Below are 52,660 nucleotides of genomic sequence, written 5' to 3' on the forward strand. Positions count from 1 at the left end.
TGGCCAGGATCAGGCCGGTGAAGCCGCCGATGGTGAACACGAAGATGAAGCCGACGGCGAACAGCATCGGCGTCTCGAAGGTCATCGAGCCCTGCCACATGGTGGCGGTCCAGTTGAAGACCTTCACCGCCGTCGGCACCGAGATCAGCATCGTGGCGTACATGAAGAACAGCTGCCCGGTCACCGGCATGCCGGTGGTGAACATGTGGTGCGCCCAGACGATGAACGACAGGATCGCGATGGCGGCGACGGCGTACACCATGGACGCGTAGCCGAACAGGCGCTTGCGCGAGAAGGCCGGCACGACGTGGCTGATGATGCCGAACGCCGGCAGGATCATGATGTAGACCTCGGGGTGGCCGAAGAACCAGAAGATGTGCTGGTACATCACCGGGTCGCCGCCGCCCGCGGGGTTGAAGAAGGTGGTGCCGAAATGGCGATCGGTGATCGTCATCGTGATGGCGCCGGCCAGCACCGGCATCACGGCCACCAGCAGGTAGGCGGTGATCAGCCAGGTCCAGCAGAACATCGGCATCTTCATCAGCGTCATGCCGGGGGCGCGCATGTTGAGGATGGTCACGATGATGTTGATCGAGCCCATGATCGAGCTGGCGCCCATGATGTGGATCGCGAAGATCGCAGCGTCCATGGACGAGCCCATCTGCAGCGTCAGCGGGGCATACAGCGTCCAGCCTGCGGCCGGCGCGCCGCCGGGCATGAAGAACGACGCCGACAGGATGATGCCGGCGGGCACCAGCAGCCAGAAGCTGAAGTTGTTCATCCGCGCGAACGCCATGTCGCTGGCGCCGATCTGCAGCGGGATCATCCAGTTACCGAAGCCCACGAAGGCCGGCATGATGGCGCCGAACACCATGATCAGGCCGTGCATGGTGGTCAGCTGGTTGAACAGCTCGGGGTTCAGCAGCTGCAGCCCGGGCTCGAACAGCTCGGCGCGGATGCCCATGGCCAGCACCCCGCCCACCATCAGCATGGTGAACGAGAACAGCAGGTACAGGGTGCCGATGTCCTTGTGGTTGGTCGCGTAGACCCAGCGGCGCCAGCCGGTCGGGGCGTGGTGCGCCGCGTCGTGGTGTTCGTGCGCGTGGCCGGGGGTGGGAAGAACTGCGCTCATGGCGTTACCTCGGGTCTTGTCTTATTTGCGCGCGGCCAGCACTTCGGACGGCTGGACGATCTGGCCGGTCTTGTTGGACCAGTGGTTCTTGGTGAAGCTGATCACCGCGGCGAGGTCGGTGTCCGACAGCTGCTTCCAGGGCGGCATGGCACCGCGGCCGTTGAGAACCACGTCGATTTCCTTGGCCTTGTCGGCGTCCACCACGATGGGCGAACCGTCCAGCGCCTTGATCGGCCCGCCGCCCTTGCCGTTTTCCTGGTGGCAGGCCGCGCAGTTGGCGGCATAGACCTTGGCCCCGCGGGCGGTGATGTCCTCCAGCGTCCAGACCTTGGCCGGGTCGTCCTGCTTGGCCGCCATCTTCTTCTGCTGGTCGGCCACCCAGGCGGTGTATTCCTGCGCGCTCACCACCTTCACGTGGATCGGCATGTAGGCGTGCTCCTTGCCGCACAGCTCGTAGCACTGGCCGTAGAAGTCGCCGGTCTTCTCGCTGCGGAACCAGGTGTCGCGCACGAAGCCGGGAATGGCGTCCTGCTTGACGCCGAAGGCCGGCACGCCCCAGGCGTGGATCACGTCGTTGGCGGTGGTGATGATGCGGACCTTCTTGTCGACCGGCACCACCAGCGGGTTGTCGACCTTGAGCAGGTAGTCGTTGGGCACGTCGCTGCCGGCGGCCCCGGCGTTGGACAGGGCGCGGTGCGAGCTGTCCAGCGTGGACAGGAAGGACAGGCCCGAACCCTCGCCATTGAGGTAGTCGTAGCCCCACTTCCACTGGTAGCCGGTGGCCTTGATCGTCAGGTCGGCGTTGCCGGTGTCCTTGGAGGCGACCAGCACCTTGGTCGCCGGCAGTGCCATCAGGATCACGATGAGGAAGGGGATCAGGGTCCAGACCACTTCCACCGTGGCGGATTCGTGGAAGTTGGCGGCCTTGTGGCCGACCGACTTGCGGTGCTTCCAGATCGAATAGAACATCACCCCGAACACCAGGATGAAGATCACCGTGCAGGTGATCAGCATGAACCAGTGCAGCCACGAGATTTCGGCGGCGATGCGCGTGGCGGCCTCGTGCAGGTTCAACTGGCGCACGCCGGGCCCACCGGGCAGGTCGTTGACCGCGTGCGCCGCGCCGGCTGCCAGCGCAGCCGCGAGGCCGGCGAACTTGATCGAAAGGCTGTTCATCGTTTCTGGTTCCGTCTACTCAATCAAACAATCCCCGCCCTCAGCGCGCCCTGCGCCCGCAGGGCACTCCTGATTTCCTGCGCCAGCAGCGGCCGCAGCTCCGGCCGCAGGTAGCGACCCACCTGCACCGAACGCCCGCGGCCCGAGACCTCGATCAGCGAGCGCTCGCCCGAGCGCGGCTCCACCCTCACCCAGTCGGGGTCGAATTCGGTTCGTTGCAACTGGCCCGCGCTCTCCAGCTCCACCACCAGCCGGCGTCCCTGCAGGCTGATGCGCTCACCGTCGGCGGCATGCCGGGCGTAGGCCATGAAGGCCAGGCCGATGGCGGCCAGTTCCAGGCCGGCGAAGGGCATCACGAGCGTCGCGCCGCGCAGCCAGAAGTACCCGGCGATCGCGAGCGAGGCGGCGCACAGGGTGGCATAGAACCATCCCAGCTGGGTCGGTGAGACCGAGCAATTGCGCCGCAGGAACCAGACGATGGCCTGGCCCTGGACTGTCGCGAAACGAAAAACCGGCATCGACGGACGGCACTGACACAAATCAACAGGGCATTGTAGCCCCGTTGATGTGCATCAATTCCGTGCGTGTGCTACGGATTTGTCCTTCGGATGGTGAAGGGCTTGCCGGCCGGCCGCGCGTTCGGCTCGGGCCGCAGCGCATGGCCGTAGACGATCTCGAACGTGAGCGCGATGCGGCCTTCCTTGTCGCGCATCCGCTCGCCGATCGCGTCCTCCAGCGCGACGCGCCAGCGCCGGCCGCGAAGCGCGGAAGAGCGCGCCGGATGCAGGTTGGCCCCGAGCTCGCGCAGCTCCGTCAGCATCCGCTGCGGCGTCTCCCAGGTGAGCGTGATGCGCTCCATGTCCATCACCGGCTCGGCGAAGCCCGCCGCCACCAGCATGTCGCCCCAGTCGTGCATGTCGGTGAACTGCGGACCCGGCGGCGGCCAGCCGAGCGCGCCGTAGAGCGCCCGCAATTCGCGCAGCGTGTCCGGCCCGAAGGCGGAGAACATCAGGAAGCCGCCGGGCGCCAGCGCCCGCAGCCAGCGGGCGATCAGGGCGGCCGGCCGCGGCTCGAAGTGCAAGGCCATGTTGGCCCACAGCATCTGCACCGAGGCGTCGGCCAACTCGTCCGCCAGCTCGCGGCGCGGGCCGCCCCAGCGCTGCCACCAGGCGCGCCCAAGTGCCTGCTGCGCAGCCTCGCGCCGCGCCGCCACCGGTTCGACAGCCACGGACGCAGCCTGCGGATAGCGCTGCTCGAGCAGGGCCTGGGCGGCCAGCCCGCCGCGCACCGGCTCCCAGTGGGCCCAGCGCTGCGGCGCGAGCCGGATCCATTCGAGCCGCTGCGCCATGCGCCGCGCGATCTCCTCGTGCAGCCAGGGCGAACGCGGCGGCGCCGCGCGGGCCCAGCGGGCAGCAGCGATCGGGTCGATCGTGGGAGGGGAGTCGGCGCCGGGCACGGGAGGCGAAAGTATATTGACCGGCATGTTCATGGAGCTGCTGCAGGGCCTCTCGGCGTCTGCCCCGGCGCGCTGCGAGGTCTGCCGCGCGTGGCCGGCGCAGCCGCTGTGCGAAACCTGCCGCGCGCAGTTCGCCGCGCCGCGGCCGCGCTGCCGTCGCTGTGCACTCGCCCTGCCCGAGGGTGTCGAGCTGTGTGGCCGCTGCGCCGGCAACCCGCCGCCGCTCGACGCCTGCCACGCGGCGGTCAGCTACGGCTATCCCTGGGCCGGGCTGGTCGCCCGCTACAAGTTCTCGGGGCAGCCGGGATGGGCGGACGGCTTTGCCGCCCTGCTGGCCGCGCGCGAGCCGGTCCGGGACTGCCTCGCCGGCGCGGACCACGTGGTTCCGATGCCGCTGTCGCCGGCGCGCCTGGCCGCGCGTGGCTTCAACCAGGCGCACGAACTGGCCCGCCGTCTGGCTCCGAGCCGGGTAGCGCCCACGCTGGCCCTGCGCCTGCGCGACACACCGGCGCAGGCCAGGCTGGACCGCGAGGCCCGGCAGGCCAACATGCGGCAGGCCTTTGCGCTGGAACCGGCCCGCGCGCACGAGGCGAGGGGCCGGCGCATCGTGCTGGTGGACGACGTCATGACCAGCGGCGCCTCGCTGTTCGCTCTCGCCCGCGTGTTCCGGGAAGCCGGGGCTTCGCACGTGGCCGCCGTGGTGCTGGCACGCACCGAAGGGTAAGCACGTCGTGTTCCATATCGTTCTCGTCCATCCCGAGATCCCGCCCAACACCGGCAACGTCATCCGGCTGGCGGCCAACACCGGCTGCACGCTGCACCTGGTGGAGCCGCTGGGCTTTTCCATGGACGACCGCCTGCTGCGGCGCGCCGGGCTCGACTACCACGAATACGCGGAGCTGAGGCGGCATGCGGACTGGGATGCGCTGCTGGCGGCGGAGCGGCCGGACCCGCAGCGCATGTTCGCGCTCACCACCCGCGGCACGCGCCGCGTCCACGATGTCGGCTTCCGGCCGGGCGACTGGCTGGTGTTCGGCTCGGAGACCAGCGGCCTGCCGCCGGCGCTGCGGGAGCGGTTTCCACCGGGCCAGCAATTGCGCCTGCCGATGCGGCCCGACCAGCGCAGCCTGAACCTGTCGAATGCCGTCGCCGTGACCGTGTTCGAGGCCTGGCGCCAGAACGGTTTTGCCTGAGCGCAGCCTGCACACACTTTGCAGCAGACGGTTGCCGGCGGCCGGGCTTGAAGCAGCCGGCCGCTGCAGCCAAGTAAAGATTCGACCTGGCCCGTTCGGTCGGCCTGTCGAGACACTCCCTTGCGGCCCGCGCCCCGTGCGCGGGCTTTTTTCTGGCCCTCGCCTCAGGCGTAGCGGCGGGCGATCGACTCGGCGATGCAGGCCGGCTTGTCGGCGCCCTCGAGTTCCACCGTCACCTTCCAGGTCATCTGCATGCCCCGGCCTTCGATCGGCTCGCAGGCCAGCAGGAACAGGTGCCCGCGAACGCGGCCCCCGACCGGCACCGGCGTGGTGAAGCGGACCTTGTTGAGTCCGTAGTTCACGCCCATGCGCGTGCCTTCGATGCGCAGCGCCGTTTCGAACATCCTGGGCAGCAGCGAGAGGGTCAGGTAGCCGTGGGCGATCGGCCCGCCGAAGGGGCCGGCCTTGGCCTTTTCCACGTCGACGTGGATCCACTGGTGGTCGCCGGTCGCCTCGGCGAACAGGTTGACCTGCTCCTGGGTGATGGTGAGCCAGTCGCTGACGGCGACTTCCTGGCCGACCAGGCCGGCCAGTTCTTCGAGGGAGGCAATGATTCTCATGGGACGCGGTTTCGGCAGGGACACGAAGCAGCGGCCCTGTGAGGGGCCGCGCGACCAGCGCCAACTCTAACCGGCCAGCCCGGCCATGGCCGTCCTGCACGGGACGCGCGGCGCGGGCTGCGCACCCGCGCCGGCGCTCACCGTCAGGCCGCGCCGCCCAGCACCTCGCCGAACAGCACCCACTGCTTGCCGTCGAAGCGGGCCAGCTGGGCCTGCTCCACCGGCGCATGGTCGGTCGGGCTGGTATTCATCGAGATGCCCGGCAGCAGCAGCCCGGGCTTGAAATTCTTGATGGACTCGGCTTGCCGGCGGATGTTGTCGCGCGAGAAATCGGTGCCGCACTGCTTGAGCACCTGCACCATCAGTTCCGCGGCGAGCACGGCGTAGATGTTGCTGGCATCGGCGACGTTGCCCTCGCGGTAGTACTTGCCCATGAAGCCGCGCCACTTGAGCATGGCCGCGTCGTCCTTCCACTGCGGGTCGTTGGCGTCCTTGTAGTAGTTCACCGTGACCAGGCCCACCGACTTGTCCAGGCCGGCCGGCGTCAGCACCGAACCGACCGACGCGCCCACGTTGTTCAGGATGTGCAGCGGCTTCCAGCCCGAGTCGGCCACCTTGCGCACCGCCTGCGCGGCGAACTTCGGGGTCGTGATATTGATGAAGGTGTCGGCCCCCGAGGCCTTGAGCGTGAGGATCTGCGAGTCGACCGTGGGGTCCGTCACCTCGTAGGTCTGCTCGGCCACGATCATCTTGGCCTTGTCGCCCTTGAGCACGTTCTTGACGCCGGCCAGCACGTCCTTCCCGTAGTCGTCGTTCTGGTACAGGATCGCGATCTTCGCGCCGGGCTTGTTCTTCAGCAGGTACTGCGCGTAGATCTCGCCTTCGGTCTGGTAGCTCAGGTTCATGCCGAAGGTCCAGGGGAAGTTCTTCGGGTCGTTCCACTTGGTCGCGCCGGTCGCCACGAACAGGTGCGGCACCTTCTTCGCGTTCACGTACTTGTGGATCGCCGAGTTGCTGGGCGTGCCCAGCGTCTGGAACAGCGCCAGCACCTCCTCCTGCTCGACCAGCTTGCGCACCTGTTCCACGGCCTTGGGCGGGCTGTAGCCATCGTCGACCGAGACCAGGTTGATCATCCGGCCGCCGATGCCGCCGTTCTCGTTGATCATCTTGAAGTAGGCCTGCTGGCACTTGCCGATGGTGCCGTAGGCCGACGCGGGGCCGCTGTAGGGCATGGTCTGCCCCAGCTTGATCTCCTTGGCCTGCGCCAGGGCGCGCAGCGGCAGCAGCGAGGCGCCGACGGCGGCGCCGGCACCCAGCACGATGGAACGGCGGGGAATCCGAGTGGTGGTCATGGTGCTTCCTTTCGAGTCACACAGTCACGCTTGCACACAAGCGGCCGCGAGGGTCGCTACCGGTTTGCCAGCCGGTGCCGCACGAGCCGTACCAGCCCGGCGACGCCCGAAGGCATGAGGTACATGAATCCGATCAGGAACACGCCGTAGATCGCCCACGGCGCCGCCTTGGAGATCTGGTCGGCGATGTTGGGGACGAACTGGATGAACAGCGCGCCGTACAGCGCGCCCGAGATCGACGCCAGCCCGCCCACCACCAGGCCCACCAGCAGCGACAGCGACAGGAAGATCGAGAAGGAGTCGGGCGAGGCGAACTGCACGGCGATGGCCGACAACGCGCCGGCCACTCCCGTGTACAGGGACGAGACGCCGAAGGTCAGCGACTTGTACAGCGCGGTGTTCACGCCCATGGCCTGGGCCGCGATCGGCTGGTCGCGGATCGCCACCAGCGCGCGCCCCACCCGGCCGCGCAGCAGGTTCCAGCCGGCCCAGAACAGCAGCACGGTCCAGGCCAGCGTGAAGAAGTACAGCCACTGGTCCTGCGACAGCGGGATCCACGAGGGCGGATCCGGCTTGATGATCACCACGCCCATGGAGCCACCGGTCCAGTGTTCGAGCGCCTTGTGCTTGAGGATCTGCGGCATCGCCACGCCGAGCGCGAAGGTCGCCAGCGCCAGGTACAGGCCTTCCAGCCGCAGCGCGGGCAGGCCGAACAGGAAGCCGGCCACCAGGCACACCAGCCCGGCCACGGGGATCGCCGCCCAGTAGCTCAGGCCCGCGTGCTCCATCAGGATCGCCGCCGTGTACGCGCCGATCGCGAAGAAGGCGCCATGCCCCAGCGAGATCTGGCCGTTGTAGCCGGTCAGCATGTTCAGCCCGAGCAGCGCGATCGCGTAGGCCAGCGCCAGCGTGAGCTGGAACACCTGGTAGTTGCCCAGCACGAAGGGCAGCGCGCAGGCGAGGATGCCCAGCAGCGCCAGGCCGACCACCTTTCGGCGCGCGGCCGGCAGCGCCGGGCGACCCGGCAGCGCCGCCCCGCGGCCCGGCATGGCCGAAACGGAGGGAGGTGTATCCATGCTGCTCATACGCGCGCCACGTGCACCTTGCCCAGCAGCCCGGATGGCCGCACCACCAGCACCGCCACGATGATCACCAGGGCCACCGTCAGCTTCAGTTCGGTGCCGAGGTAGACGCCGACCACGTTCTCCAGCACGCCGACCAGGAAGCCGCCGAGTACCGCGCCGCCGGGGCTGTCGATGCCGCCGAGCAGGGCGCCGGCGAAGGCGTACAGCAGGATGCCGCCCATCATGTTGGGCTCCAGGAACACGATGGGAGCGACCATGATCCCGGCCACGGCACCGATGGCCGAGGCCAGCCCCCAACCCAGCGCCAGCATCCAGCCCACGCGCACGCCCACCAGCCGGCTCGACACCGGGTTCTGCGCCGCCGCCCGCATGGCCAGCCCCAGGGGCGTGTAGCGGAAGAAGGCGAACACCAGCGCCAGCACGCCCAGCGTCACGGCCATGGATCCCATCTCGTGCGAGGACAGCAGCCGGTTGTCCAGGAAGCTGCCGGAGGGGAACGGGCTGGGGAAGGGCTTGATGGTGTAGGTGTAGATCCAGCCGGCCAGGCTGTTGAAGATCACCAGCAACCCGATGAAGACGATCACCACCGACAGCACGGGCGCGTTCTCCACCGGCTGGATGATCACGCGCTCGATCAGGATGCCGCCCACGAAGGCGATCGCCACCGTGAGGAAGAAGGCCACCCAGTAGGGCAGGCCGGCCTGCATCAGCGACCAGGCCAGGTAGGTGGCGAACATCGCCATCTCGCCCTGGGCGAAGTTCACCAGGTGGGTGGCCTGGTAGATCATCACCAGCGCCAGCGCCACGCTGGCGTAGATGCCGCCGGTGGCCAGCCCGGCAAAGATCTGGTGCAGCAGCAGTTCCACGGGTCGCCGGTCCTTTCAGTAGCCCAGGTAGGAGCGCCGCACCACTTCGTCGTTGCGGATGGATTCGGCGCTGCCGGAGATCACCACCCGGCCGGTCTCCAGCAGCCAGGCGTGGTCGGCCAGCTTGAGCGCCAGCGACGCGTTCTGCTCCACCAGCAGCATGCTGGTGCCTTCGGCCCGGTTGATCTCGCCGAGGATCTCGAACAGCTCCTGCACCACCAGCGGCGCCAGCCCGAACGAGGGCTCGTCGAGCAGCAGCAGGCGCGGCCGCAGCATCAGGGCCCGCGAGACCGCCAGCATCTGCTGCTCGCCGCCGGACAGCGTGCCGGCCTGCTGCCGCAGGCGCTCGCGCAGGCGCGGGAAGTAGCGGTAGATGCGCTCGAAGTCGGCCTGCACCTGCTCGCGGTCGCGCCGCGTGTAGGCGCCCAGCCGCAGGTTCTCCTCCACCGTCAGCTCCATGAAGGTGCCGCGGCCGTCCGGCACGTGGGCCACGCCCATGCGCACGATGGACTCGGTCGGCTTGCCGTCGATGCGCTCGCCGCCCAGCAGGATCTCGCCCTGGGTGCGGACCATGCCGCAGACCGCGCGCAGGGTGGTGGTCTTGCCGGCGCCGTTGGCGCCCAGGATGGTGGAGATGCCGCCCTGCCGCACCTCGAAGGCGATGCCGTGCAGCACGCGCGTGGGGCCGTACTGCGCGTGCAGGTCGCGCACCTGGAGCAAGGGTGCGGTCATGCCGCCGCCTCCACGCCCAGGTAGGCGCGCACCACGTCGGGATCGGCCTGCACTTCGGCGGGGGCGCCGTCGGCGATCTTGCGGCCGAAGTCCAGCGCGATCACCTGGTCGGACACGCGCATGACCAGGTTCATGTGGTGCTCGACCAGCAGGATGGTCAGCGAGAGCTCCGACTGGATGCGCCGCAACAGCTGGCGCAGCTCGTCGACTTCCTCGTGATTGAGGCCGGCGGCCGGCTCGTCCAGCAGCAGCAGCTTGGGGCTGCTGAGCAGGGCACGAGCGAACTCGACCCGCTTCTGGGTGCCGAAGGTCAGGTCGGAAACGGGGCGCTGCGCCACCGGCCCCAGTTCCAGCAACTCGATCATGCGGTCGGCCTGCTGGCCCAGCGATCGTTCCTCGCGGCCGACGGCCGGCAGCCGCAGCGCGTTGGACAGGAAACCGGTGGCCGTGCGGCAGTGTCCGCCCACCATGACGTTGTCGCGCACGCTCATGGTGCGGAACAGCGCCAGGTTCTGGAACGTGCGGCCTATGCCCAGCGCGGCGATGCGGTGCGGCGGATGCGCCTGCAACGGCCGCCCTTCGAACAGGATGCTGCCCTCGCTGAAACCGTACAGGCGCGACAGGCAGTTGAAGAGGGTGGTCTTGCCGGCGCCGTTGGGCCCGATCAGCCCGGCGATGGTGCCGGCGCGGACCGAGAACGACACTCCATCCAGCGCGGTGATCCCGCCGAAGCGGACCGTCACGCCGCGTACGTCGAGCAGTGGCTGGTCAGCGGCAAGGAGCATCGTACGGATGGGCTAGCACTTTGGTTGAAGTCCGTTTATGGAACCGCAGCGCCCCTGCAAACAACCGTGTTAACCCGGCGCACCCATGTCGCTTCGGCGTCAGCAAGCCAGGCTCATCGGCGTGCAGGCCCGGCGACCGCTTGCATTCGTACAAATCCATTCGGCGCGAAGCGTTGCGCGCCCGAGGGGAAACCCTCGGTCCAGGGCCGACTTCGTGGCGGCCCTCAGCGCGCGAACCGTTCGCGCAGCTTGAGCTTCCAGAACTTTCCGGTGGAGGTGCGCGGGACCGCCTCCAGCCATTCGTAGCGGTCCGGCAACTGCCACTTGGCGAAGCCCGACTTCAGCAGGTGTGCCTGCAGGTCCTCGACCGTGACGGCGTGGTTGGGCTTCTTCACGGCACAGGCCAGCGGCCGCTCGCCCCACTTCTCGTCGGGCACCGCGATCACCGCCGCTTCGGCGATGCCGGGGTGGGCCATGATGGCGTTCTCCAGGTCCACGGAGCTGATCCACTCGCCGCCGGACTTGATCAGGTCCTTGGTGCGATCGGTGATGCGGACGAAGCCGAGCGGGTCGACCGAGGCCACGTCGCCGGTGCGCAGCCAGCCGTCGCCGGTGAACTTGTCCGCCTCTACTGGTACCTCGTGGTAGCAGCCCGTGATGAAGGGGCCGCGCACCTGGATCTCGCCCACGCTCTTGCCGTCCCAGGGCTGGTCGCCGCCGTCGTCGCCCTGCACGCGCAGGTCCACCAGCGGCACCGGCACCCCCGCCATGGCGGCCCGGCGGTAGCGCTCGTCGAGGTCGGCCCCGCGCAGTTCGGCGCGCGGATAGGAGATGGTGCACACGGGCGAGGTCTCGGTCATGCCCCAGCCCTGCAGGATCCAGATGCCGTGCTTGTCGAAGGCGCGGATCAGCGCCTCCGGCACCGCGGCGCCGCCGACCAGCGAGCGCATGCCCCTGGGCAGCTGCCAGCGCCCGTGGTTGGGCGAGTCCTTGGCCAGCGAGGCCTCGTAGGCCTGGATCAGCGCCATCCAGATGGTCGGCACGCCCAGGGCCAGTGTGGGCGGCTCCTGCTGCATCAGGTCCAGCAGGTCGTCCGGGTGCAGGTGCGGCCCGGGGAAGACCATCTTCACGCCCATCATCACGGCGCCATAGGGCATGCCCCAGCTGTTGGCGTGGAACATGGGCGTCACGGGCAGCACGACGTCGGTGCCGCGCAGCCCCCAGAAATCGCCCAGGCTGGCCACCAGCGTGTGCAGCACGGTGGAGCGGTGCGAATAGGCCACGCCCTTGGGCCGCCCGGTGGTGCCGGACGTGTAGCACATGGCCACCGCGTCGTTCTCGTCGTGCGGCACGTAGTCGAAGCCGTCCGGGTCGGCATCGGCCAGCAGCGCCTCGTAGTCCTCGAAGCCCTCCGCCACCGGCTGGCCGGAAAACGGGACCACGATCACGCGCTCGAAGCGGTGCAACGCCGCGAACTGCCGGTACAGCGGAAGCAGCACGTCGTCGACCAGCAGGAAGCGGTCCTGGGCGTGGCCGGCGATCCAGCCGATCTCGTCGGGCGAGAGCCGCAGGTTCAGGGTGTGCATGACGCCACCCGCGGCCGGTATACCGAAATAGGCCTCCAGGTGGGCATGGTGGTTCCAGCAGAGGGTGGCCACCCGCTGCCCCTTCCTCAGGCCCAGCTTCTGCAGGGCACTCGCCAGCGACCGGGTGCGCCGGTAGAACTCGCCATAGCTGTGGCGGCGCAGCGACTTGTCGGGCAGGCGCGAAACGATCTCGTTGCCGGCGAACAGCCGACCCGCGCGCTCCAGCAGGTGGTTCAGCGACAGCGGCACTTCCATCATCGTGGTCTTCATGGCGTCTCTCCTGCGAGGAAGGGCCACTGTAGGCGGCGCGTGCCGGGCCAGCCATACGGGTGGGCCCGAATCCGGATGCATCCGGTTACACCGGCCACAGCGTGCCGCGGCCGCTCACTAGGATGGCGCGCATGCCGATCCGCTGCAGCGTGCTGCTGGCCTCCGCCGCCCTGGCGCTTGCCGCCCAGGCGCAGACCATGCCTGCGCCGGAGGACCCGCCGGCGCCTCGTGCCGTGCCCAGCCGCCCCAGCGTGCCCAGCACCCCCATGACCGCCGGAGCGCCCCTGCCGGCTCAAGCCGCGCCCGTCGCCGGCGTGGACCGGCCACGCACGCAGCTGCTGGGCGGCGGCTCGTTCGGCTCGGCCGAACTCGAGGGCGCGCTCAATACCGGGACACCGCCGGCCTGGAACCGCAAGTCCGGTCCGCTCAAGGTCTGCCCGCCCGGGCTGGAGAACCGCGACAACGTGTGCGTCGCGCCGGCAGGCCGCATCCTGTCGAACTGAGCTTAGCGGGCTTCGCCGGCCCCGGCAGTCATGCGCCGGCGAATGTTGCTGACTGCCCACGCAGGTAAGCATTCGATTCGGATGAGCTGGCCCGTCAACGCGATGGGAAACTCGACCGTTGCGACAGGCAGCCATAGTCGAGCTGCCGTCGCAGTACCGGATCCAGCCCACCCCAGCAGTCCCCGTCGCCGCCGGCCTCGCGCCGGCCCTTGCGGCGGTCCACCCCCGATGTCCCCCTCCCTGACCCTCGATCGACCGGACGCCCGGCCGCCCGTCCTGCACGAAACCCGCGCCATGGTCCGGCGCGCCCTGCCCTGGCTGCACGGGTTCGGCCGGCCGATCGCCAAGGTCCTCGGGCTGGCCCTGCTGCTGGCGGCCATCAGCGCGGCGGCGCCGCTGGCCGTGATGGGCCTGGTCGACCGACTGGGTCAGGTGGCCGCGGAACCCGCTTCGGTCGGACCGGGAACCGGCCGCGCCATCCTGTTCGCGCTGGCGCTGGTCGCCGCGGCCGAACTGGCGCCGGTCTGGCTGTCCCGCCTGCTCGAGACCCGCAGCTGGCGGGTCCGGCTGGACCTGGACTTCGCCCTGCGGCAGCGGGTCACCGCGCGGCTGCACCAGCTGCCCCTGTCCTGGCACCAGCAGCAGACGGTGGGCGCAACCGTCAGCCGGGTCAACACCTCCATCAACGGCTTCGTCAGCGCCGTCGCGGAGCTGGGCTTCAAGGCGCTGCCGGCCGCCTTCTACCTGCTGCTGGCGCTGGGCGCGCTGCTGCAACTGGACTGGCGGCTGGCGCTGGCGGTGTGCGCCTTCTCCCCGCTGCCGGCGCTGATCGGCATGCGCGCCGCACCGGAACAGGCGCAGCGCGACCGCACGCTGCTGGACCACTGGTCCGCCACCTTCGGCCGCTGGACCGAGGTGCTGGGCGGCATGCGCACCGTCAAGGGCTTTGCCATGGAGCACGCCGAGGAGCGTCGCTTCCTGCAGGCCGTGGCCCAGGGCAATGCACGGGTCAAGCGAGGCGCTCGGCGCGACGCCCGCACCGCGTCGCTGCAGGGCCTGTCGACCGCCGCGGCGCGCCTGTGCGTGGCGACCATAGGCGCGTGGCTGGTGCTGCGCGGCCACGGGACGGTGGGCACGCTGGTGGCGGCGCTGCAGTACGTGGGCGGCCTGTTCGCGCCCATCCAGGGGTTGACCAACGTGTATGCGACGTCGCGCCGCGCGCGCGTGTCGCTGGACAGCATAGGCGCCATCCTCGATGCGGCCGATCCGGTGGCCGACGCGCCCGGTGCGCGCGAGCTGGTGGTCACCCGCGGCGAGGTCGCGTTCGAGCGCGTCGGCTTCCACTACGGCGACGGCCGGCCGGTGCTGCGCGACGTGTCGCTGACGGTGGCGCCCGGCGAGACCGTAGCCTTGGTCGGCCCGAGCGGCTGCGGCAAGACCACGCTCATGTCGCTGCTGGAGCGGCTGCACGCGCCGACCGCTGGCCGCATCCGCATCGATGGCATGGACCTCGCCGGGTGCACCGGCCAGTCGCTGCGCAGCCAGGTCGGCACCGTGATGCAGGACGTGCACCTGTTCCACGACACCATCCTGGCCAACATCGCCTATGGCAGCGCCGAGGCCACGCGCGAGCAGGTCGAGGCGGCCGCCCGCGCGGCCAACGCCCACGAGTTCATCGAACGGCTGCCGGCCGGCTACGACACCGTGGTGGGCGAGCGCGGCGCCGGCCTGTCGGGCGGCCAGAAGCAGCGCATCGCCATCGCCCGCGCGCTGCTGAAGAACCCGCCCATCCTGGTGCTGGACGAGGCCACCAGCGCGCTGGACAACGAGAGCGAGGCGCTGGTGCAGGCCGCGCTCAAGCGCCTGACGCGCGGGCGCACCACGCTGGTGGTCGCGCACCGCCTCTCCACCGTGGTGGACGCCGACCGCATCGTGGTGCTGCGCGGCGGCCAGGTGGATGCCATCGGCACCCACGCGCAGCTGATGACCCAGGACGGCTACTACGCCCGCCTGTTCCAGTCGGCGTCCCGCGGCGGCAGCCAGCCCAAGGTCAAGGCAGCCACTCGGGTTCGGCACCCGGCGCGCGCGACACGGCGGCCCGCTCGCTGAGCACCGGCGTGCCCGGCAGCGGGTGCATGAAGGCCGGGTGCAGCTCGGGAATGCCGTCGGGATAGAAGCGTTCGGGCCCCAGCGGCGGCAGGGTCCTCGCCACCGGCGGCGGTGCCGCCACGGCGGCACGGGCCGACCGGGCGGTGAGCGGCGCCTTCTTCGTCAACGCCTTCTTCGTGGGCACCTTCGCGGCCGCAGCCGCCTTCCCGGGCCGTTGCTTGCGCGCCAGCGAGGGCTTGCGGGCCGCATCCGCCCGGCGCGAAACCCGGGACTTCTTCTTCACGACCCCTCGCTGGGTCGAGGCCTTCGGCTTGGCCTTGCCCGCCTGTTCGGCAACCGGCGAGGGCTGGGCCGCCTGCGCGTGCGCAGGCCCGGCGGCCAGCGCGGCGCAGGCGATCGCCACCGCCAGCAGGCCGGCCGCCCTCGTCAACTGAAGCTTGCTTGCAGACATCGTCGCTGCCTCCCCGCGCGCTGCTCTCGATTCACCGGTCCGGCGGAGCCGGTTCGAAGCCCTGCTCGGTGCGCCGCGCGCGCGGCAGTGGCTCCATGGGCGGCAGGCTGCTCACCTCGGGCGGTCCGCCCATGGTGGCCGTGACCGGCGCGGTCACCGCCGACTCGGCCACCCTCGCGGGGGTGGGCCCGGGCAACACGCGGCGGATGATGGACACCGACCTCGGAGCCGCCAGCGAACCGTCGAATCCGCCGCCGGGGCCACCCGAAGAGCCACCGACGCCCGCGCCCACGCCGACGCCGCCGACCCCGCCCACGCCGCCGGGTCCGCCGGGCCCCCCGCCACCGCCGCCTCCTCCACCGCCGCCGCCCCCTCCGCCGCCGACGCCGCCTTGGGCGACAGCGCCCGGGTGCCACGCGAGCCCGCCCGCGGCCGTCGCGATGGCGACGAGCAGCGTGGCCAGCATCCTGCCTGCGCGTGCGTTCATGGTCTGCCTCCCAGTTCGGCCGTCATGTTCATCCTTTGCAACGGCCGGGCTGGTCGGACTTCGTCCTACACGCCTGTCGGCGGGCCCTTGCGCTGGCTTGCGGGCCGACGCAACCGTGGCAGCGCCCAACCCCACGGGCCTGGAACCGCGACCTACCATCGCCCATGGCCGTCGCCTCCGCCCGTCCCGCGCCGCTCGGCTTTGCCGACGGACAGCTCGAGACGCTCAAGTGGATCGGCATGGCGAGCATGTTCTGCGACCACATCGGCCGCCACCTGCTGGGCCTGCCGCACGAGAGCTGGGCCTTCATCCTGGGCCGGCTGGCGTTCCCGCTGTTCGCGCTGGTGCTGGCGCTGAACCTCGCACGCGAGGGTGACCGGCGGGCGCGCTGCGCCCGCGCGACGACGCGGCTGCTCGCGTGGGGCGCGGTCTCCGTGCTGCCCTCGATCTGGGCGCGCGGCGACCCGGCCATGCTCAACGTGCTGTTCACGCTGGGGCTGGGCGCCGCGCTGTGCTGGATGCTGGAAAGCCCGGCGCACCCGGCCTGGCGCGCGCTGGCCTGCGTCGCCATCGCGGGCGCCAGCTGGTTCGTGGAATTCGGCACCGGCGGCGTGTTCCTGGTCGCGGCCGGCTACCTGTATGCGATCCAGCGCGGCGCCGGACTGGCGACGGTGGTCGCGCTGCTGGTGCTGGCGACCGCCTGGCTGAACGCGATCTTCGGCGGCTGGCCGGCCTTCTTCGGCACGCTGGCCAGCCTGGCGGTGGCCGGGCTCGTGCGGCTGCTGCCGCTGCACATGCCGCGCTGGCAGCTGCTGTTCTACCTTGTCTATCCGACGCACCTGGCCCTGATCGGCGCGCTGAAGGCGGCGTAGGGTCTGTCCCATCCCGCGACCCTTGGCGCTTGGCTTATATTGATCTTCGGCAATATTTGAGCCGAGGAGAGTCCGTCCATGCCCGCCTTCATCCGCCGCCTGCTCGTCCTTTCGACCCTGTTGTCGTTCGGCGCCTTCGCCTGGGCCCAGGACAAGGTGGTCTACCACTTCGACGACACCCAGGCCCAGGCCACCAAGGGGCTGCGCAACATCCGCAACCACCTGGACGTGGCGCCGGACACCAGGATCGTCGTGATCACCCATGCCGACGGCATCGACATGATGATGGAAGAGGCGCGCGACAAGAAGAACCCGAACATCGACTACGCATCGCTGATCAACGCCTTGACCGCACGCGGCGTGCGATTCGAGGTCTGCGAGATCACCATGCGCAACCGCGGCATCGGCAAGGACAAGTTCATCCTGGACGCCGAGTTCACGCCCTCCGGCGTCGTGCGGCTGGGCCAGCTGCAGACGCGCGAAGGCTACGCCTACATCAAGCCCTGAGCGCCATGCCCACGGTCCGCGCCCGCAAGTCCCCGGCCGTCGAGTCGGACGAGGTGTTCGAGATGGCGGCGGAGGTCTTCCGCGTCATGTCGGCGCCCATGCGCCTGAAGATCATCAGCAGCCTGTGCAACGGCGAGAAGAACGTCAGCGAGCTGCTGGCGGAGATCGACACCACGCAGCCCAACATGTCGCAGCACCTCAACACGCTGTACCAGGCCGGGGTGCTGGGCAAGCGGCGCGAGGGCGTGCAGATCTACTACCGCATCGTCAACGACCGGGTGGTCACGCTGTGCCGCGCGGTCTGCACCCAGATCGCGATCGAAGCCGACGTCGCACGCTGAAAGGAAGTCCCATGTCGTTCCGTCGGGCGCGGCGCCTGTTGCTGGCCGCCGCGCTGGGCACCGCCCTGCAGTCCCTTGCCCAGCCGCCGTCCCTGCCGCCGATGGCGCCGCAGCAGGTGTCGCCCTCCGCCTGGTACGTGCAGGGCCAGTCGGCGCTGGGCTCGCCGGCCAACGGCAACTTCATCTCCAACGCCGGCTTCGTGGTCACGCCCGCTGGCGTGGTCGTCATCGACGCGCTGGGTTCGCCGGCGCTGGCCGAGCGCCTGCTGGCCGAGATCCGCAGGATCACGCCGCAGCCGGTCACCCACATCATCCTGACCCACTACCACGCCGACCACATCTACGGCCTGCAGGCCTTCAAGGCCGCCGGCGCCCGGGTGCTGGCGCACCAGCGGGGGCGCGAGTACCTGCAGTCCGACACCGCGCGGCTGCGCCTGCAGGCCTCGCGCACCGAGCTGGCGCCGTGGATCGACGAGAAGACACAGATGGTGGCGGCCGACGAGTGGCTGGACGGCCCGCGCGAGCTGGTGGTCGGTGGCGTGCGCCTGCGCATCCTGCCGGTCGGCCCGTCGCACACGGCCGAGGACGTGGTGGTCCACCTGCCGCAGGAGCAGGTGCTGTTCGCCGGCGACATCGTGTTCCGCGGCCGCATTCCCTTCGTGGGCCAGGCCGACAGCCGGCGCTGGATCGCGGCGCTGGACGAGGCACTCAAGCTCGAGGCGCAGGTGCTGGTGCCCGGCCACGGCCCGCACTCGAGCCAGCCGCGCCAGGACATGGAACTCACGCGCGACTACCTGCTGCACCTGCGCAAGGTGATGGGCGAAGCCGCACGCAACCTCGAACCCTGGGAAGACGCCTACAAGGCGGCCGACTGGAGCCGCTTCGAGAAGCTGCCGCTGTTCCAGGCCGCCAACCGCATGAACGCCTACAACACCTACCTGCTGATGGAGCAGGAGTAGGGATGAGCCTGCGCCGTCGCGAGCTGCTGGGCCTGCCGCTGCTGGCGGCCGGCGGGCTCGCGCGCACCGCCACCTTGCCGGCACCCCGCTCGCTGGCCGAGGAGCTCGACCGGGCCTTGGAGGCGCGCCGGCCGCTGCTGGTCATGGCCAGCCTGGACGGCTGCCCGTTCTGCAAGACCGTGCGCGACCATTTCCTGGCGCCGTTGCGCACCGACACCGGCCAGCCCATCGTCCAGCTCGACATGGGCAGCGCGCAGGCCGTGGCCGACTTCGACGGCCGCTCCCGCACGCATTCGCAACTGCTGCGCGAGTGGGGGGTCGGCGTGGCGCCTTCGGTGCTGTTCTTCGGGCGCGGCGGCCGCGAGGTGGCCGAGCGGCTGGTGGGTGCATCCATCCCCGACTTCTACGGCGCCTACCTCGACCAACGCCTGGCCACGGCGCTCAAGCGCATCGCCGGCTGACGCCTCAACTTCGCGCGTGGGTCGGAAGTACGCGCAGGGACCCGGAAGTACTCAGCCGCGCGGCCCGAAGCAGCCCGCGCTAGGCGTAAACCCCGAGGCCCGCCCTGACGAACATCAATATATTTGTCAATCTGCATATATCGATAACACGACGATGAACACCGGCCGCGTGCGCAAGGCGCCCGAGAACTTCCTGGATGTCCCCGGCATCCACCGTGTCGCCGCGGAGGCGCGCCAGGGCCGGCGCGACTTCCTGCGAGGCGCCTTCGCAGCCGCGGCGGCGGGCACCGCCACGATGGCCGCCGGCGCGACAGCCGCGGCCCGGGGCGACGCCAACATCCTCGAGCTGCCCGCGCACAGCACCGGCCTGGGCCGGCCGGTGGTCACCGACGGCTACGGCAAGCCCTCGCAGTACGAAGCCAACGTGCAGCGGCGCCAGAGCCCGGGCCTGACGCAGACCCGCCAGGCCTCGGTGTCCTTCGCCCCGCTGCAGTCGCTGTTCGGCATCGTCACCCCCAGCGGCCTGCACTTCGAGCGCCACCACCAGGGCTGGTGGGACATCGACCCGTCCAAGCACCGCTTCATGGTCAACGGCCTGGTGAAGTCGCCCAAGGTGTTCACCATGGACGAGCTGATGCGCCTGCCCTCGGTGTCGCGCTTCCACTTCATCGAGTGCGGCGCCAACACCGGCATGGAATGGGGCAACGTCGCCGTGCCGACCTGCCAGTACACGCACGGCATGCTGTCGTGCAGCGAGTTCACCGGCGTGCCGCTGATCACGCTGCTGGAGATGGCCGGGGCCGACCTGAAGAAGGGCCAGTTCGTGCTGGCCGAGGGCGGCGACGGGTCGTCCATGACGCGCACCATCCCCATGAGCCTGGTGCGCTCGGGCGAGGTGCTGGTGGCCTACGGCCAGAACGGCGAGATGCTGCGCCCGGAGAACGGCTATCCGCTGCGACTGGTGGTGCCCGGCGTGCAGGGCGTGAGCTGGGTCAAGTACCTGCGGCGCGTCGAGGTGGGCGACCAGCCCTACGGCACCAAGGACGAGACGGTGCACTACGTGGACCTGATGCCCGACGGGCAGCACCGTCAGTACACCAGCATCCAGGAGTGCAAGAGCGTGGTCACCACGCCCTCGGGCGGCCAGGTGCTGCTGGACAAGGGCTTCTACAGCATCACCGGGCTGGCCTGGTCCGGGCGCGGCAAGGTCAAGCAGGTGGACGTCTCGGTCGATGGCGGCCGCAACTGGCGCGTCGCGCGGCTGCAGGAACCGGTGATGAGCAAGTGCCTCACGCGCTTCTCGCTCGACTGGGTGTGGGACGGCAAGCCCGCCATCATCCAGAGCCGCGCCCGCGACGAGACCGGCTACGTGCAGCCGAGCTACCGGCAATTGCGGGCGGTGCGCGGCACGCGCTCGATCTACCACAACAACGCGATCCAGTCCTGGCTGGTCGAGGAAAGCGGGGAGGTGAAAAATGTCCAGCTGGGCTGATCACCTGCAGCGCCCCTGGGCGTTCACCGCCGCGGCGATCCTGCTGTCGCTGGCGGCCGCCAGCGCCCTCGCCGGCACGGCCCGCTTCACCGGCATCGGCCGCGACGCCACGCCGGCGGAGGTCAAGGCCTGGGACATCGACGTGCGCCCCGACTTCCAGGGCCTGCCGGCCGGCTCCGGCAGCGTGGACAAGGGCCAGCAGGTCTGGGAGGACAAGTGCGCGTCCTGCCACGGCGTGTTCGGCGAATCCAACTCGGTGTTCAACCCGCTGGTGGGTGGCACGAGCAAGAGCGACGTCGAGTCGGGCCGCGTCGCCAACCTGCAGCGCAACGACTATCCCGGCCGCACCACGATGATGAAGGTGGCCACCGTCTCCACGCTGTGGGACTACATCAACCGCGCCATGCCCTGGGACCGGCCCAAGTCGCTGTCGGTGGAGGAGGTCTACGCGGTCACCGCCTACCTGCTCAACCTGGCCGACGTGGTGCCGGCCGACTTCACGCTGTCGGACCGCAACATCCGCGAGGTGCAGGCCCGCATGCCCAACCGCAAGGGCATGACCACGGCGCACGCCATGTGGCCGGGCCGCGAACTCGCCGGCACGGCCAAGCCCGACGTGGCCGGCAGCACCTGCATGAAGGACTGCCCGGTGGAGGCCAAGGTGACCTCGCTGCTGCCGGTGCACGCCCGCAACAACCACGGCAACCTGGCCGACCAGAACCGGCTGGTGGGCGCACAGCGCGGTGCGCAGACGGCGGATGCCCGCGCGGCCCAGCCGGCCGCCGCATCCGCGGACAAGGGCGCCAACGGCGCGGTCGGCGCCCTGCTGCAGAAGAACAACTGCACGGCCTGCCATGCCGCCGGCCAGCGCATCGTCGGCCCGAGTTGGGCCGAGGTGGCGGACCGGCACGCCGGCAAGGCGGATTACCTGGCCGGGAAGATCCGTTCCGGCGGCAGCGGCGCATGGGGCTCGATTCCCATGCCGCCGCAGTCGCTGGACGAAACGTCGGCGCGCCAGATCGCCGACTGGCTGGCGTCCGGGGCCAAGCCCTGAGCACGCGGGCAGGGGATATCCCCATGCCCAACTTGACTTTTGTACATTAGCCTGCGCTGATTGATCCGGAGAACCCCGATGAAGACCACCCGTCGACAGACCCTCCAGCAAAGTGCCGCCGTGGCGGCCCTGCTGGCCACCGCCGGCCTGCTGCCGCGCACCGCGCTGGCCTGGACGCCCGCCGCCTTCGAAGCCAAGACAGTGGCCGACGCACTCAAGGCCATGGGCGCCGGCGCCCCGGTCGAGAGCAAGGACGTGACGCTGACGGCGCCCGACATCGCCGAGAACGGCGCCGTCGTGCCCATGGGCGTGGCCACCACGCTGGCCAACGTCAAGCTGCTGGCCGTGCTGGTCGAGAAGAACCCCAGCCCGCTGGTCGCCCGCTTCGACGTCAACGAGTCGGTGGAGCCCAACTTCCTCACCCGCGCCAAGATGGGCCAGTCCTCCGACGTCTATGCGGTGGCGATCACCAACGACGGCAAGGCCCTCTTCAGCAAGAAGGAAGTCAAGGTCACCCTCGGCGGCTGCGGCGGCTGACTGCGCAACGAACAAGGAGCAGAGAACATGGCAGACCCGATGCGCATCCGCGCCCAGGCCAAAGGCAATGACGCCGTCGTCCGCGTGCTCATGAGCCACGAGATGGAGACCGGCCAGCGCAAGGACTCGTCCGGCAAGGTCATCCCCGCCTGGCACATCACCGACGTCACCGCGACCCACAACGGCAAGCCCGTGCTCAAGGCCGAATGGGGCCCGGCCGTGGCCAAGAACCCGTTCATGCAGTTCACGGTCAAGGGCGCCAAGGCCGGCGACAAGATCGCGGTGAGCTGGAAGGACAACAGGGGCGACACCCGGACCGACGAGGCCACGGTCAGCTGAATGGCCGCGGGATCGTCCTTCGCCCCGGTGTGAGGGCTAACCGAGAGGAGACACACAAATGATGAAGAGGACCCTCGCAGCCCTCGCCGTCGCCGGCCTCGCGTCCGGCATGGCGGCGGCGCAATCGAAGTCGACCACCGAGTCGATCGAGGAATACCGGGCCATGCTGGCCGACGGCAACCCGGCCGAACTGTTCGAGGCCAAGGGCGAGGCCCTGTGGAAGCAGAAGCGCGGGCCCAAGAACGCGTCGCTGGAACAGTGCGACCTGGGCAAGGGCCCCGGCGTGGTCAAGGGCGCGTTCGTCGAGTTGCCGCGCTACTTCGCCGACGTGAACAAGGTGCAGGACCTGGAGTCGCGCCTGGTCACCTGCATGGAGAAGCTGCAGGGCTTCGACGGCGCCGAGATCGCCAAGACCCCGTTCGGGCGCGGCGAGCAGGCCAATGTCACGGCGCTGGCCACCTGGATCGCCGCCGAGTCCAAGGGCATGGCCTTCAACCTGCCGCAGTCGCACCCGCAGGAGAAGGTGGCCTACGAGGTGGGCAAGCGCATGTTCTTCATGCGCGGCGGCACGCACGACTTCGCCTGCGCCTCCTGCCACGGCGAGGACGGCAAGCGCATCCGCCTGCAGGACCTGCCCAACCTGACCAGGAACCCGGGCGACGGCGTCGGCTTCGCGGCCTGGCCGGCCTACCGGGTGTCCAACGGCCAGATGTGGAGCATGCAGCTGCGCCTGAACGACTGCTACCGCCAGCAGCGCTTCCCCTACCCGCACTTCGGCAGCGACGCGCTCACCGCGCTGTCCACCTACCTGGGCGTCAATGCCAAGGGCGCCAAGTCCGCGGCACCGGCCATCAAGCGCTGAAGAAGGAGGAACGCGATGAAGACGATCAGCAAGACGTTCGCAGCGCTGGGGACCGTGGCCGCCGCCGTGGCGGTGGTGGGCTGCGCCAGCATGGCCGGCGGCGGCACGCCCAGCTCCGCCGAGCTGGACCGCATGGCGCAGGAGGCGGTCAAGGCCGGCTTCCGCGACCAGGGCATCGCCAAGGTCAGCCGGGTCACCGAGATCGACGAGACGCTGCGCCTGTGCAACGCCGCCGACGTCGCCGGCAAGCCGCTGGAGCCGGCCGTGGCCAAGCGCATCGAGGCCGAGAACCTCAAGACCATCAAGTGGCCCAGCGACGGCAAGTTCCTGGGCGACTGGAAGGAAGGCGAGAAGATCGCCCAGAGCGGGCGCGGCCAGACCTGGCGCGACAAGGCGGACGCGGCCAATGGCGGCAACTGCTACAACTGCCACCAGATCAGCAAGCAGGAGATCTCCTTCGGCACCATAGGCCCGAGCCTGTACAACTACGGCAAGCTGCGCGGCGTGAGCGATCCGGGCAGCGCCGCCGCCAAGCCGATCGTGGAATACACCTGGGGCAAGATCTGGAACGCCAAGGCCTACAACGCCTGCTCCAACATGCCGCGGGCCGGCCACATGGGCAACCTGAACGAGCAGCAGATCCGGCACATCATGGCGCTGCTGCTGGACCCGAAGTCGCCGGTGAACCAATGACCCGGCGCGGCTGACGGCACTCGCATCGAAGGGGGCGGAGGCGTGCTCGCTCTCCGCCCCCTTTTTCATGCGCGTGCGCCGGTCGCCACGCTCCACATCGATCCAAATTGAAGCCATGCATCTGAGCAAACGCGAATTCCTGCAGGTGCTGGCGGCAGCCGGCGTCGCCGGGATGGGACTGGGCCGCTGGGCCGAGGCCGACGCCGCCACCGCCGCCGACAAGCTGTACGACCTGCCGAAGTTCGGCAACGTCTCCTTCCTGCACATCACCGACTGCCACGCGCAACTGCAGCCGATCTGGTTCCGCGAGCCCAGCGTGAACCTCGGCATCGCCGACATGAAGGGCCGCCTGCCGCACCTGGTTGGCGAGCACCTGCTGAAGGCGGCGAAGGTGCCGGCCGGCTCGGCCGAAGCCTATGCCTTCAGCTGCGTCGACTTCGAGCAGGCCGCTCGCCGCTGGGGCCAGGTCGGCGGCTTCGCCCACCTGGCCACCCTGGTCAAGCGCATGAAGGCCAGCCGGCCGGGCGCGCTGCTGCTGGACGGCGGCGACACCTGGCAGGGTTCGGGCACCGCGCTGTGGACCAACGGCCAAGACATGGTCGACGCCTGCAAGCTGCTGGGCGTGGACGTGATGACCGGCCACTGGGAGTTCACGCTGGGCATGCAGCGGGTGCAGGAGATCATCGAGAAGGACTTCGCCGGCCGGGTCGACTTCGTCGCCCAGAACGTCAAGACCGCCGACTTCGGCGACCCGGTGTTCAAGCCCTACGTGATCCGCACCATCAACGGCGTGCCCTGCGCCATCATCGGCCAGGCCTTTCCCTACACGCCGATCGCCAACCCGCGCCACTTCGTCGCCGACTGGACCTTCGGCATCCAGGACGACAACCTGCAGAAGATGGTCGACGAGGCGCGCGGCAAGGGCGCGCAGGTGGTGGTCGTGCTCAGCCACAACGGCATGGACGTGGACCTGAAGATGGCCACCCGGGTGCGCGGCGTCGACGCCATCTTCGGCGGCCACACGCACGACGGTGTGCCGGTGGCCACGGTGGTGTCCAACGCGGGCGGCAAGACGCTGGTCACCAATGCCGGCTCCAACGGCAAGTTCCTGGGCGTGATGGACTTCGACGTGCGCGGCGGCAAGGTGCAGGACTTCCGCTACAAGCTGCTGCCCGTGCTGTCCAACGCGCTGCCGGCCGATGCGGCCATGCAGGCGCTGGTCACCAAGGTGCGCGCGCCCTACGAGGCCAAGCTGGCCGAGAAGCTGGCCGTGACCGAAGGCACGCTGTACCGGCGCGGCAACTTCAACGGCACCGGCGACCAGCTGCTGCTGGACGCGCTGATGGAGGTGCAGGGCGCCGAGATCGCGTTCTCGCCCGGCTTCCGCTGGGGCACCTCGCTGCTGGCCGGCGAGACGATCACGCGCGAGTGGCTGATGGACATGACGGCCACCACCTACTCGCACGCCACGGTCAACACCATGAGCGGCGAGATGCTCAAGACCGTGCTGGAAGACGTCTGCGACAACCTGTTCAACCCCGACCCCTACTACCAGCAGGGCGGCGACATGGTGCGCGTGGGCGGGCTGCAGTACACCTGCAACCCGCTGGCGGCCATGGGCCAGCGCATCACCGACATGCGCCTCGGCGGCAAGCCGATCGAGGCGGGCAAGCAGTACAAGGTCGCGGGCTGGGCGCCGGTGGCCGAAGGGGCCGACAAGGCCCCCGGCGTGCGCCCGGTGTGGGACGTGGTCGAGGACTGGCTGCGCGCCAACAAGGGCGTGGTCAAGCCGCGCAAGGCCAACGTGCCGACCATCGCCGGCGTGCTGCCCAACCCGGGCTACGTCGACGCGGGCTGAGCGTCGCACCCCGCTACAGCGGCCCCTGCAATCGCTACCATGGTGAGCATGACCTCCCCGCTCGTGCCACCCCCCAACCTGCCGTTCTTCGCCGACCTCCGCGTGCAGGTCGGCGCACCCATCGAGGTGGGCCGCACCCCGCGCGGGCTGCGCCGCATGATCCCGATCATCGGCGGCGACGCCCGCGGCGAGGGCTGGAGCGCGCGGGTGCTGCCGGGCGGCGCCGACTACCAGCTGGTGGTGAGCGACACCCTGGCCGAACTGCAGGCGCACTACGTGCTGGAGACCGACGCCGGCGACCGCATCTACGTGCACAACCACGCGATCCGGCAGGCGCCAGCCGAGGTCACGGCGAAGCTGGTGCGCGGCGAACCGGTCGATCCGGCGCAGGTCTATTTCCGCTGCTGGCCGACGCTGGAGACCTCGTCCGCCGCGCTGGCCTGGGTCAACGAGCGCCTGTTCGTGGGCAGCGGCGTGCGCCGGCCGCAGCAGGTGGAGATGACCTTCTTCGTGTTGGCCTGAACGGGCGCTTCAGCGCGGCTGCGGCTCGACGCTGCGCGCCTTCACGACCTCGATCAGTTCCAGCACGTCCTCGCCGCGGTCGACCCGCACCAGCAGACCCATGCACAGCAGCGCCAGGAAGCGCTGCGCGTGGGCCTCGCCGACCTCGGCCATCCCGTTGCACAGGGCGGTGTAGGCCCGGTCCAGTTCCTCGTCGGTCATGCCTGCACCCCCCTCGCGGCCAGTTCGCGCCGCACCGCGGCCAGGTCCTCGTCCGGCCAGCGGCCGAACACGTAGCCGTCCGGCCGCACCACCACCATCCGACCGCCCACCCCGTAGCGCTCGCGCGCCTGGCCGAGCGGATCGCCGCCGGCCGGGATGCGCACCCGGGTGAAGCCCTCGCGCTCGTCCACCCGCGCCGGACCATCGCCGTCGTCGAACACCACGGCCACGAAGCCGCGCCCGAAGCATTCGGTCAGGTGCCAGTCGCCCTGCCCCCCGCGCAGCAGCGCCTCCGGCGCCGGCTGGCCGGGGGCCGCCATGGCGGAGCGCCACTCACCGGTTTGCGGCCCGTTCAGCGGCGATCCCGTGTACGCGATGGGCGCCGACTGGCGCGGGTTGATCAGCGAGCGCACGCGCGGCTCATCGAGCGCCAGCCGCAAGGTGGCATCGCGCATCAGCGCGAATGCGAAGTTCGGCGGCGCCATGAACTCCGTGCTCTTGGCGCCGTAGGCCAGGTTCTCGTGGGTCGCATGGACGCGCTCCACCGAGTAGCTGTCCAGCAGCGCCGGATCGGCACGGCCCTGCAGCACCGCCGCCAGCTTCCAGGCCAGGTTGCCGGCGTCGTCCAGCCCTGAGTTGAGCCCGCGCACCCCGAAGATGGGCACCAGGTGTCCGGCATCGCCGGCGAACAGCACGCGCCCGTGTCGGTAGCTGGACAGGGTCAGGCACTTGGCGTTGTACATGGACGACCAGAGCATGCGCCAGGGCTCGGGCTCGCCGATCATGTCCAGGTGGCTCTGGATGCGCGGCAGGATGCTGGCCGGCTCCAGGGCCGCGGCGCCATCCTCGTCGTCGCGCAGCTGGTAGTCGATGCGCCAGACGTCGTCGGGCTGGCGGTGCATCAGCAGCGTGGAGCCGGGATTGGAAGGCGGGTCGAACCAGGCCAGCCGCTCCACCGGACGCTGCGTCTCCTGCACGATGTCGACGATGACGTAGCGGCCCTCGTACTGCATGCCTTCCAGCGCCAGCCCGAGCTGCTCGCGCACCGTGCTGCGGCCGCCGTCGCAGGCCACCAGGTACTGCGCCTGCACGCTCGCGCTGCCCTGCGGCCCCCCGATCTCCACCTGCACGCCGCCGGCATCCTGCCGCACGCCGACGACGCGGTGCGACCAGGCGACCTGCGCCGGCTGGCCGGCCAGCGCCTCGTGCAGGAACTGCTCCACGTAGTACTGCTGGATGTTGACCATGGGTGCGAAGCGCTGGGCCGGCTCGTGCGGCATCTCGAAGTGCAGCACCTCACGATCGCGCCAGAAGCTGCGCCCGCCGGTCCAGGGCAGCGCCTTGGCCTGCATCGCCGGGCCGGCGCCGGCCCAGGCCAGGATCTCCAGCGAGCGGCGCGAGATGCAGATGGCGCGGCTGCCGCTGCAGTACCCCTCGTCGGCCTCGACCACCAGCGACGCGATGCCGCGTCGCGCGAGCAGCGCGGCGCAGGCCAGCCCAACCGGGCCGCCGCCGGCGATCAGCACGGGAACCTGGGCAGGAAGGGCGGAAGTCATCGGCTGCGAGTATGCATGGCTCGCAACAACCCGGTCACTTCGGTGGACGCGGGGGGCGCCCCAGCGGCACGGCGGGATCCAGCCGGCGCTTGTAGTGCGCATAGCCCTGGTCGGGATCGGCCACGCCGGCCGGCCCGACGGCATCGGGCAGCTCCGACTGGATCGCCACGTGGCTGATGGCCTCGCCCGCGCGGCGGCGGGCACGCAGCGACTCGGCGAACCGGAGGGCTTCGCCCAGCGCCGCCGGCCCGAAGACGGCGTGGCGAGGCTGCGCAGCGTCGCCCGCGGCCTCCAGCCAGAAGACGACGATCACCTCAAGCCGCGGCCATCTGCTCGCAGGCTTCGGCGCAGCGACGGCAGGCCTCTGCGCACTGCTGGCAGTGGTCCATGTCGTGGCGCGCGCACTCCTCGGCGCAGGCGCGGCAGGCCTGCGCGCAGACACGGCACAGCGCCGGCGCGAATTCGCTGGCGCCGGCCATCAGCGCGACGGACACCTCGCACAGCTGGGCGCAGTCCATGTCCAGCGCGATGCAGCGGACCATGGCTTTCACGTCCGGCTCCTGCAGGCAGGAGGCGGCACAGTGCTGGCAGGCGACGGCACAGGCGTTGCAGGCCGCGATGCAGTCGAGATAGCGGGTCAGGGCATCGGACATGGCGGTGTTCTCTCCAAACCATCCAGCCTAGGCGCGCACGGCGGGATTGGTGTGGGGCCGAACGTGACAGCTGTTGCCGGTGTGCGTGTAGGGGCTGGGAGAAATCGGCCGCGGGCACCTTGGGCGACGCCTCCGCCCGAGAATGCGATGTGCCCTGTCCTGCCTGCCCCTGGGATTCGTCCGCAGCGCGCCATGGCCCCTGCTGAACCCCGCTTCGCGGCCGATGCCATGCTGGCGCGGCTGGCGCGCTGGCTGCGCGTCATCGGCTGGGACACCACGTTGGATCCCGCCTTGCCCGATCCCGAGCTGGTCCGACTCGCCGACGAGCAGGCCCGGCTGCTGCTCACCCGCGACCGGCACCTCCTGCGCGAGCTTCGCCCGCGCCGCGCCCTGCGCATCGAGCACGACGATCCGTTGCTGCAGCTCAGTCAGGTCGTGTCCGTGCTCGACCTGAATGCTCCGCCGGAGCTGTTCACCCGCTGCACCGTCTGCAACACGCCCCTGTCGCCGCCGCTGCCGGAAGCGCTGCGGATCGCCCTGCTCCCGCCCGACGTCCGCACGCTGCCCGGCGCGGCCCGGCAGTGCCCCGGGTGTGGCCGGCTGTACTGGCTGGGCTCGCACGCCCGCCGCATGCGCGAAGCCATAGAGCGCACGCTGCCGGGCTGGCTGGGCAGCGGCACCCGATGAGACGCCCTTCCGGTCCATCCGCGCTGTAAACAGGCCTCGGCAGCCTTTGCATCTCGACACGCATGTAAACGGCTGAGCCACCGCAAGATGCCGCGTCCGAACTGTCGAGCAGGAGGACGGCATGAACACAAGAACACGCGCCACCGTGGGCGGACTGGCCTGGCTGGCGATCGTTGCCGCCGGGCTGGTCGCTTGCGGCGGCGGGGGCGGTGCAGGCGGTGCCACGAACCCCAGCACCGGCACCGGCACCGGCAGCGTGCCGACCGGCAGCACCATCGCCACGGCACCCGGCAGCACCACGCTGCTGGGCAGCTGTGCGATGTTCCCGCCGGAGGCGGTCTTCAACACCCGCATCGACGACCCGGGGCGCTTCCCGGCCCATCCAGACAGCGCGCGCTGGATCGCCGCCATCGGCGGCGCCACGCCCTTCCGCGCCGACTGGTGGCTGGGCGAGGACCCGAACCAGCGCGATGCCTACTACGGGATGCCGGTCAACGTCGTCGAGGGCAGCGCGGCGGACACCGACTGGGCCGTCGTTCAGTACGACTTCAGCCCCTCGGGCGCGAGCAGCGAGGCGGGCTGGCCGCACGAGAGCGACTGCGCCGTTGCGGACGGCAGCGGCGGCCACACGCTGGCGCGCGGCTGCAGCAGCGTGCCGGCGGGCGAGCGCCGCTTTCCCTTCCCCATCAGCGGGCTGAAGAACGAAGGGGGCAATTGCAACGACCCCAACACCTGCGGCGACCACCACGTGCTGGTGGTCGAGCAGGGCGCCTGCCGGCTGTGGGAGGCCTTCGCCACCTACAAGCTGTCAGACCGCTGGTACACGCTGGCGAGCGCCGGCTGGGACCTGAAGTCGCTGGAGCTGCGGCCGGACGGCTGGACCGCGGCCGATGCCGCCGGCCTGCCGATCACGCCCTTCCTGGCCAAGGCGGCCGAGGCCGACAGCGGCGAGATCCGTCACGCGCTGCGCGTGACCTTCCGCGATGCCGTGCTGTCGCGCGGCTACACCTGGCCGGCCCGACACGGCGCCGGCGGCGACACGCCGGGCGGCATCCCGTTCGGCTCGGTGCTGCGCCTGAAGGCCGACTTCGCCATCCCCGAGCACTGGACGCCGCAGGCCAAGGCGATCGCCACCGCTGCCAAGCGCTACGGCCTGTACGTGGCCGACATCGGCATGGACTTCTACGTGCAGGGCGAGCCCAACGCGGCCTGGAGCGAGCAGATGTTCCGCGACCTGCGCGGCATCCCGCTGTCGGCGATGGAGTTCGTGGACCTGGGCGCCATCACCGGCGACCCGCGCTTCTCGCGCGATTCGATGGCCGCCAGCTGGTGAGGGCTCAGTCGCCCACCAGGACCGGCAGTTCGTCCATGCGGGTGAACACGTGGACGGCGCCGGCAGCACGCAGCGCGGCCGGCACGTCGTGGCCCGCCTCCGGCGGGCTGTAGCCGAACACGGTCGCGCCCGCAGCCGTGCCGGCGGTGACGCCGACGACGGTGTCCTCGACCACGGCGCATCGCTGCGGATCGGCGTCGAGCGCGGCGGCCGCGGCCAGGTACACGTCGGGCGCCGGTTTGGAGCGCGGCTGTTCGTGGCCGCTAAAGATCCGGCCCTCGAAATAGGGCATCAGGCCGCACTTGGCCAGTTGCAACTCCACCTTGTGGCGGTCGGCCCCGCTGGCGCAGGCCACGCGGCCGCCGAAGCGCCGGTGGATGTCGGCCACCGCGGGCACGGCGCCGGCTATCGGGCCCAGTCGCCGTTCGAGCTGCTCGTTGCGGCGCCGGCGGAACGCGGCCAGCCAGTCCTCGGTGAGCGGCCGGCCGGTGCGCGATTCGATCAGCCGGCGCTCGTCCTTCACCGCCTTGCCCAGGAACAGCCGCATGCAGTCGGCGGCCGAGAGCTCCCAGCCCAGTTCGGCCAGCATGTCGCGCAGCACGCCGTTGGTGATGGGCTCGCTGTCCACCAGCACGCCATCGCAGTCGAACAGGACGGCGTCGAATCGGCGCCCGCGCGTCACGCCAGCGCCCGCTGGATGATGATCTTCTGCACGTCGGAAGTGCCCTCGTAGATCTGGCACACCCGCACGTCGCGCCAGATGCGCTCCACCGGGAAGTCGCTCACGTAGCCGTAGCCGCCCAGGGTCTGGATGGCGGCGCTGCAGACCCGCTCGGCCATCTCGCTGGCGAACAGCTTGGCCATCGCCGCTTCCTTTAGGCAGGGGCGGCCGGCGTCGCGCAGGCTGGCGGCATGCCAGATCAGCTGGCGCGCCGCTTCGAGCTGCGTCGCGCAATCGGCCAGCCGGAAGCCCACGGCCTGGTGGTCGAAGATGGGGCTGCCGAAGCTCTCGCGCTCCTTGGCGTAGGCCACCGCCACCTCGAAGGCGCTGCGCGCCATGCCCAGGCTCTGGGCGGCGATGCCGATGCGCCCGCCCTCCAGCGAGGACAGGGCGATCTTGTAGCCCTCGCCCTCCTCGCCGATCCGGTTGGCGGCCGGGATGCGGCAGTTGTCGAAACGGATCTGCGCGGTGTCGCTGGAATGCTGGCCGACCTTGTCCTCCAGCCGCGCCACGACGTAGCCGGGGGTGTCGGTGGGCACCAGGAAGGCGCTCATGCCTCGCTTGCCGGCGCCCTTGTCGGTGACAGCGATCACCACCGCCAGCTGGCCGTTCTGGCCGCTGGTGATGAACTGCTTGACGCCGTCGATCACGTAGGCGTCGCCGTCGCGGCGCGCCGTCGTGCGCAGCGCCGAGGCGTCGCTGCCCACGTGGGGCTCGGTCAGGCAGAAGGCGCCCAGCAACTCGCCCTGCGCCAGCGGCGCCAGCCAGCGCTGCTTCTGGGCCTCGCTGCCGTAGCGCATCAGGATCGCATTGACGGGGCAGTTGGTCACGCTGATGGCGGTGCTGGTGCCGCCGTCGCCGGCGGCGATCTCCTCCAGCACCAGCGCGAGGCTCACGTAGTCGAGGCCGGCGCCGCCGTATTCCTCCGGAACGCAGATGCCGTAGGCGCCCAGCGCGGCCAGGCCCTTGTGCACCTCGCGCGGGAAGGTGTGCTCCTTGTCCCAGCGCGCGGCATTCGGCCACAGCTGTTCCTGCGCGAACGCGCGCACGGCGTCGCGGATCATTTCCTGGTCGGGGGTCAGCAGCATGTCGTGAGGATGGAAGCGTGGGACCGGCGGTCACCAGCCATCGAACGGCGTACCGTCGTGGTCGAGGAAGGCGCCGCTCTGCGAGGTCTTCAGCGCGGCGATGGTGCGCCGCATGGAGGCGACGCTTTCGTCGGGGCTGAGCGGCGCGTCGGGCCCGCCCATGGCGGTGCGCACCCAGCCCGGGCTCATGGCCACCAGCGTGGCCCGGGGATAGTCGTAGCTGGCGGCACGCACCGCCATGTTGAGCGCGGCCTTGCTGGCGCGGTACACCCAGCCGAAGCTGGAATGGGTGCCGGCGATGTGGCCCATCTCGCTGGTGATGAAGACGAAGCGGCCGCGCGCCGGCTCGACCAGCGGGGCCACCTGCGGGATCGCCTGCATGGCGCCCAGCACGTTGGTGCGCATCACGAGGTCGAAGTCGGGCTGCGCCGGCGGCTCGGTGGCGCCGGCCGTGCTGTAGACACCGGCCACGTACAGCGCGACGTCGATGCGCTCGCCATCCAGCTGCCAGGCCAGGCCGCTGATGCTGGCCGGCGCGGCCACATCCAGCTGGAGTGGCCGGGCCCCAAGGGCGGCGAGCGCCTGCAGCCCCTCGTCCGTGCGCGCCGTCGCGATCACGCGCTCGCCCGCGGCCCGGTACTGGCGCACGAACTCCAGCCCGATGCCGCGCGACGCGCCGAGGACGAGGACGGTGCTCATGGCACCCTGGGCGTCAGACCAGTTCCAGCGCGACCGCCGTGCCCTCGCCGCCGCCGATGCACAGCGTGGCGACGCCGCGCTTGCCGCCGCGGGCCTGCAGGGCGTGGATCAGCGTCACCATGATGCGGGCGCCGGAAGCGCCGATCGGGTGGCCCAGCGCGCAGGCGCCACCGTTCACGTTGACGATGTCGTGCGACACCTTCAGCTCGTGCATCAGCGCCATGGGCACCACGGCGAAGGCCTCGTTCACTTCCCACAGGTCCACGTCGGACACCTTCCAGCCGGTCTTGGCGAACAGCTTCTGGGTGGCGCCCACCGGGGCGGTGGTGAACCACTCGGGTTCCTGCGAGTGCATGGCGTGGCCGACGATGCGCGCGATCGGCTTGCAGCCCAGCCGCTTGGCCGTGCCCTCGGTCATCATCACCAGGGCGGCGGCGCCGTCGTTGATGCTGGAGGAGGAGGCAGCCGTGATGGTGCCGTCCTTCTTGAACGCGGGCTTGAGCGTGGGGATCTTGTCCAGCTTGACCTTGCCCGGGCCCTCGTCGACCGAGATCACCGATTCGCCGGCGCGCGTCTTGACCGTCACCGGGGTGATCTCCTTGGCGAAGGCGCCGGACTCGGTGGCCTTCTTGGCGCGCGTGACGGATTCGACCGCGAACGCGTCCTGCGCCTCGCGGCTGAACTTGTACTTGGCGGCGCAGTCCTCGCCGAAGGTGCCCATGGCACGGCCGGGCTCGTAGGCGTCTTCCAGGCCGTCGAGCATCATGTGGTCGTAGACCTTGTCGTGGCCCATGCGGTAGCCGCCGCGGCCCTTGAGCAGCAGGTAGGGCGCGTTGGTCATGCTCTCCATGCCGCCGGCGACCATCACCTCGTGGGTGCCGGCCAGCAGCATGTCGTGCGCGAACATCGCGGCCTTCATGCCCGAGCCGCACATCTTGGACAGCGTGACGGCGCCGGCGCTCTTGGGCAGGCCGCCCTTGAACGCCGCCTGGCGCGCCGGCGCCTGGCCCTGGCCGGCCATCAGGCAGTTGCCGAACAGCACCTCGCCGACGGCGTCGGACGAGATGCCGGCGCGCTCGACGGCGGCACGGATGGCGGCGCCGCCCAGGTCGTGGGCGGCCAGCGTGGCGAAGTCGCCCTGGAAGGCCCCCATGGGGGTGCGGGCGGCACTGACGATGACGATGGATTCAGCCATGTTTCACTCCTTCTCGAAAATCAGCTGGCGGTGGAAATGGCGCTGCGCTCCTCGGAGGCAATGCGCCGCATGTAGGTCTGGAATTCGGGGTCCTCGCCGCCCAGCAGCTGCGGCAGGGCGTTGTGGAAATCCTCGCGCCGGCACCACTCGCGCATGAAGTCGTCCCAGCTGTTCCAGCGGCGGCGCTCGACCTCGCCCATGCGCGGTTTCCAGGCGACGAGGTAGGCCCGCTCGAAGAGCGAGATCAGCATATCGAAGATCACCAGCATGCGCTCGCGCTGCTCCGGCGTGGGGTTATCCAGCGGCTCGTTGCTGCGCAGCCGCAGGTCGGGGTGCTGCAGCACCACCTCCAGGAAGTCGTGGTAGGCGTCGGCGAGCAGCTGGTACTGCTCCTCTTCCTCGTTGTCGCGCTCCTTGCGCTGCTCCCAGGCGAACACCAGGATGGCGAACGGCAGGCCGAGCGCGGTCACCACGTAGCTCGCCAGTTCCCAGGCTTCGCGCGCGCTCATCGGTCCCCCTCGGCGCTCATGCAACCGTCGCCTCCGCCACCTGGGCGAAGCGCTTGTCCTGGTCGTAGGGGAAGACGTCCTCCACGTGCCCGGCGCGGATGCGCTGCTGGTGGGCCTGCCAGAACCGGGCGTCGAGCAGGTCGCCGTGGTGCTTGAGGAACACCTCCCGCACGGCCGGGTTGCCCAGCAGGAAAGGCCCGAAGGTCTCGGGGAACACGTCCTTGGGCCCGACCGGGTACCAGATCTCGCCGGACAGTTCCTCTTCCTCGGTGCGCGCCGCCGGCACCTCGCGGAACTGGCAGTCGGTGATGTATTCGATCTCGTCGTAGTCGTAGAACACGACCTTGCCGTTGCGGGTGACGCCGAAGTTCTTCCACAGCATGTCGCCGGGGAAGATGTTGGCGGCCACCAGGTCCTTGATCGCGTTGCCGTACTCGATGACCGCGCGCTCCACCAGCTCGTGGGCGCCGGCGTCGATCGCCTCCTGCAGGTAGATGTTCAGGGGGATCATGCGCCGCTCGATGTAGAGGTGCTTGATCACCACCTCCTCATGGCCGTCGCGGTCGCGGTCGCCGATCTCCAGCTGGCTGGGGGCGAAGCGGCGGATCTCGTCCAGCAGATCCTCCTCGAAGCGGTCGCGGTCGAAGGCCACCTCGCTGTACTCCCAGGTGTCGGCCATGCGGCCCACGCGGTCGTGCTGCTTGACCAGCAGGTACTTGCGCTTGATCTGCTCGCGCGTGGTGTCCTTCTGCGGCGGGTAGTAGTCCTTGATCAGCTTGAAGACGTAGGGGAAGGACGGCAGGTCGAACACCAGCATCACCATGCCCTTGATGCCGGGCGAGATGCGGAACTTGTCGCTCGAATGCTTCAGGTGGAACAGGAAGTCCCGGTAGAACAGGTTCTTGCCCTGCTTGGCCAGGCCCAGTGCGTTGTACAGCTCGGAGCGCGGCTTGCGCGGCATCAGCGAGCGCAGGAACTGCACGTAGGCCGCCGGGATCTCCATGTCCACCATGAAGTAGGCCCGGGCGAACGAGAACAGCATCAGCAGTTCGTCCTCGCCGAACAGGCAGGCGTCGATGACCAGCTTGCCGTCGGAATCAGGCTCCCCCACGCCGCCCTTGGCGGCTGCCCCCTGAGGGGGCTCGCCCGCCTCGGGGCGGCCCAGCGGCGGGCGGTGCAGGATCGGCAGCGCGAACGGCACCTCGTTGAAGCCGTTGATCAGCTTGCCCACCACGTAGGCGCCCTTGTTGCGGAAGAACAGGGACGACAGCACCTGGATCTGGAAGTTGGCCCTGAGCTTGACGTGGGCCAGGCGCGAGCCCATCGCCTCCAGCACCTGCCGGGCGTCGCGGTCCAGGTCCTCGAACGGGCGGCGCAGCTGGAAGTTGGTGATGATGCGCACGATGTTCTCGTGCAGCGTCTCTCGCGTCGGGTAGTAGGCGCGGTAGGTGGGCGTGGCCGCCGGCTCGTCGTTCTCGATGTACTCGGTCGAGACGGCCGGTCGCACGAAGATGAAGTCGTTCTGGAAGTAGGTCCGGTGCAGGATCTTGGTGGTGACCGAGTTGAAGAAGGTCTCGGCGCACTCGGGCTGGTGGTGGTCGATCAGCAGGCCGATGTAGTGCAGCTTGGCCTGGTGCCAGACTTCCATCGGCTGCTCGCCGGCCTTGAATTCCTTCTCCAGCCGCGCCACCGCTTCCTTGACCCGCAGGTCATAGAACTCGATGCGCTCGCGCTGGGCGCGCTGCTGGCCGTGCCAGTCGGCCGTCTCGAAGCGGTGCTTGGCGCGCTGCGACTCCAGCCGGAACAGCCGGTAGTGGCGGTTGAAGCCATCGAGCATCGCCTTGGCGATGTCGTAGGCGAGCGTGGAGTCCAGGCGCTGGGGGAACATGGGACCCTGTGCGCGCGGTGTCCGGGTCAGCGCCGCGCGTCGACCACGGCGCGGACCGCGGACCGGTACTGCGGTTCCAGCTCGTCGGGACCGCCCACGTCCATGTGCAGGTCCTGCAGCAGGCCGTCGTTGATCCCGTAGGCCCAACCGTGCACGGTGACCGGCTGCCCCTTGGCCCAGGCGTCGATCAGCACCGTGCTGACGCAGACGTTGACCACCTGCTCGATCACGTTGAGCTCCACCAGCGTGTCGTTGCGGCGCTCCGGCGCGATGTTGTCCAGGATGCCGCGGTGCCGGTCGCGCACGTTCTGGATGTGGCGGATCCAGTTGTCCGCCAGGCCGATGCGCTGGTCGTTGAGGGCCGCCTGCACGCCGCCGCAGCCGTAGTGCCCCACCACCATGATGTGGCGCACCTTGAGCATCTCCACCGCGAACTGGATGGCCGACAGCGCGTTCAGGTCCGAGTGCACCACCACGTTGGCCACGTTGCGATGCACGAACACCTCACCCGGCTCCAGCCCGGTGATCTGGTTGGCCGGCACCCGGCTGTCGCTGCAGCCGATCCACATGTACTGCGGCCGTTGCTGCTGCTGCAGCCCGGTGAAGAAGCCGGGGCGCTCGCGCTCCATCCGGGCCGCCCAGGCGCGGTTGTGGGCGAAGAGTTCCTGGATGTCGGGCATGGCCTATTGTCCTTCCGGTCATTCCCGTGGCGACGGGAACGACATGGGTTGCGTATTCGTACCTAAGGGTTGGCCTCGGGGGCCAACCGGGGCTACATGGTCTCGGCGAACAGCTCGCGCCCGATCAGCATGCGGCGGATCTCGCTGGTGCCGGCGCCGATCTCATAGAGCTTGGCGTCGCGCCACAGGCGTCCCAGCGGGTACTCGTTGATGTAGCCGTTGCCGCCGAAGATCTGGATGCCCTCGCCGGCCATCCAGGTGGCCTTCTCGGCGCACCACAGGATGACCGAGGCGCAGTCCTTGCGCACTTGGCGCACGTGCTCGGCGCCCAGCTGGTCCAGGTTCTTGCCGACCGTGTAGCAGAAGGCGCGCGCCGCCTGCAGCACGGTGTACATGTCGGCGACCTTGCCCTGGATCAGCTGGAACTCGCCGATGCTCTGGCCGAACTGCTTGCGGTCGTGGATGTAGGGCACCACGTTGTCCAGCACCGACTGCATGATGCCGATCGGGCCGGCGGCTAGCACTGCGCGCTCGTAGTCCAGGCCGGACATGAGCACCTTGGCGCCGCCGTTGACGGCACCCAGCACGTTCTCGGCCGGCACCTCCACGTCCTGGAACACCAGTTCGCCGGTGTGGCTGCCGCGCATGCCCAGCTTGTCCAGCTTCTGCGCGATCGAGAAGCCCTTCATGGTCTTCTCGATCAGGAAGGCGGTGACGCCGCGCGCACCCAGCTCGGGCTCGGTCTTGGCATAGACCACCAGCGTGTCGGCGTCAGGGCCGTTGGTGATCCAGAACTTGCTGCCGTTCAGGACGTAGTAGCCGCCCTTGTCCTCGGCCTTGAGCTTCATGGAGATCACGTCGCTGCCGGCGCCCGGCTCGCTCATGGCTAGCGCGCCGACGTGCTCGCCGGAAATCAGCTTGGGCAGGTACTTCTGCTTCTGCGCCTCGCTGCCGTTGCGCTTGATCTGGTTGACGCACAGGTTGCTGTGCGCACCGTAGGACAGGCCCACCGAGGCGGAGGCGCGCGAGATCTCCTCCATCGCCACCATGTGCGCCAGGTAGCCCATGTTGGCGCCGCCGTATTCCTCCGGCACGGTGATGCCCAGCACGCCGAGTTCGCCCAGCTTGCGCCACAGGTCCATGGGGAACTGGTCGCTGCGGTCGATCTCCGCGGCGCGCGGGGCGATCTCGGCTTCGGCAAAGGCGCGCACCGCCTCGCGCAGCGCATCGATGTCTTCGCCCAACTGGAAGTTCAGGCCCGGCAGGTTCATGGGTGCTCCTTGTGCGGCTCTAGTGTTTGATGTCTTCGCGGCCACCGACGGCCATCATGGTCGCGCTCATGGTCGCCACCAGCTTCTCGCGCCCTTCGTCGAGCGCGAACGCCCGGCCTTCGACCACGCTGATGGTGCGGCCCGGCTTGACCACCGTGCCGACCATGCGGAAGCGCTGTCCGCGCGCCGGGGCCACGAAATTGACCTTGTATTCGATGCTGAGCACGCCCACGTCGGCCGGCATCAGGGTCGAGGCCGCATAGCCGCAGGCCGAGTCGAGCGCGGCGCCGACGATGCCGCCGTGCACGAAACCATGCTGCTGGGTGACGTGCGCGGACCAGGGCAGCTGGATCTCGACCTCGCCCGGCTCGGCGCGGACCATGCTGGCGCCAATGGTCTGCATCGCCGCCTGGCGGGCGAAGCTGCCCCGCACGCGGGATTCGAACTCGGGATCCAGGGGCTGGAAGTCGGTGGCGGCCATGGCGGGCGTTGACGTTTACGTAAACGTCAATTATGCCTGCCGGGCCCGGGGCGTTTCCTTCTCGATCCGGCCCAGCAGCGCGCGCGCCTCGCGCTCGTGTTCCTTGACCTCGTCCAGGTTGGCCTGCAGGTCGGCCAGCTGCTCCTCCAGCTGACGGCGGTGCTGGGCCAGGATGGCCAGGAACTTGCGCAGCTGCGGCCCGGTGTCGCGCGGGCTGTCGTACATGTCGATCAGCTCGCGCGCCTCCGACAGCGACAGCCCCAGCCGCTTGGCCCGCAGCGTCAGCTTCAGCCGGGTGCGGTCGCGCGCGCTGTAGACCCGGTTGCGCCCGCCCGGCCCCGAGCGCTCCGGCTGCAGCAGCCCCATGTCCTCGTAGAAGCGCATGGCCCGGGTGGTGAGGTCGAACTCGCGGGCGAGGTCGCTGATGGTGTAGGTGGTGGCCATTCGTGGGCTGTACGGCGGGAGACAGGGGCCCTCGTCGGGGATCCCTAGAATGGCCGATTACATCTGACGTTTACGTCAACGTCAATTCAGACCACTGCAGGACCCCTCCCCCATGAACCCCCAGGAAGCACAGCTGAACTACCCCATGGGCGATGCCCTGCCGCCGCCCGGCCGGACACTGGACATCGCGCCCGGCGTGCGGTGGATCCGCATGGCCCTGCCGTTCGCGCTGGACCACATCAACCTCTGGCTGCTGCGCGACGAACTGGACGGGCGGCCGGGCTGGACGGTGGTTGACTGCTGCATCACGCGCGACGAAGCCAAGGCGCAGTGGGAGGAGGTGTTCACCAGCTCGCTGGACGGCCTGCCGGTGCTGCGCGTCATGGTCACCCACATGCACCCGGACCACATCGGGCTGGCGCACTGGCTGTGCCAGCGCTGGACCACGGCCGAGCACACCTGCCGGCTGTGGATCAGCGCGACCGACTTCAACGCCGCACGGGTGGCTTCGCAGAGCACCACCGGCTTCGGCGGCGCCGCCGCGGCCGACTTCTTCGCCTCGCACGGCCTCAGCGATCCGGAGTCGATCGACAAGATCCGCGCCCGCGCCAGCTACTACCCGAGCATGGTGCCGGACGTGCCGCGCAGCTTCCGCCGGCTGCAGGACGGCGACACGGTCCGCATCGGCGGGCGCGACTGGCAGTGCATCGCCGGCCACGGCCATGCGCCCGAGCACATCTCGCTGTTCAGTCCCGAGCTGAAGGTCCTGATCAGCGGCGACATGGTGCTGCCGCGCATCTCCACCAACATCAGCGTCTACGACGTGGAGCCGGAGTCGAACCCGCTGCAGCTGTTCCTGGCGTCCATCGACCGGTTGCGCCGCCTGCCGGAAGTCACCCTGGTGCTGCCCTCGCACGGCAAGCCGTTCACCGGCCTGCACCGCCGCATCGAGCAGCTGCACGAGCACCACCGCGAGCGGCTGGCCGACGTGCTGCAGGCCTGCGCCGAGCGGCCGCGCACGGCCGCGGAGATGTTGCCGGTGCTGTTCAAACGCAAGCTGGACCTGCACCAGACGACCTTCGCCATGGGCGAGGCGGTGGCGCACCTGCATGCGCTCTGGTACGAGGGCCTGCTGCGGCGGGAGCGTGGGGGCGACGGCGTGTGGCGGTTTGCCAAGACCTGAAGGCAACAGGCGCCAGCGACGTCCACGTCACCAGGCCGGCAGCGCTTCGTCCTTGAGCTGGCCGCGCAGCTGCGCGTAGTCGGGCACCACGGTGGCCACCGTGTCCCAGAAGCGGGGGCTGTGGTCCATCACCCGCAGGTGCGACAGCTCGTGGGCGACCACGTAGTCGATCACCGGCAGGCGGAAATGGACCAGCCGCCAGTTCAGCCGGATGGTGCCGTCCGAGTGGGCCGTTCCCCAGCGCGTGCCGGCATTGCTCAGCGCCAGCTTGCGCCATTGCACCGACAGCAGCGGTGCGAAGTGGTCCAGCCGCTCGGTGAACAGGCGGCGGGCCTGCCGCATCAGCCAAGCCTGCACCACGTCGCGGATCTTCTCGGGCGCGGCATCCTGCGGCAGGCCCACGTGCAGCGTCAGGCGCGGCACGCCGGGCAACGCCTGGGCATCGGTGTTCAGCACGGCGCCGGTTCCGCGGCGCGGGTCCAACACCACGATCACCGGCTCACCGAGGAAGGGGAAGCTGGCGCCGTCCTTCCATTCGATGCGGGCCGCCGCCATCCGGTCGTGGCGCTGGCGGGCAGCCTCCAGCTTGGCCAGGATCCAGCCGGACTTCTCCTGCACGGCGGCATCGACCTCGCGCAGCGGAACCCAGGTCGGGGCGCTGACCGTGAGGCCCTCGGCGCCGACCAGGAAGCCGATGCTGCGGCGCCGCCGGCGCCGGAACTCGTAGGCCACGAAGGTGCCGGCCAGGGTTGCCTGCCGGTTGGCGCGGGGATGGTGGAAGGTGGCCGGCGCGAGCACCGCATCCAGCGGTTCGGCCGGGACCGCGGCGGGGACGGGCTGCGGCGCGGGTGCCGGCGCCGATACCGGTGCAGCGGCCGGAGGCGGCGCGGCCTCGAACAGGTCGAGCGTGAGCTGCAGGAACTTCAGCACGGCGGCAGTATAGGGAGCGCGGCGCGGCCTGCGCCGCTTACCGGTAGGCGTCCGGATCGATCCGGCGCATCTCGCCTTCGATCCAGGCCTCGACCTCGCGCATCAGTTCTTCCGGGTCGCGGCCCTCGCTGGGAATCGGGCGCCCGATCACCACGTCGACCAGCCCGGGGCGCTTGATGAAGGCCTTGCGCGGCCAGACCTTGGCCGAGCTCACCGCCACCGGGATCACCGGCGCGCCGGTAGCCACCGCCAGCCGCGTGCCGCCGGTCTTGTAGGTGCCCTTCTGGCCGCGCGGGATGCGCGTGCCCTCGGGGAACATGATGATCCAGACGCCCTGCGCCAGCAGGCGCTTGCCCTGGGCCACCACCCGGTTGAACGCCTCGGCGCGCTTGCGGCGGTCGATGTGGATCATGTCCATGCGCCCGATCGCCCAGCCGAAGAAGGGGATGTGGATCAGCTCCCGCTTGAACACGTAGGCCAGCGGGTGGGGCATCAGGGTCGGCATGAGGAAGGTCTCCAGCGTCGACTGGTGCTTGACCAGCAGGATCGCCGGGCTGGTCTTGCCGTCCGGCAGGTGCTCCATGCCCGACACCCTCACCTCGATGCCGCACAGCAGGCGCGCCGCGCCGATCTGCCAGCGCAGCCAGCGCACCGCCTTCCAGTACATCTCCTCGCCGCTGGCCCACAGGGAGGCAGCCACCATCCAGATGGCCCAGGGCACCACCGTCACCAGCATCCACAGCGCGTGCAGCGCCGATCGCAGGAACGCCACCATCTCAGGCCTGGGGACGCGGCGCTGGCCGCCCCACCAGGTGTTCGGCGAAGGCCGCCAGGTCCTCGTGCACCCGCGTCCCCGGCGGGAAGGTCTCGGGCAGCGCGCAGCCGCGGAACTCGGCGCCCTTGCCGGTCAGCACCAGGTGCGGCTCGCAACCGGCCGCCGCCGCCGCCTGCATGTCGCGCAGGCCGTCGCCGACCACGGGTACGCCCTTGAGCTCCACGCCGAAGCGCTCGCCGATCTGCTCGAACAGGCCGGCCAGCGGCTTGCGGCAGCTGCAGCCGTCCTCCGGCGTGTGCGGGCAGTAGAAGATGGCATCGACGCGCCCGCCGTGCGCCGCCAGCAGCTTGTGCATCTTGGCGTGCATGGCGTTGAGCGCGGCCACGTCGAACAGGCCGCGGCCCAGGCCCGACTGGTTGGACGCGATCGCCACGTGCCAGCCGGCGTGGTTCATGCGGGCGATCGCCTCCAGCGCGCCGGGCAGCGGCTCCCACTCCTGCGGCGACTTGATGTAGTCGTCGCTGTCGGCGTTGATGGTGCCGTCGCGATCGAGGATGACGAGCTTCATGCGGGATGCGGGCTCAGGCGGCCAGCCGCGACAGGTCGGCCACCCGGTTCATGGCCTGGTGCAGCGTCGCCAGCAGGCCCAGCCGGTTTAGCCGCAGGTCGGTCTCCTCGGCGTTGACCATGACGCCGTCGAAGAAGGCATCGACCGGCGCACGCAGCGCCGCCAGGGTCTGCAGCGAGCCGGTGTAGTCGCCGGACTCGAACTGCGCCTGCGCGGCTGGCGTGGTCTCGCGCATGGCGGCATACAGGGCCTTCTCGGCGGCCTCGCGCAGCAGGCCCTCGCTCGCGTGGGGGTCGACCGGGCCGTCGGCCTTCTTCAGGATGTTGCCGATCCGCTTGTTGGCGGCGGCCAGCGCCGGCGCCTCGGGCAGGGCGGCGAAGGCGCGCACCGCCGCCAGGCGCCGGCCGATGTCGCCCAGTCGCTGCGGCTGCAGCGCCAGCACCGCGTCGACTTCCTGCGCCGTGTAGCCGTGCTCGCGCAGCAGCCCGGCGAGGCGGTCGTAGATGAAGCCGGCCAGCTGCGCGCCGGTGCCGGCGGGCGCCTGCGGGAACAGCGCCAGCGATTCGGCGATCAGCTGGTCCAGCTGCAGCGGCAGGTCGCGCTCGAGCAGCATGCGCACGATGCCCAGCGCGTGGCGGCGCAGGGCGAAGGGATCCTTGTCGCCGCTGGGCAGCTGGCCGATGGAGAACAGGCCGGCCAGGGTCTCGAGCTTGTCGGCCAGCGCCACCGCGATGCCGACGTCGCCGCGCGGCAGGCTGTCGCCGGCGAAGCGGGGCCTGTAGTGGTCCTCGATCGCGTCGGCGATGTCGGCCGGCTCGCCATCGGCGAGCGCGTAGTAGCGGCCCATGATCCCCTGCAGCTCGGGGAACTCGCCCACCATGTCGGTCAGCAGGTCCGCCTTGGCCAGGCGCGCGGCCTTGTCGGCATGCACGGCCAGCTCGTCGCTGCCCATCTGCGCGCCTATCACCTTGGCGAGGGCACGGACACGCTCGACACGCTCGCCCTGGGTGCCCAGCTTGTTGTGGTAGACCACCTTGGCCAGGCCGTCGACGCGCGACGCCAGCGGCTTCTTGCGGTCCTGGTCGAAGAAGAAGCGGGCGTCGGCCAGGCGCGGGCGCACCACGCGCTCGTTGCCGCCGATCACAGCCGCAGGGTCGTCGGGGCGGATGTTGCTGACCACCAGGAAGCGGTTGGTGAGCTTGCCCTTCGCATCCAGCAGCGGGAAGTACTTCTGGTTGGCCTTCATCGTGAGGATGAGGCACTCCTGCGGCACCTGCAGGAACTCGGGCTCGAACTCGCAGGCCAGCACGTTCGGGCGCTCGACCAGCGCCGTCACCTCGTCGAGCAGGGCGTCGTCCTCGACGGCACGCGCGCCCTCGCCCACGCCGGCTGCTGCTGCAGCGAGCTGGCGCGCGATCTCGGCGCGGCGCTCCTCGAAGCTGGCGATCACCGCGCCCTGCTCCTGCAGCACGCGGGCGTAGCTGTCTGCATCGGGCACCGTCACCGCGCCGGCGGACTCGAAGCGGTGGCCCTGCGTCAGGCGGCCGGCCTGCAGGCCCAGCGCCTCGATAGGCACCACCTCGCTGCCGTGCAGCGCCACCAGCGCATGCGCCGGCCGCACGAACTTCACGTCGGTCCAGCCGTCGGCCAGCTGGTAGGTCATGACCTTGGGAATGGGCAGCCGCGCGATGGCTTCCGCCAGCGCCTTCTGCAGGCCTTCCGCCAGCACGGCACCACGCGCCGTGCTGTCATGGAACAGCGCTTCGGCCTTGCCGTCGACCGCGCGCCGCAGTCCCGGCACCGCGGAGGCATCGGCGCCCAGCGCCTGCAGCTTCTTCAGCAGCGCCGGCGTCGGCTGGCCCTGCGCGTCCAGGCCGACGCTCACCGGCATCAGCTTCTGCGACACCGCCTTGTCGGCCGCGCGCTCCGCCACCCGGGTGACGTGGGCGGCCAGGCGGCGCGGCGAGGCGAAGTGCGTGAGCACCGAATCGTCGCCGGCCAGTCCCTGCGCCTTCAGTTGCTCCAGCAGCGTGGTGCCGAAGGCCTCGCCCAGCTTCTTCAGCGCCTTGGGCGGCAGTTCCTCGACCAGCAGTTCGACCAGCAGGTTGGCAGCGGCCATCACGCAGCCTCCACCAGCTTGTCGGCCACCATCTTCGCGGTGGCGGCCTCGGCCCAGTCCTTGGGTGCCATCGGGAACCCGAGCCGCTGGCGGCTGAGCAGGTAGCTGTGGGCCACGCTGCGCGCCAGGTTGCGGATGCGGCCGATGTAGGCGGCGCGTTCGGTGACGCTGATCGCGCCGCGCGCATCCAGCAGGTTGAACGAGTGGGCGGCCTTGAGCACCTGCTCGTAGGCGGGCAGCGCGAGCTGCTGTTCCATCAGGTGCCGGGCCTGCTTCTCGTGCGCGCCGAAGGCGGCGAACAGGAAGTCCGCGTCGCTGTGCTCGAAGTTGTAGGCCGACTGCTCGCGCTCGTTCTGCAGGTAGACGTCGCCGTAGGTGAGGCCCTCGGTCCACGTGAGGTCGTAGACGTTGTCAACGCCCTGCAGGTACATGGCGAGGCGCTCCAGCCCGTAGGTGATCTCGCCGGTGGCCGGCTTGCAGTCGATGCCGCCGACCTGCTGGAAGTAGGTGAACTGCGTCACCTCCATGCCATTGAGCCAGACCTCCCAGCCCAGGCCCCAGGCGCCGAGCGTGGGGTTCTCCCAGTCGTCCTCGACGAAGCGGATGTCGTTCTTCTTCAGGTCGAAGCCCAGCGCCACCAGCGAGCCCAGATACAGCTCGAGGATGTCGGCCGGCGCCGGCTTGAGCACCACCTGGTACTGGTAGTAGTGCTGCAGGCGGTTGGGGTTCTCGCCGTAGCGGCCGTCCTTGGGCCGGCGGCTGGGCTGCACGTAGGCCGCTTTCCAGGGCTCCGGGCCGATCGCGCGCAGGAAGGTGGCGGTGTGGGAGGTGCCGGCGCCCACCTCCATGTCGTAGGGCTGCAGCAGCGCGCAACCCTGGGCATCCCAGTACGCCTGCAGCTTGAGGATGATTTGCTGGAAGGTGAGCATTGGCCCGATTTTAAGTGGCCGCCCTCCTTCGAAGCCGCGCCAGCGCTCCCAAAACAGGAGCGGCGCCCAGCAGCCACAGGGGCCACAGCCCCAGCCGGGAAACCCACCACGCGTAAGGGGTCACGCCTTCGCGGCCCTGGACCGGCCCGGTGAGCACGCCGCGCGTGAAGCGCTCGAGCGCATGGGTGACCCGGCCGCGATGGTCGATGATGGCGGTGGCACCGGTGTTGGTGGCCCGGATCACGGGCCGGGCGAATTCGATCGCGCGCATGCGGCTGATGTGCAGGTGCTGGTCGATGGCCACCGTGTTGCCGAACCAGCCGATGTTGCTCACGTTGACGAAGATGGTGGGCGCGCGCGAAGGGTCCTGGAAACGCGCGGCCAGTTCCTCGCCGAACAGGTCCTCGTAGCAGACATTGGGCGCCAGCCGCTGCCCTTCCCACTCGAACGAGGGCTGGCCGACGGACCCGCGGTTGAAGTCGCCCAGGGGGATCTCCATCAGGTCGGTGAACCAGCGGAACAGCGGCGGAATGAACTCGCCGAAAGGCACGAGGTGGTGCTTGTCGTACCGGTAGGCCTGCGCATCCGGCTTGAGGCCCACCACCGAATTGGTGTAGCCCTGCTCGAAGCTGCCCAAGGGCACGCCGACGAGGGCGGCCTGACCGCTGCCGGCGCCGAAGCGGCCTGCCAGCGCCTGCCAGTAGCCCTCCGGCAACTGCTGCGGCAGCAGGGGAATGGCGGTTTCCGGCGCCACCGTGAGGCTGGCGCGGCTCTCCTGCAACTGCTGCCCGTACCACTGCAGCGCGAGCGGCACGCCGCTGCCCGGCTCGAACTTCTCGTCCTGCGGGATGTTCCCCTGCAGCAGCGTCACGGACAGGGGTGCACCGGCGGCCTCGCCGTGGCTGGTCTCCACCTGCGCGCAAGCGGCCAGCACCAGGGTCGCGCCGGCCAGGCCGGCCCAGTACAGGCGCGAGCGGCGCAAGGCGTGCAACCGGGACAGCACGAACGCGATCGCCGCCGCGACGAAGCCGATGCCGTGGACACCCAGCCAGGGAGCGAGGAAGGCGAGCGGGCCCTCCACATGCGCATAGCCGCCGGCACCCCAGGGAAAGCCGGTGAACCACTCGACGCGCAGCAGTTCCGCTAGCAGCCAGAGCGCAGCGAACGTGCCGGCCCCCAACCAGACGCCGGCCGGCGAGAGCCAGCGCAGCAGCGCGGCGGCCAGGGCGTAGTACGTCCCCAGGAAAGCGGCCAGTGCCAGCACCGCCGCGCCGGCCAGCGGCGCCGCCAGGCCGCCGTAGGTGTGCATGGAGATGAACAGCCACCAGAAGGTGCCGACCAGCCAGGCAGTGGCGAACAGCCAGCCGCGGAAGAAGGCCTGGCGCACCGACGCGGTGGCGAGCACGGTGGCGGCCAGCACGGCGAGCGAAGCCAGCTGCAGCCACCACAGGGGCTGGCCCGATCCCGGCCAGGCCATGGAAAAAGCCTGCGCCAGCCCGGCGACCAGCGCCAGCGCGCCCCCGGCGACGGGCGCGGCCGGGCGCGTCACCCGCCGCGGTCGTCCGGAGCGACCGGCGAGACCTTGAACCAGCGCACGGCGCCGCCCTTGGTATGCAGCACGACGAAGTCGAGGCCGCCGATGCGGTGGCTTTCGCCGCGGCGCGGCACGTGCCCCATCTCGTGCGCGATCAAGCCGCCGATGGTCTCGAAGCGGCCTTCCTCCTCGGCGTCGCTGGGCGTCAGCGTGACGCCGAAGGCCTCGTTGACCCGCTCGATGTCGGTGTCGCCACTCACGCGCCAGGTGCGGTCGGCGAGCGCGAACACGTCGCCCTCCTCCTCGCCGATGTCGAACTCGTCCTCGATCTCGCCGACAATCTGTTCCAGCACGTCCTCGATGGTGATCAGGCCCGCGATGCGGCCGAACTCGTCGACCACCACCGCCAGGTGGTTGCGGTTGCCGCGGAACTCTCGCAGCAGGTCGTTCAGCCCCTTGCTCTCGGGCACGAACACCGCGGGGCGCAGCAGCGCTCGCACGTTCAGTTCCGGCGCGCGCTGCAGCTTGAGGAGGTCCTTGGCCAGCAGGATGCCGATGATGTTTTCGCGCTCGCGCTCGAACACCGGGAAGCGAGAGTGGGCGGTGCTGATCACCAGGTGCAGGAGCTCGTCGTACGGCGAGTCGATGTCGATCAGGTCCATCCTCGGCGCCGCGACCATGACGTCGCCGGCGGTGAGGTCCGCCATCCGGATCACGCCTTCGAGCATGACGCGCGACTCGGCGTCTATGACCTCGTTGTCCTCGGCGTCGGCGAGGGTGGAAATCAGTTCATCGCGGGAATCGGGGCCCGGGTGGATGAACTCGGCGACCTTCTGCAGGAACGTGCGTCGATCTTCCTTGTCGTGGGATCGCGCAGGGTGGGGGTCGGACACAGCCTTGGGGGTGCAGGACGTGCGGTGGTTGGGGGACGAATAGGATAGCGCAATCGATTTTCGGCCGCGCCCGCCGCGGCGTCCTGCCGATCAGCTGCCCGACTTGTGCCGCGCCTGGCGCACGCCCTGCCGGGTTTCCTGGACCCCCGCGAGAAAGGCCCAGAAGCTGCGCGCCTGCTGCTTGAGGCGGTAGTCGGTCTGCGCCAGCTGCTCGTCGACCAGCTCGCTCATCCGGGTGTCGAGCGTGGCCGGCGGCAGGCGCAGGTGGGCTTCGGTCTCGCTGCCGAAGCGCTCCAGCCGCGCGCCGGCGTTCTTCGCGATCTTCAGCATGGCCTTGTTCTCGCTCAGCGCATGGATGAACAGCAGGTCCACGCCCTCGTTGCGGGCATGCACCACCGCACGCTCGAACAGCCGGCGTCCGTAGCCGCGGCCACGAGCCTTGGCCAGTACCGAGACACCGAACTCCGCGCAGCGGCTGGCTTCCGGATCGCGCGAGAACGCGAGGTGCGCCATCGCGATCAGCTCGAGCTTGCGGTTGTAGATCCCGAAGATGTCGTCGTGCTCGAAGTCGAGCTGGTCGACGTAGCGCCGGACCTGCTCGTCGGTCGCCGAGTAGCCGAAGCGCAGGTAGCGGTCGTTGGCATCCAGGGCCATCAGGTGCGCGGCGATGCGCTCGCGGTGTCGCGGCCCGAGCGAGCGGATGGGAACGATGGCCGGTTCGTGCGGGGCAGCCATGGCCTCAATTTAGTGGTTTTCGCCGGCGAGCCAATGCCCGCCCATCAAGGCAGGTAGTTCTACCTAGACCGTCTTCGAGGGCCGGCGATGGATCCTGCTCACACCGGCACTGCGGTCGTTGCCTTGACACTGTCGAGCACGAAGCTGGTCTTGCAGTCCTGCACGCTGGGATGCTTGAGCAGCGTGTCCATGATGAAGCGGCTGTAGTGGCCCATGTCCTGGACCACCACGCGCAACAGGAAGTCCATCTCCCCGGTCAGCGCCGCGCATTCGACCACCTCCGGCCAGCCCTGGACGCTGGCGCGGAACACGTCCATGGGATTGCGCTTGTGGGTCTCGGTGTGCTTTTCCAGCCGGACGTTGATGTAGGCCGTCAGGCCCAGCCCGACCGCCTGCGGCCGCACCAGGGCCACGTAGCGGTCGATCACGCCGGCTTCCTCCATGCGCTTGACCCGGCGCAGCACGGCACTGGGCGACAGGCCGACCTGCTCGCCGAGCAGGTCGTAGGTTTCCCGGCCGTTCTGCTGCAGGGCACGCAGGATGGCCTTGTCGAGCTTGTCAAGTGCGGCAACTTCGGCCATGGCGCAATTTTATTGTTCGAAGCGGCGCTTTCAGGCCTTCATCCGGCAAAAACCTGACCCTCCTTGCACCTACAGTGGCAGCCTGCGTTGCCCCCTGGAGACCCCTCATGAATGCCGCCCTGCCCGCCCAAGCCACGCAAGCCTTTGCCGGCTGGGACAACCCGATGGGAACCGATGGATTCGAGTTCATCGAATACGCCGCACCCGATCCCGCTGCCATGGGCGCACTGTTCGAACGCATGGGCTTTCGCGCCATTGCACGCCACCGCCACAAGAACGTGCTCCTGTATCGCCAGGGCGGCATCAACTTCATCGTCAACGCCGAACCGGATTCGTTCGCCCAGCGCTTCGCGCGCCAGCACGGGCCCAGCATCTGCGCGATCGCCTTCCGCGTGCAGGATGCCAAGGCGGCCTACGAGCGCGCGATCTCGCTGGGCGCCTGGGGCTATGCCGGTCAGGCTGGCCCGGGAGAACTGAACATCCCGGCGATCAAGGGGATCGGCGACAGCCTGATCTACCTGGTGGACCGCTGGCGTGGCAAGAACGGCGCACGCGAAGGCGACATCGGCAACATCGGCTTCTACGACGTGGACTTCGAGCCGCTCCCCGGCATCGGGCCGCAGGAAGCGCTGGATGCGCCCGGCCACGGCCTGACCTACATCGACCACCTGACCCACAACGTGCATCGCGGGCGGATGACCGAGTGGTCGGAGTTCTACGAGCGGCTGTTCAACTTCCGCGAGGTCCGCTACTTCGACATCGAAGGCCAGGCCACCGGCGTCAAGAGCAAGGCCATGACCAGCCCCTGCGGCAAGATCCGCATCCCGATCAACGAGGAAGGCAACGACAAGGCCGGGCAGATCCAGGAGTACCTGGACAAGTACCGCGGCGAGGGCATCCAGCACATCGCGCTGGGTTCGACCAACCTGTTCGACACGGTCGACGCCCTGCAAATGGCCGGCATCAAGCTGCTGACCACCAGCGAGACCTATTACGAGCTGCTCCCCCGGCGCATCCCGGGATTGCAGGAAGACCTCGAGGCGCTGAAGCAGCGCAACATCCTGGTCGACGGCGAGCCCGGCGCCCTGCTGCTGCAGATCTTCAGCGAGAACCAGCTGGGCCCGATCTTCTTCGAGTTCATCCAGCGCAAGGGCAACCAGGGATTCGGCGAAGGCAACTTCAAGGCTCTGTTCGAGACCATGGAGCTGGACCAGATGCGCCGCGGCGTGCTCGCCTCCGAATCCCGCTGAAGGGGGACGACTTTTGTCATCGCCCTGTCAGTTCTGACAGGGCGCGAGCACCGCAATCAGCGCTCCCGGCGACGGAAGGGATTGCACGCCGCGTCCCCCTCGTGACAATCCGAGCTCATCCGTCGCTGCCCTCGCCTACGTTCCATGACCCAAACGACCCTGCCCGAGTTCGTGCGGCTCACGGGTGTCATCCTGGTGCTGGACGTGGTCGAATCGGTCCGCCTGATGGAGAGCGACGAGCGCGGCTTCATCCGCCGCTGGCAGCGCTACGTGCGGGAGATACGTAGAGAGGTCCTGCCGGTCTTCGCGGGCCGTATCCACAAGAGCACGGGCGACGGGCTGCTGATCGAGTTCCGCGGTCCCTACGAAGCCGTGCAGGCCGCCTTCGAGTTGCTGCGCGTGAGCGACACCATCAACAGCCAGCTGCCCGCCGAGGCGCACATGCGGCTGCGCATGGCGGTCCACATCGCGCAGTTCGTGGCCGACGAGTACGACATCTATGGTTGCGGCATTAACCTGGCGCATCGGCTGCTCCAGGTGGCCCGGCCCGGCGAGGTGTGGATCAGCGCGACGATGCGCCACCTGCTGGGCGACAGCGACCAGGCACGCTTGGTCGACTGCGGCATGCACCAGCTGCGGCACGTGCGCGAACCGGTGCATGCGTTCAAGGTCAGGCCACCTGAGTGCGAGGCAAGAACGCCTTAACGCCGTTGCCCGCTCGCGCACCGCAGGCAGCACGGCTACCAGCGCGCGGGCAGCTTGCGGTGCAGGGTGATGCGCTTGACCCCGAGCTCCACGTAACCGCCCCGCTCCAGGTCCTTGAGCAGGCGGCTGACCATCTCGCGTGAGGAGCCGACCCGGCTTGCGATGGCCTGGTGCGTGATCGGGGACAGCACCACGGGACGGCCGGGCACCGCGGGACCTTCATGGGATTCCAGCGCGCGCACCACGCGGCCATACACGTCCAGCAGGGCCAGTTCGCGCGCCTTCTGCGTCGCTTCGCGCACCCGGCGAATCAGCCTCGAGACCAGCTCCAGCGCGAAATCCGGTTCGCCGGCCAGGTGCTCGCGAAAGGCGTCGCCGCACACGATCGAGCAGACGCAAGGCTCCAGCGTCATCACCGAGGCGCAGCGCGGACCGCCGTCCAGCCACATTTCGGCGAAATAGTCGCCTGCATTGGCGATGCTGTAGATGATTTCGCGGCCTTCGGCATCGGTCGAATAGACCTTCACCTTGCCTTGCAGGAGCACGAAGGTGGAATCCCCCCGCTCGCCCTCGTGCACGAGGATGGTGTTCTTGCGGTAGCTGCGCAGCACACCGCGCGCGGCCAGCGCACGGATGGTGGGTGTGAGCGAGGAGAAGAGGCGGTCGCGCGCCGCCGGGTCCAGCGTGGTCATCGTGGCCTGCCTCCCTGCGGCGGCACTCTAGCAGAGGCCCCCTCGGCGGACAATCGACGA

59 protein-coding genes (1 of these 59 cut by a window edge) are annotated in these 52,660 nt (G+C 69.7%); 22 read left to right on the top strand and 37 right to left on the bottom strand.

The genetic code is table 11. The annotated features are described in order from the left end of the window. The 4 genes from ctaD to VEC03_RS14725 all read right to left on the bottom strand — a co-directional run. On the bottom strand, positions 1-1,132 hold the 5' portion of the coding sequence (gene ctaD / locus VEC03_RS14710; protein WP_324916506.1) for a cytochrome c oxidase subunit I. The gene continues 560 nt to the left of window position 1, outside the view; the window shows 1,132 of its 1,692 coding nt (coding positions 1-1,132); its start codon is at positions 1,130-1,132; the stop codon falls past the left edge of the window. A 21-nt stretch (positions 1,133-1,153) separates the two neighbouring features. Further along, positions 1,154-2,308 carry a cytochrome c oxidase subunit II gene (gene coxB, locus VEC03_RS14715; RefSeq protein WP_324916509.1) on the bottom strand — a complete coding sequence of 385 codons (1,155 nt, stop codon included), beginning with the start codon at positions 2,306-2,308 and terminating at the stop codon, positions 1,154-1,156. A gap of 23 nt (positions 2,309-2,331) precedes the next feature. Next, on the bottom strand, positions 2,332-2,826 hold the full coding sequence (locus VEC03_RS14720) for a DUF2244 domain-containing protein (protein WP_324916512.1): 495 nt from the start codon (positions 2,824-2,826) through the stop codon (positions 2,332-2,334). 71 nt (positions 2,827-2,897) lie between these two features. Continuing rightward, the gene (locus tag VEC03_RS14725) at positions 2,898-3,797 is read right to left on the bottom strand and encodes a methyltransferase domain-containing protein (RefSeq protein ID WP_324916515.1); all 900 of its coding nucleotides are present in this window, start codon (positions 3,795-3,797) and stop codon (positions 2,898-2,900) included. Between VEC03_RS14725 and VEC03_RS14730 the strand changes: the two genes are divergently transcribed. Continuing rightward, positions 3,790-4,488, top strand: coding sequence for a ComF family protein (locus VEC03_RS14730; RefSeq protein ID WP_324916518.1), 699 nt, complete (start codon positions 3,790-3,792; stop codon positions 4,486-4,488). The genes VEC03_RS14725 and VEC03_RS14730 overlap by 8 nt on opposite strands. A gap of 7 nt (positions 4,489-4,495) precedes the next feature. After that, positions 4,496-4,957 (top strand): tRNA (uridine(34)/cytosine(34)/5-carboxymethylaminomethyluridine(34)-2'-O)-methyltransferase TrmL, encoded by a 462-nt coding sequence (trmL, locus tag VEC03_RS14735; protein ID WP_324916521.1) that lies wholly within the window; start codon positions 4,496-4,498, stop codon positions 4,955-4,957. Between the two features lie 164 nt (positions 4,958-5,121). Here the strand turns inward: trmL and VEC03_RS14740 are convergent, their stop codons facing one another. The 7 genes from VEC03_RS14740 to VEC03_RS14770 all read right to left on the bottom strand — a co-directional run bounded on the left by VEC03_RS14740 (position 5,122) and on the right by VEC03_RS14770 (position 12,253). Then, on the bottom strand, positions 5,122-5,577 hold the full coding sequence (locus tag VEC03_RS14740; protein WP_324916524.1) for a MaoC family dehydratase: 456 nt from the start codon (positions 5,575-5,577) through the stop codon (positions 5,122-5,124). A 143-nt stretch (positions 5,578-5,720) separates the two neighbouring features. Continuing rightward, complete coding sequence (locus VEC03_RS14745; RefSeq protein ID WP_324916527.1) at positions 5,721-6,929, bottom strand: ABC transporter substrate-binding protein; 1,209 nt, start codon at positions 6,927-6,929, stop codon at positions 5,721-5,723. 56 nt (positions 6,930-6,985) lie between these two features. Continuing rightward, positions 6,986-8,005 (bottom strand): branched-chain amino acid ABC transporter permease, encoded by a 1,020-nt coding sequence (locus VEC03_RS14750; protein WP_324916530.1) that lies wholly within the window; start codon positions 8,003-8,005, stop codon positions 6,986-6,988. A gap of 5 nt (positions 8,006-8,010) precedes the next feature. Continuing rightward, positions 8,011-8,880 (bottom strand): branched-chain amino acid ABC transporter permease, encoded by an 870-nt coding sequence (locus VEC03_RS14755; RefSeq protein WP_324916533.1) that lies wholly within the window; start codon positions 8,878-8,880, stop codon positions 8,011-8,013. A gap of 15 nt (positions 8,881-8,895) precedes the next feature. Continuing rightward, positions 8,896-9,612 carry an ABC transporter ATP-binding protein gene (locus VEC03_RS14760; protein WP_324916536.1) on the bottom strand — a complete coding sequence of 239 codons (717 nt, stop codon included), beginning with the start codon at positions 9,610-9,612 and terminating at the stop codon, positions 8,896-8,898. After that, complete coding sequence (locus tag VEC03_RS14765) at positions 9,609-10,397, bottom strand: ABC transporter ATP-binding protein (RefSeq protein WP_324916540.1); 789 nt, start codon at positions 10,395-10,397, stop codon at positions 9,609-9,611. The genes VEC03_RS14760 and VEC03_RS14765 overlap by 4 nt, the downstream gene beginning before the upstream one ends. Positions 10,398-10,621: 224 nt before the next feature. After that, positions 10,622-12,253, bottom strand: a complete 1,632-nt coding sequence (locus tag VEC03_RS14770; RefSeq protein ID WP_324916543.1) for a long-chain fatty acid--CoA ligase — start codon at positions 12,251-12,253, stop codon at positions 10,622-10,624. Between the two features lie 131 nt (positions 12,254-12,384). Here VEC03_RS14770 and VEC03_RS14775 point away from each other — a divergent pair, with 131 nt between their 5' ends. Together VEC03_RS14775 and VEC03_RS14780 are read left to right on the top strand one after the other, a co-directional pair. Next, positions 12,385-12,756 (top strand): hypothetical protein, encoded by a 372-nt coding sequence (locus VEC03_RS14775; protein WP_324916546.1) that lies wholly within the window; start codon positions 12,385-12,387, stop codon positions 12,754-12,756. 228 nt (positions 12,757-12,984) lie between these two features. Then, a complete protein-coding gene (locus VEC03_RS14780) occupies positions 12,985-14,865 on the top strand; it encodes an ABC transporter ATP-binding protein (RefSeq protein WP_324916549.1) in 1,881 nt (626 codons plus the stop codon). Here the strand turns inward: VEC03_RS14780 and VEC03_RS14785 are convergent. Both VEC03_RS14785 and VEC03_RS14790 read right to left on the bottom strand, forming a co-directional pair. Continuing rightward, on the bottom strand, positions 14,807-15,316 hold the full coding sequence (locus VEC03_RS14785) for a hypothetical protein (RefSeq protein WP_324916552.1): 510 nt from the start codon (positions 15,314-15,316) through the stop codon (positions 14,807-14,809). The genes VEC03_RS14780 and VEC03_RS14785 overlap by 59 nt on opposite strands. A gap of 31 nt (positions 15,317-15,347) precedes the next feature. Beyond that, complete coding sequence (locus VEC03_RS14790; protein ID WP_324916554.1) at positions 15,348-15,803, bottom strand: hypothetical protein; 456 nt, start codon at positions 15,801-15,803, stop codon at positions 15,348-15,350. 164 nt (positions 15,804-15,967) lie between these two features. Here VEC03_RS14790 and VEC03_RS14795 point away from each other — a divergent pair, with 164 nt between their 5' ends. From VEC03_RS14795 to VEC03_RS14855, 13 genes are all read left to right on the top strand, one after another. Beyond that, positions 15,968-16,675: a TraX family protein gene (locus VEC03_RS14795; RefSeq protein WP_324916558.1), complete on the top strand. Its 708-nt coding sequence runs from the start codon at positions 15,968-15,970 to the stop codon at positions 16,673-16,675. A 78-nt stretch (positions 16,676-16,753) separates the two neighbouring features. Further along, a complete protein-coding gene (locus VEC03_RS14800) occupies positions 16,754-17,182 on the top strand; it encodes a DsrE family protein (RefSeq protein ID WP_324916559.1) in 429 nt (142 codons plus the stop codon). A gap of 5 nt (positions 17,183-17,187) precedes the next feature. Then, a complete protein-coding gene (locus VEC03_RS14805) occupies positions 17,188-17,523 on the top strand; it encodes a metalloregulator ArsR/SmtB family transcription factor (protein ID WP_324916562.1) in 336 nt (111 codons plus the stop codon). 11 nt (positions 17,524-17,534) lie between these two features. Beyond that, a complete protein-coding gene (locus VEC03_RS14810) occupies positions 17,535-18,482 on the top strand; it encodes an MBL fold metallo-hydrolase (RefSeq protein ID WP_414708503.1) in 948 nt (315 codons plus the stop codon). Positions 18,483-18,484: 2 nt separating this feature from the next. After that, a complete protein-coding gene (locus VEC03_RS14815; RefSeq protein WP_324916566.1) occupies positions 18,485-18,943 on the top strand; it encodes a hypothetical protein in 459 nt (152 codons plus the stop codon). A gap of 154 nt (positions 18,944-19,097) precedes the next feature. Further along, positions 19,098-20,435 (top strand): sulfite dehydrogenase, encoded by a 1,338-nt coding sequence (gene soxC / locus VEC03_RS14820; protein WP_324916568.1) that lies wholly within the window; start codon positions 19,098-19,100, stop codon positions 20,433-20,435. Further along, positions 20,419-21,489, top strand: a complete 1,071-nt coding sequence (locus VEC03_RS14825) for a c-type cytochrome (protein ID WP_324916571.1) — start codon at positions 20,419-20,421, stop codon at positions 21,487-21,489. Before soxC ends, VEC03_RS14825 begins: the two co-directional genes overlap by 17 nt. A gap of 78 nt (positions 21,490-21,567) precedes the next feature. After that, positions 21,568-22,026: a thiosulfate oxidation carrier protein SoxY gene (gene soxY, locus VEC03_RS14830; RefSeq protein ID WP_324916574.1), complete on the top strand. Its 459-nt coding sequence runs from the start codon at positions 21,568-21,570 to the stop codon at positions 22,024-22,026. Positions 22,027-22,053: 27 nt separating this feature from the next. Further along, entirely contained in the window at positions 22,054-22,365 is a 312-nt protein-coding gene (gene soxZ / locus VEC03_RS14835) for a thiosulfate oxidation carrier complex protein SoxZ (protein WP_324916577.1), read from the top strand. Between the two features lie 58 nt (positions 22,366-22,423). Further along, positions 22,424-23,227 carry a sulfur oxidation c-type cytochrome SoxA gene (gene soxA / locus VEC03_RS14840; RefSeq protein WP_414708504.1) on the top strand — a complete coding sequence of 268 codons (804 nt, stop codon included), beginning with the start codon at positions 22,424-22,426 and terminating at the stop codon, positions 23,225-23,227. Between the two features lie 15 nt (positions 23,228-23,242). Continuing rightward, the gene (gene soxX, locus VEC03_RS14845) at positions 23,243-23,920 is read left to right on the top strand and encodes a sulfur oxidation c-type cytochrome SoxX (protein WP_324916580.1); all 678 of its coding nucleotides are present in this window, start codon (positions 23,243-23,245) and stop codon (positions 23,918-23,920) included. Between the two features lie 115 nt (positions 23,921-24,035). Further along, positions 24,036-25,778, top strand: coding sequence for a thiosulfohydrolase SoxB (gene soxB, locus VEC03_RS14850; protein ID WP_324916583.1), 1,743 nt, complete (start codon positions 24,036-24,038; stop codon positions 25,776-25,778). 48 nt (positions 25,779-25,826) lie between these two features. Next, positions 25,827-26,300, top strand: coding sequence for a DUF3237 domain-containing protein (locus tag VEC03_RS14855; protein ID WP_324916586.1), 474 nt, complete (start codon positions 25,827-25,829; stop codon positions 26,298-26,300). A gap of 9 nt (positions 26,301-26,309) precedes the next feature. Here VEC03_RS14855 and VEC03_RS14860 read toward each other — a convergent pair whose 3' ends face one another. Genes VEC03_RS14860 through VEC03_RS14875 form a run of 4 tightly spaced genes read right to left on the bottom strand, consistent with a single transcriptional unit; the run spans position 26,310 to position 28,710 of the window. Further along, on the bottom strand, positions 26,310-26,501 hold the full coding sequence (locus VEC03_RS14860; RefSeq protein ID WP_324916589.1) for a hypothetical protein: 192 nt from the start codon (positions 26,499-26,501) through the stop codon (positions 26,310-26,312). Next, positions 26,498-28,057 carry an FAD-dependent monooxygenase gene (locus VEC03_RS14865; protein WP_324916592.1) on the bottom strand — a complete coding sequence of 520 codons (1,560 nt, stop codon included), beginning with the start codon at positions 28,055-28,057 and terminating at the stop codon, positions 26,498-26,500. The genes VEC03_RS14860 and VEC03_RS14865 overlap by 4 nt, the downstream gene beginning before the upstream one ends. 34 nt (positions 28,058-28,091) lie before the next feature. Next, positions 28,092-28,370 (bottom strand): hypothetical protein, encoded by a 279-nt coding sequence (locus tag VEC03_RS14870; protein ID WP_324916595.1) that lies wholly within the window; start codon positions 28,368-28,370, stop codon positions 28,092-28,094. A 1-nt stretch (position 28,371) separates the two neighbouring features. Then, the gene (locus VEC03_RS14875; protein ID WP_324916597.1) at positions 28,372-28,710 is read right to left on the bottom strand and encodes a four-helix bundle copper-binding protein; all 339 of its coding nucleotides are present in this window, start codon (positions 28,708-28,710) and stop codon (positions 28,372-28,374) included. A gap of 192 nt (positions 28,711-28,902) precedes the next feature. On the opposite strand from VEC03_RS14875, the gene VEC03_RS14880 reads away from it, so the two are divergent. Both VEC03_RS14880 and VEC03_RS14885 read left to right on the top strand, forming a co-directional pair. Beyond that, the gene (locus tag VEC03_RS14880; RefSeq protein WP_324916599.1) at positions 28,903-29,397 is read left to right on the top strand and encodes a Mut7-C RNAse domain-containing protein; all 495 of its coding nucleotides are present in this window, start codon (positions 28,903-28,905) and stop codon (positions 29,395-29,397) included. Positions 29,398-29,518: 121 nt separating this feature from the next. After that, positions 29,519-30,730, top strand: coding sequence for a hypothetical protein (locus VEC03_RS14885; protein WP_324916602.1), 1,212 nt, complete (start codon positions 29,519-29,521; stop codon positions 30,728-30,730). A 4-nt stretch (positions 30,731-30,734) separates the two neighbouring features. On the opposite strand, the gene VEC03_RS14890 is transcribed toward VEC03_RS14885, so the two are convergent. The 10 genes from VEC03_RS14890 to VEC03_RS14935 all read right to left on the bottom strand — a co-directional run bounded on the left by VEC03_RS14890 (position 30,735) and on the right by VEC03_RS14935 (position 39,706). Beyond that, positions 30,735-31,412 carry an HAD family phosphatase gene (locus tag VEC03_RS14890; RefSeq protein ID WP_324916604.1) on the bottom strand — a complete coding sequence of 226 codons (678 nt, stop codon included), beginning with the start codon at positions 31,410-31,412 and terminating at the stop codon, positions 30,735-30,737. After that, positions 31,409-32,539 (bottom strand): acyl-CoA dehydrogenase family protein, encoded by a 1,131-nt coding sequence (locus VEC03_RS14895; RefSeq protein WP_324916607.1) that lies wholly within the window; start codon positions 32,537-32,539, stop codon positions 31,409-31,411. Before VEC03_RS14895 ends, VEC03_RS14890 begins: the two co-directional genes overlap by 4 nt. A 30-nt stretch (positions 32,540-32,569) precedes the next feature. Beyond that, entirely contained in the window at positions 32,570-33,238 is a 669-nt protein-coding gene (locus VEC03_RS14900; protein ID WP_324916609.1) for an SDR family oxidoreductase, read from the bottom strand. Between the two features lie 13 nt (positions 33,239-33,251). Next, complete coding sequence (locus tag VEC03_RS14905) at positions 33,252-34,433, bottom strand: acetyl-CoA C-acyltransferase (protein WP_324916611.1); 1,182 nt, start codon at positions 34,431-34,433, stop codon at positions 33,252-33,254. Positions 34,434-34,453: 20 nt separating this feature from the next. Next, positions 34,454-34,942, bottom strand: coding sequence for a hypothetical protein (locus VEC03_RS14910; protein ID WP_324916614.1), 489 nt, complete (start codon positions 34,940-34,942; stop codon positions 34,454-34,456). Between the two features lie 16 nt (positions 34,943-34,958). Next, positions 34,959-36,830, bottom strand: coding sequence for a bifunctional isocitrate dehydrogenase kinase/phosphatase (aceK, locus tag VEC03_RS14915; RefSeq protein WP_324916616.1), 1,872 nt, complete (start codon positions 36,828-36,830; stop codon positions 34,959-34,961). A 26-nt stretch (positions 36,831-36,856) separates the two neighbouring features. Beyond that, positions 36,857-37,510 carry a carbonate dehydratase gene (gene can / locus VEC03_RS14920; protein ID WP_324916619.1) on the bottom strand — a complete coding sequence of 218 codons (654 nt, stop codon included), beginning with the start codon at positions 37,508-37,510 and terminating at the stop codon, positions 36,857-36,859. Positions 37,511-37,602: 92 nt separating this feature from the next. Beyond that, positions 37,603-38,781, bottom strand: a complete 1,179-nt coding sequence (locus tag VEC03_RS14925; RefSeq protein WP_324916622.1) for an isovaleryl-CoA dehydrogenase — start codon at positions 38,779-38,781, stop codon at positions 37,603-37,605. Positions 38,782-38,800: 19 nt separating this feature from the next. Further along, positions 38,801-39,262 carry a PaaI family thioesterase gene (locus VEC03_RS14930; RefSeq protein ID WP_324916625.1) on the bottom strand — a complete coding sequence of 154 codons (462 nt, stop codon included), beginning with the start codon at positions 39,260-39,262 and terminating at the stop codon, positions 38,801-38,803. A gap of 30 nt (positions 39,263-39,292) precedes the next feature. Further along, entirely contained in the window at positions 39,293-39,706 is a 414-nt protein-coding gene (locus VEC03_RS14935) for a MerR family DNA-binding transcriptional regulator (protein WP_324916628.1), read from the bottom strand. A gap of 112 nt (positions 39,707-39,818) precedes the next feature. Between VEC03_RS14935 and VEC03_RS14940 the strand changes: the two genes are divergently transcribed. Further along, complete coding sequence (locus VEC03_RS14940) at positions 39,819-40,889, top strand: MBL fold metallo-hydrolase (RefSeq protein WP_324916631.1); 1,071 nt, start codon at positions 39,819-39,821, stop codon at positions 40,887-40,889. A 27-nt stretch (positions 40,890-40,916) separates the two neighbouring features. On the opposite strand, the gene VEC03_RS14945 is transcribed toward VEC03_RS14940, so the two are convergent. The 9 genes from VEC03_RS14945 to VEC03_RS14985 form a co-directional block, all read right to left on the bottom strand. Next, positions 40,917-41,819 carry a SprT family zinc-dependent metalloprotease gene (locus VEC03_RS14945; protein WP_324916634.1) on the bottom strand — a complete coding sequence of 301 codons (903 nt, stop codon included), beginning with the start codon at positions 41,817-41,819 and terminating at the stop codon, positions 40,917-40,919. Positions 41,820-41,856: 37 nt separating this feature from the next. Next, the gene (locus tag VEC03_RS14950; RefSeq protein ID WP_324916637.1) at positions 41,857-42,591 is read right to left on the bottom strand and encodes a lysophospholipid acyltransferase family protein; all 735 of its coding nucleotides are present in this window, start codon (positions 42,589-42,591) and stop codon (positions 41,857-41,859) included. Positions 42,592-42,595: 4 nt separating this feature from the next. Continuing rightward, positions 42,596-43,162: a D-glycero-beta-D-manno-heptose 1,7-bisphosphate 7-phosphatase gene (gmhB, locus tag VEC03_RS14955; protein WP_324916640.1), complete on the bottom strand. Its 567-nt coding sequence runs from the start codon at positions 43,160-43,162 to the stop codon at positions 42,596-42,598. Between the two features lie 13 nt (positions 43,163-43,175). After that, the gene (glyS, locus tag VEC03_RS14960) at positions 43,176-45,281 is read right to left on the bottom strand and encodes a glycine--tRNA ligase subunit beta (RefSeq protein ID WP_324916643.1); all 2,106 of its coding nucleotides are present in this window, start codon (positions 45,279-45,281) and stop codon (positions 43,176-43,178) included. Then, positions 45,281-46,210 (bottom strand): glycine--tRNA ligase subunit alpha, encoded by a 930-nt coding sequence (gene glyQ / locus VEC03_RS14965; protein ID WP_324916645.1) that lies wholly within the window; start codon positions 46,208-46,210, stop codon positions 45,281-45,283. Before glyQ ends, glyS begins: the two co-directional genes overlap by 1 nt. A gap of 10 nt (positions 46,211-46,220) precedes the next feature. Continuing rightward, positions 46,221-47,687: an apolipoprotein N-acyltransferase gene (lnt, locus tag VEC03_RS14970; protein WP_324916684.1), complete on the bottom strand. Its 1,467-nt coding sequence runs from the start codon at positions 47,685-47,687 to the stop codon at positions 46,221-46,223. A 68-nt stretch (positions 47,688-47,755) separates the two neighbouring features. Then, the gene (locus tag VEC03_RS14975) at positions 47,756-48,637 is read right to left on the bottom strand and encodes an HlyC/CorC family transporter (RefSeq protein ID WP_324916651.1); all 882 of its coding nucleotides are present in this window, start codon (positions 48,635-48,637) and stop codon (positions 47,756-47,758) included. A 90-nt stretch (positions 48,638-48,727) separates the two neighbouring features. Further along, positions 48,728-49,372, bottom strand: a complete 645-nt coding sequence (locus VEC03_RS14980) for a GNAT family N-acetyltransferase (protein WP_324916654.1) — start codon at positions 49,370-49,372, stop codon at positions 48,728-48,730. A 98-nt stretch (positions 49,373-49,470) separates the two neighbouring features. Beyond that, positions 49,471-49,953, bottom strand: coding sequence for an Lrp/AsnC family transcriptional regulator (locus VEC03_RS14985; RefSeq protein ID WP_324916658.1), 483 nt, complete (start codon positions 49,951-49,953; stop codon positions 49,471-49,473). 107 nt (positions 49,954-50,060) lie between these two features. Between VEC03_RS14985 and hppD the strand changes: the two genes are divergently transcribed. Both hppD and VEC03_RS14995 read left to right on the top strand, forming a co-directional pair. Beyond that, complete coding sequence (gene hppD / locus VEC03_RS14990) at positions 50,061-51,203, top strand: 4-hydroxyphenylpyruvate dioxygenase (RefSeq protein ID WP_324916661.1); 1,143 nt, start codon at positions 50,061-50,063, stop codon at positions 51,201-51,203. Positions 51,204-51,347: 144 nt separating this feature from the next. After that, positions 51,348-51,908: an adenylate/guanylate cyclase domain-containing protein gene (locus tag VEC03_RS14995; protein ID WP_324916665.1), complete on the top strand. Its 561-nt coding sequence runs from the start codon at positions 51,348-51,350 to the stop codon at positions 51,906-51,908. 35 nt (positions 51,909-51,943) lie between these two features. Here the strand turns inward: VEC03_RS14995 and VEC03_RS15000 are convergent, their stop codons facing one another. Beyond that, the gene (locus VEC03_RS15000; RefSeq protein ID WP_324916667.1) at positions 51,944-52,600 is read right to left on the bottom strand and encodes a Crp/Fnr family transcriptional regulator; all 657 of its coding nucleotides are present in this window, start codon (positions 52,598-52,600) and stop codon (positions 51,944-51,946) included. Between the last annotated feature and the right edge of the window lie 60 nt (positions 52,601-52,660).

It is taken from the genome of Ramlibacter sp. (genome assembly GCF_035627355.1).
Taxonomy (GTDB): domain Bacteria; phylum Pseudomonadota; class Gammaproteobacteria; order Burkholderiales; family Burkholderiaceae_C; genus Ramlibacter.

Excerpts from the sequence above, each read along its gene's own strand:
- gmhB (WP_324916640.1), bottom strand. The coding sequence starts at position 43,162 with ATGAAGCTCGTCATCCTCGATCGCGACGGCACCATCAACGCCGACAGC.
- VEC03_RS14720 (WP_324916512.1), bottom strand. The coding sequence starts at position 2,826 with ATGCCGGTTTTTCGTTTCGCGACAGTCCAGGGCCAGGCCATCGTCTGG.
- aceK (WP_324916616.1), bottom strand. The coding sequence starts at position 36,830 with ATGTTCCCCCAGCGCCTGGACTCCACGCTCGCCTACGACATCGCCAAG.
- VEC03_RS14910 (WP_324916614.1), bottom strand. The coding sequence starts at position 34,942 with ATGAGCGCGCGCGAAGCCTGGGAACTGGCGAGCTACGTGGTGACCGCG.
- VEC03_RS14725 (WP_324916515.1), bottom strand. The coding sequence starts at position 3,797 with ATGAACATGCCGGTCAATATACTTTCGCCTCCCGTGCCCGGCGCCGAC.
- VEC03_RS14885 (WP_324916602.1), top strand. The coding sequence starts at position 29,519 with ATGAACACAAGAACACGCGCCACCGTGGGCGGACTGGCCTGGCTGGCG.
- VEC03_RS14875 (WP_324916597.1), bottom strand. The coding sequence starts at position 28,710 with ATGTCCGATGCCCTGACCCGCTATCTCGACTGCATCGCGGCCTGCAAC.
- VEC03_RS14745 (WP_324916527.1), bottom strand. The coding sequence starts at position 6,929 with ATGACCACCACTCGGATTCCCCGCCGTTCCATCGTGCTGGGTGCCGGC.
- VEC03_RS14940 (WP_324916631.1), top strand. The coding sequence starts at position 39,819 with ATGAACCCCCAGGAAGCACAGCTGAACTACCCCATGGGCGATGCCCTG.
- VEC03_RS14855 (WP_324916586.1), top strand. The coding sequence starts at position 25,827 with ATGACCTCCCCGCTCGTGCCACCCCCCAACCTGCCGTTCTTCGCCGAC.
- VEC03_RS14905 (WP_324916611.1), bottom strand. The coding sequence starts at position 34,433 with ATGGCTGAATCCATCGTCATCGTCAGTGCCGCCCGCACCCCCATGGGG.
- VEC03_RS14860 (WP_324916589.1), bottom strand. The coding sequence starts at position 26,501 with ATGACCGACGAGGAACTGGACCGGGCCTACACCGCCCTGTGCAACGGG.
- VEC03_RS14865 (WP_324916592.1), bottom strand. The coding sequence starts at position 28,057 with ATGACTTCCGCCCTTCCTGCCCAGGTTCCCGTGCTGATCGCCGGCGGC.
- VEC03_RS14880 (WP_324916599.1), top strand. The coding sequence starts at position 28,903 with ATGGCCCCTGCTGAACCCCGCTTCGCGGCCGATGCCATGCTGGCGCGG.
- VEC03_RS14935 (WP_324916628.1), bottom strand. The coding sequence starts at position 39,706 with ATGGCCACCACCTACACCATCAGCGACCTCGCCCGCGAGTTCGACCTC.
- VEC03_RS14980 (WP_324916654.1), bottom strand. The coding sequence starts at position 49,372 with ATGGCTGCCCCGCACGAACCGGCCATCGTTCCCATCCGCTCGCTCGGG.
- soxA (WP_414708504.1), top strand. The coding sequence starts at position 22,424 with ATGATGAAGAGGACCCTCGCAGCCCTCGCCGTCGCCGGCCTCGCGTCC.
- can (WP_324916619.1), bottom strand. The coding sequence starts at position 37,510 with ATGCCCGACATCCAGGAACTCTTCGCCCACAACCGCGCCTGGGCGGCC.
- soxC (WP_324916568.1), top strand. The coding sequence starts at position 19,098 with ATGAACACCGGCCGCGTGCGCAAGGCGCCCGAGAACTTCCTGGATGTC.
- VEC03_RS14740 (WP_324916524.1), bottom strand. The coding sequence starts at position 5,577 with ATGAGAATCATTGCCTCCCTCGAAGAACTGGCCGGCCTGGTCGGCCAG.
- VEC03_RS14785 (WP_324916552.1), bottom strand. The coding sequence starts at position 15,316 with ATGTCTGCAAGCAAGCTTCAGTTGACGAGGGCGGCCGGCCTGCTGGCG.
- VEC03_RS14775 (WP_324916546.1), top strand. The coding sequence starts at position 12,385 with ATGCCGATCCGCTGCAGCGTGCTGCTGGCCTCCGCCGCCCTGGCGCTT.
- VEC03_RS15000 (WP_324916667.1), bottom strand. The coding sequence starts at position 52,600 with ATGACCACGCTGGACCCGGCGGCGCGCGACCGCCTCTTCTCCTCGCTC.
- lnt (WP_324916684.1), bottom strand. The coding sequence starts at position 47,687 with ATGGCCTGGCCGGGATCGGGCCAGCCCCTGTGGTGGCTGCAGCTGGCT.
- VEC03_RS14895 (WP_324916607.1), bottom strand. The coding sequence starts at position 32,539 with ATGCTGCTGACCCCCGACCAGGAAATGATCCGCGACGCCGTGCGCGCG.
- glyS (WP_324916643.1), bottom strand. The coding sequence starts at position 45,281 with ATGGCCGCTGCCAACCTGCTGGTCGAACTGCTGGTCGAGGAACTGCCG.
- VEC03_RS14825 (WP_324916571.1), top strand. The coding sequence starts at position 20,419 with ATGTCCAGCTGGGCTGATCACCTGCAGCGCCCCTGGGCGTTCACCGCC.
- VEC03_RS14900 (WP_324916609.1), bottom strand. The coding sequence starts at position 33,238 with ATGAGCACCGTCCTCGTCCTCGGCGCGTCGCGCGGCATCGGGCTGGAG.
- VEC03_RS14810 (WP_414708503.1), top strand. The coding sequence starts at position 17,535 with ATGTCGTTCCGTCGGGCGCGGCGCCTGTTGCTGGCCGCCGCGCTGGGC.
- VEC03_RS14750 (WP_324916530.1), bottom strand. The coding sequence starts at position 8,005 with ATGGATACACCTCCCTCCGTTTCGGCCATGCCGGGCCGCGGGGCGGCG.
- soxB (WP_324916583.1), top strand. The coding sequence starts at position 24,036 with ATGCATCTGAGCAAACGCGAATTCCTGCAGGTGCTGGCGGCAGCCGGC.
- soxZ (WP_324916577.1), top strand. The coding sequence starts at position 22,054 with ATGGCAGACCCGATGCGCATCCGCGCCCAGGCCAAAGGCAATGACGCC.
- VEC03_RS14805 (WP_324916562.1), top strand. The coding sequence starts at position 17,188 with ATGCCCACGGTCCGCGCCCGCAAGTCCCCGGCCGTCGAGTCGGACGAG.
- VEC03_RS14795 (WP_324916558.1), top strand. The coding sequence starts at position 15,968 with ATGGCCGTCGCCTCCGCCCGTCCCGCGCCGCTCGGCTTTGCCGACGGA.
- hppD (WP_324916661.1), top strand. The coding sequence starts at position 50,061 with ATGAATGCCGCCCTGCCCGCCCAAGCCACGCAAGCCTTTGCCGGCTGG.
- VEC03_RS14985 (WP_324916658.1), bottom strand. The coding sequence starts at position 49,953 with ATGGCCGAAGTTGCCGCACTTGACAAGCTCGACAAGGCCATCCTGCGT.
- VEC03_RS14930 (WP_324916625.1), bottom strand. The coding sequence starts at position 39,262 with ATGGCCGCCACCGACTTCCAGCCCCTGGATCCCGAGTTCGAATCCCGC.
- VEC03_RS14995 (WP_324916665.1), top strand. The coding sequence starts at position 51,348 with ATGACCCAAACGACCCTGCCCGAGTTCGTGCGGCTCACGGGTGTCATC.
- soxX (WP_324916580.1), top strand. The coding sequence starts at position 23,243 with ATGAAGACGATCAGCAAGACGTTCGCAGCGCTGGGGACCGTGGCCGCC.
- VEC03_RS14760 (WP_324916536.1), bottom strand. The coding sequence starts at position 9,612 with ATGACCGCACCCTTGCTCCAGGTGCGCGACCTGCACGCGCAGTACGGC.
- VEC03_RS14770 (WP_324916543.1), bottom strand. The coding sequence starts at position 12,253 with ATGAAGACCACGATGATGGAAGTGCCGCTGTCGCTGAACCACCTGCTG.
- VEC03_RS14765 (WP_324916540.1), bottom strand. The coding sequence starts at position 10,397 with ATGCTCCTTGCCGCTGACCAGCCACTGCTCGACGTACGCGGCGTGACG.
- VEC03_RS14800 (WP_324916559.1), top strand. The coding sequence starts at position 16,754 with ATGCCCGCCTTCATCCGCCGCCTGCTCGTCCTTTCGACCCTGTTGTCG.
- VEC03_RS14780 (WP_324916549.1), top strand. The coding sequence starts at position 12,985 with ATGTCCCCCTCCCTGACCCTCGATCGACCGGACGCCCGGCCGCCCGTC.
- glyQ (WP_324916645.1), bottom strand. The coding sequence starts at position 46,210 with ATGCTCACCTTCCAGCAAATCATCCTCAAGCTGCAGGCGTACTGGGAT.
- coxB (WP_324916509.1), bottom strand. The coding sequence starts at position 2,308 with ATGAACAGCCTTTCGATCAAGTTCGCCGGCCTCGCGGCTGCGCTGGCA.
- VEC03_RS14925 (WP_324916622.1), bottom strand. The coding sequence starts at position 38,781 with ATGAACCTGCCGGGCCTGAACTTCCAGTTGGGCGAAGACATCGATGCG.
- soxY (WP_324916574.1), top strand. The coding sequence starts at position 21,568 with ATGAAGACCACCCGTCGACAGACCCTCCAGCAAAGTGCCGCCGTGGCG.
- VEC03_RS14815 (WP_324916566.1), top strand. The coding sequence starts at position 18,485 with ATGAGCCTGCGCCGTCGCGAGCTGCTGGGCCTGCCGCTGCTGGCGGCC.
- VEC03_RS14730 (WP_324916518.1), top strand. The coding sequence starts at position 3,790 with ATGTTCATGGAGCTGCTGCAGGGCCTCTCGGCGTCTGCCCCGGCGCGC.
- VEC03_RS14790 (WP_324916554.1), bottom strand. The coding sequence starts at position 15,803 with ATGAACGCACGCGCAGGCAGGATGCTGGCCACGCTGCTCGTCGCCATC.